This window comes from Lachnoanaerobaculum sanguinis, assembly GCF_033242365.1.
Taxonomy (GTDB): domain Bacteria; phylum Bacillota; class Clostridia; order Lachnospirales; family Lachnospiraceae; genus Lachnoanaerobaculum; species Lachnoanaerobaculum sanguinis.
Map to the genome: position 1 here is coordinate 115,344 of NZ_BTHK01000004.1, position 57,671 is coordinate 173,014.

49 protein-coding genes and 1 pseudogene (2 of these 50 cut by a window edge) are annotated in these 57,671 nt (G+C 34.7%); 4 read left to right on the plus strand and 46 right to left on the minus strand.

Annotation, left to right across the window (positions count from 1 at the left end):
* From msrB to SBH76_RS04135, 30 genes are all read right to left on the minus strand, one after another.
* Window positions 1-938: the 5' portion of a peptide-methionine (R)-S-oxide reductase MsrB gene (gene msrB, locus SBH76_RS03990; RefSeq protein ID WP_317976850.1), read on the minus strand. Its footprint begins 7 nt before the window's first position; the window shows 938 of its 945 coding nt (coding positions 1-938); its start codon is at window positions 936-938; its stop codon lies off the left edge, out of view.
* A gap of 86 nt (window positions 939-1,024) precedes the next feature.
* Window positions 1,025-2,191, minus strand: coding sequence for a hypothetical protein (locus SBH76_RS03995; protein WP_317976851.1), 1,167 nt, complete (start codon window positions 2,189-2,191; stop codon window positions 1,025-1,027).
* A 41-nt stretch (window positions 2,192-2,232) separates the two neighbouring features.
* Window positions 2,233-3,459 (minus strand): DUF5050 domain-containing protein, encoded by a 1,227-nt coding sequence (locus SBH76_RS04000; protein WP_317976852.1) that lies wholly within the window; start codon window positions 3,457-3,459, stop codon window positions 2,233-2,235.
* 107 nt (window positions 3,460-3,566) lie between these two features.
* Complete coding sequence (locus SBH76_RS04005; RefSeq protein WP_317976853.1) at window positions 3,567-4,853, minus strand: tetratricopeptide repeat protein; 1,287 nt, start codon at window positions 4,851-4,853, stop codon at window positions 3,567-3,569.
* A gap of 384 nt (window positions 4,854-5,237) precedes the next feature.
* Window positions 5,238-6,788 carry an N-acetylmuramoyl-L-alanine amidase family protein gene (locus SBH76_RS04010; protein ID WP_317976854.1) on the minus strand — a complete coding sequence of 517 codons (1,551 nt, stop codon included), beginning with the start codon at window positions 6,786-6,788 and terminating at the stop codon, window positions 5,238-5,240.
* A gap of 159 nt (window positions 6,789-6,947) precedes the next feature.
* A complete protein-coding gene (locus SBH76_RS04015; protein WP_317976855.1) occupies window positions 6,948-7,073 on the minus strand; it encodes a hypothetical protein in 126 nt (41 codons plus the stop codon).
* Between the two features lie 37 nt (window positions 7,074-7,110).
* On the minus strand, window positions 7,111-8,652 hold the full coding sequence (locus SBH76_RS04020; protein ID WP_317976856.1) for an N-acetylmuramoyl-L-alanine amidase family protein: 1,542 nt from the start codon (window positions 8,650-8,652) through the stop codon (window positions 7,111-7,113).
* 23 nt (window positions 8,653-8,675) lie between these two features.
* Window positions 8,676-10,094, minus strand: a complete 1,419-nt coding sequence (locus tag SBH76_RS04025) for a tetratricopeptide repeat protein (protein ID WP_317976857.1) — start codon at window positions 10,092-10,094, stop codon at window positions 8,676-8,678.
* Between the two features lie 37 nt (window positions 10,095-10,131).
* Window positions 10,132-11,682: a tetratricopeptide repeat protein gene (locus SBH76_RS04030; protein ID WP_317976859.1), complete on the minus strand. Its 1,551-nt coding sequence runs from the start codon at window positions 11,680-11,682 to the stop codon at window positions 10,132-10,134.
* A 141-nt stretch (window positions 11,683-11,823) separates the two neighbouring features.
* Complete coding sequence (locus tag SBH76_RS04035) at window positions 11,824-13,197, minus strand: tetratricopeptide repeat protein (RefSeq protein WP_317976860.1); 1,374 nt, start codon at window positions 13,195-13,197, stop codon at window positions 11,824-11,826.
* Window positions 13,198-13,737: 540 nt separating this feature from the next.
* Window positions 13,738-15,387, minus strand: a complete 1,650-nt coding sequence (locus tag SBH76_RS04040; protein WP_317976861.1) for a tetratricopeptide repeat protein — start codon at window positions 15,385-15,387, stop codon at window positions 13,738-13,740.
* 20 nt (window positions 15,388-15,407) lie between these two features.
* Window positions 15,408-16,967 (minus strand): tetratricopeptide repeat protein, encoded by a 1,560-nt coding sequence (locus tag SBH76_RS04045; protein WP_317976862.1) that lies wholly within the window; start codon window positions 16,965-16,967, stop codon window positions 15,408-15,410.
* Between the two features lie 15 nt (window positions 16,968-16,982).
* A complete protein-coding gene (locus SBH76_RS04050; protein ID WP_317976863.1) occupies window positions 16,983-18,278 on the minus strand; it encodes a tetratricopeptide repeat protein in 1,296 nt (431 codons plus the stop codon).
* Window positions 18,279-18,280: 2 nt separating this feature from the next.
* Window positions 18,281-19,585 carry a tetratricopeptide repeat protein gene (locus SBH76_RS04055; protein WP_317976864.1) on the minus strand — a complete coding sequence of 435 codons (1,305 nt, stop codon included), beginning with the start codon at window positions 19,583-19,585 and terminating at the stop codon, window positions 18,281-18,283.
* A gap of 15 nt (window positions 19,586-19,600) precedes the next feature.
* Window positions 19,601-20,884 carry a tetratricopeptide repeat protein gene (locus tag SBH76_RS04060; RefSeq protein WP_317976865.1) on the minus strand — a complete coding sequence of 428 codons (1,284 nt, stop codon included), beginning with the start codon at window positions 20,882-20,884 and terminating at the stop codon, window positions 19,601-19,603.
* Between the two features lie 130 nt (window positions 20,885-21,014).
* Entirely contained in the window at window positions 21,015-21,320 is a 306-nt protein-coding gene (locus SBH76_RS04065) for a WXG100 family type VII secretion target (RefSeq protein WP_317976866.1), read from the minus strand.
* 43 nt (window positions 21,321-21,363) lie between these two features.
* Window positions 21,364-21,657: a hypothetical protein gene (locus SBH76_RS04070; RefSeq protein WP_317976867.1), complete on the minus strand. Its 294-nt coding sequence runs from the start codon at window positions 21,655-21,657 to the stop codon at window positions 21,364-21,366.
* Window positions 21,658-21,697: 40 nt separating this feature from the next.
* Entirely contained in the window at window positions 21,698-22,003 is a 306-nt protein-coding gene (locus tag SBH76_RS04075) for a hypothetical protein (RefSeq protein WP_317976868.1), read from the minus strand.
* Window positions 22,004-22,019: 16 nt separating this feature from the next.
* Complete coding sequence (locus SBH76_RS04080; protein WP_317976869.1) at window positions 22,020-22,343, minus strand: WXG100 family type VII secretion target; 324 nt, start codon at window positions 22,341-22,343, stop codon at window positions 22,020-22,022.
* Window positions 22,343-22,639, minus strand: a complete 297-nt coding sequence (locus SBH76_RS04085; RefSeq protein WP_317976870.1) for a WXG100 family type VII secretion target — start codon at window positions 22,637-22,639, stop codon at window positions 22,343-22,345. The genes SBH76_RS04080 and SBH76_RS04085 overlap by 1 nt, the downstream gene beginning before the upstream one ends.
* A 9-nt stretch (window positions 22,640-22,648) precedes the next feature.
* Complete coding sequence (locus SBH76_RS04090; protein WP_317976871.1) at window positions 22,649-23,002, minus strand: hypothetical protein; 354 nt, start codon at window positions 23,000-23,002, stop codon at window positions 22,649-22,651.
* 94 nt (window positions 23,003-23,096) lie between these two features.
* On the minus strand, window positions 23,097-24,635 hold the full coding sequence (locus tag SBH76_RS04095; RefSeq protein WP_317976872.1) for an Mbeg1-like protein: 1,539 nt from the start codon (window positions 24,633-24,635) through the stop codon (window positions 23,097-23,099).
* A gap of 133 nt (window positions 24,636-24,768) precedes the next feature.
* Window positions 24,769-25,017, minus strand: coding sequence for a ubiquitin family protein (locus SBH76_RS04100; RefSeq protein ID WP_317976873.1), 249 nt, complete (start codon window positions 25,015-25,017; stop codon window positions 24,769-24,771).
* On the minus strand, window positions 25,011-25,523 hold the full coding sequence (locus SBH76_RS04105) for a hypothetical protein (RefSeq protein ID WP_317976874.1): 513 nt from the start codon (window positions 25,521-25,523) through the stop codon (window positions 25,011-25,013). The genes SBH76_RS04100 and SBH76_RS04105 overlap by 7 nt, the downstream gene beginning before the upstream one ends.
* A complete protein-coding gene (locus SBH76_RS04110; RefSeq protein ID WP_317976875.1) occupies window positions 25,513-26,235 on the minus strand; it encodes a LytR/AlgR family response regulator transcription factor in 723 nt (240 codons plus the stop codon). The genes SBH76_RS04105 and SBH76_RS04110 overlap by 11 nt, the downstream gene beginning before the upstream one ends.
* Window positions 26,236-26,247: 12 nt before the next feature.
* Window positions 26,248-31,473: a type VII secretion protein EssC gene (gene essC / locus SBH76_RS04115; protein WP_317976876.1), complete on the minus strand. Its 5,226-nt coding sequence runs from the start codon at window positions 31,471-31,473 to the stop codon at window positions 26,248-26,250.
* A 38-nt stretch (window positions 31,474-31,511) separates the two neighbouring features.
* The gene (locus tag SBH76_RS04120; RefSeq protein ID WP_317976877.1) at window positions 31,512-32,204 is read right to left on the minus strand and encodes a PP2C family protein-serine/threonine phosphatase; all 693 of its coding nucleotides are present in this window, start codon (window positions 32,202-32,204) and stop codon (window positions 31,512-31,514) included.
* Window positions 32,201-33,805, minus strand: a complete 1,605-nt coding sequence (locus SBH76_RS04125; RefSeq protein ID WP_317976878.1) for an FHA domain-containing protein — start codon at window positions 33,803-33,805, stop codon at window positions 32,201-32,203. The genes SBH76_RS04120 and SBH76_RS04125 overlap by 4 nt, the downstream gene beginning before the upstream one ends.
* Window positions 33,792-33,923, minus strand: a complete 132-nt coding sequence (locus SBH76_RS04130; protein ID WP_317976879.1) for a hypothetical protein — start codon at window positions 33,921-33,923, stop codon at window positions 33,792-33,794. The genes SBH76_RS04125 and SBH76_RS04130 overlap by 14 nt, the downstream gene beginning before the upstream one ends.
* A gap of 15 nt (window positions 33,924-33,938) precedes the next feature.
* Window positions 33,939-36,002: a protein kinase domain-containing protein gene (locus SBH76_RS04135; protein WP_317976880.1), complete on the minus strand. Its 2,064-nt coding sequence runs from the start codon at window positions 36,000-36,002 to the stop codon at window positions 33,939-33,941.
* Window positions 36,003-36,352: 350 nt separating this feature from the next.
* Between SBH76_RS04135 and SBH76_RS04140 the strand changes: the two genes are divergently transcribed.
* On the plus strand, window positions 36,353-37,708 hold the full coding sequence (locus SBH76_RS04140) for a tetratricopeptide repeat protein (protein WP_317976881.1): 1,356 nt from the start codon (window positions 36,353-36,355) through the stop codon (window positions 37,706-37,708).
* Window positions 37,709-38,135: 427 nt separating this feature from the next.
* Here SBH76_RS04140 and SBH76_RS04145 read toward each other — a convergent pair.
* From SBH76_RS04145 to SBH76_RS04155, 3 genes and pseudogenes are all read right to left on the minus strand, one after another.
* Window positions 38,136-38,333: pseudogene (locus tag SBH76_RS04145) on the minus strand (DUF4869 domain-containing protein); the annotation flags it as partial.
* Between the two features lie 155 nt (window positions 38,334-38,488).
* Window positions 38,489-39,175: a hypothetical protein gene (locus SBH76_RS04150; RefSeq protein WP_317976882.1), complete on the minus strand. Its 687-nt coding sequence runs from the start codon at window positions 39,173-39,175 to the stop codon at window positions 38,489-38,491.
* A 13-nt stretch (window positions 39,176-39,188) separates the two neighbouring features.
* On the minus strand, window positions 39,189-40,076 hold the full coding sequence (locus SBH76_RS04155) for a cell wall-binding repeat-containing protein (RefSeq protein WP_317976883.1): 888 nt from the start codon (window positions 40,074-40,076) through the stop codon (window positions 39,189-39,191).
* Window positions 40,077-40,391: 315 nt separating this feature from the next.
* On the opposite strand from SBH76_RS04155, the gene SBH76_RS04160 reads away from it, so the two are divergent.
* On the plus strand, window positions 40,392-41,747 hold the full coding sequence (locus SBH76_RS04160; RefSeq protein WP_317976884.1) for a tetratricopeptide repeat protein: 1,356 nt from the start codon (window positions 40,392-40,394) through the stop codon (window positions 41,745-41,747).
* A gap of 67 nt (window positions 41,748-41,814) precedes the next feature.
* Here the strand turns inward: SBH76_RS04160 and SBH76_RS04165 are convergent, their stop codons facing one another.
* The 11 genes from SBH76_RS04165 to SBH76_RS04215 form a co-directional block, all read right to left on the minus strand.
* Window positions 41,815-42,525 (minus strand): zinc ribbon domain-containing protein, encoded by a 711-nt coding sequence (locus SBH76_RS04165; RefSeq protein WP_317976885.1) that lies wholly within the window; start codon window positions 42,523-42,525, stop codon window positions 41,815-41,817.
* 21 nt (window positions 42,526-42,546) lie between these two features.
* A complete protein-coding gene (locus SBH76_RS04170; protein ID WP_317976886.1) occupies window positions 42,547-43,476 on the minus strand; it encodes a YARHG domain-containing protein in 930 nt (309 codons plus the stop codon).
* Window positions 43,477-43,505: 29 nt separating this feature from the next.
* Window positions 43,506-44,831 (minus strand): tetratricopeptide repeat protein, encoded by a 1,326-nt coding sequence (locus tag SBH76_RS04175; protein WP_317976887.1) that lies wholly within the window; start codon window positions 44,829-44,831, stop codon window positions 43,506-43,508.
* Between the two features lie 25 nt (window positions 44,832-44,856).
* On the minus strand, window positions 44,857-46,194 hold the full coding sequence (locus SBH76_RS04180; RefSeq protein ID WP_317976889.1) for a tetratricopeptide repeat protein: 1,338 nt from the start codon (window positions 46,192-46,194) through the stop codon (window positions 44,857-44,859).
* A 75-nt stretch (window positions 46,195-46,269) separates the two neighbouring features.
* The gene (locus SBH76_RS04185) at window positions 46,270-47,034 is read right to left on the minus strand and encodes a hypothetical protein (RefSeq protein ID WP_317976890.1); all 765 of its coding nucleotides are present in this window, start codon (window positions 47,032-47,034) and stop codon (window positions 46,270-46,272) included.
* A gap of 50 nt (window positions 47,035-47,084) precedes the next feature.
* Window positions 47,085-47,681, minus strand: a complete 597-nt coding sequence (locus SBH76_RS04190; RefSeq protein ID WP_317976891.1) for a hypothetical protein — start codon at window positions 47,679-47,681, stop codon at window positions 47,085-47,087.
* 153 nt (window positions 47,682-47,834) lie between these two features.
* Window positions 47,835-48,227, minus strand: a complete 393-nt coding sequence (locus SBH76_RS04195; RefSeq protein WP_317976892.1) for an RrF2 family transcriptional regulator — start codon at window positions 48,225-48,227, stop codon at window positions 47,835-47,837.
* A gap of 131 nt (window positions 48,228-48,358) precedes the next feature.
* On the minus strand, window positions 48,359-49,534 hold the full coding sequence (locus tag SBH76_RS04200; protein WP_317976893.1) for a hypothetical protein: 1,176 nt from the start codon (window positions 49,532-49,534) through the stop codon (window positions 48,359-48,361).
* A 25-nt stretch (window positions 49,535-49,559) separates the two neighbouring features.
* Complete coding sequence (locus tag SBH76_RS04205) at window positions 49,560-51,026, minus strand: tetratricopeptide repeat protein (protein ID WP_317976894.1); 1,467 nt, start codon at window positions 51,024-51,026, stop codon at window positions 49,560-49,562.
* Window positions 51,027-51,066: 40 nt separating this feature from the next.
* The gene (locus SBH76_RS04210; protein WP_317976895.1) at window positions 51,067-52,443 is read right to left on the minus strand and encodes a tetratricopeptide repeat protein; all 1,377 of its coding nucleotides are present in this window, start codon (window positions 52,441-52,443) and stop codon (window positions 51,067-51,069) included.
* A 197-nt stretch (window positions 52,444-52,640) separates the two neighbouring features.
* Window positions 52,641-54,743 carry a flavocytochrome c gene (locus SBH76_RS04215; protein WP_317976896.1) on the minus strand — a complete coding sequence of 701 codons (2,103 nt, stop codon included), beginning with the start codon at window positions 54,741-54,743 and terminating at the stop codon, window positions 52,641-52,643.
* A gap of 198 nt (window positions 54,744-54,941) precedes the next feature.
* Here SBH76_RS04215 and SBH76_RS04220 point away from each other — a divergent pair, with 198 nt between their 5' ends.
* Window positions 54,942-55,889: a 3-hydroxyacyl-CoA dehydrogenase gene (locus tag SBH76_RS04220; RefSeq protein ID WP_317976897.1), complete on the plus strand. Its 948-nt coding sequence runs from the start codon at window positions 54,942-54,944 to the stop codon at window positions 55,887-55,889.
* Window positions 55,890-55,938: 49 nt separating this feature from the next.
* On the opposite strand, the gene sdaAA is transcribed toward SBH76_RS04220, so the two are convergent.
* Window positions 55,939-56,808 carry an L-serine ammonia-lyase, iron-sulfur-dependent, subunit alpha gene (gene sdaAA / locus SBH76_RS04225; RefSeq protein WP_317976898.1) on the minus strand — a complete coding sequence of 290 codons (870 nt, stop codon included), beginning with the start codon at window positions 56,806-56,808 and terminating at the stop codon, window positions 55,939-55,941.
* An 8-nt stretch (window positions 56,809-56,816) separates the two neighbouring features.
* Window positions 56,817-57,482, minus strand: coding sequence for an L-serine ammonia-lyase, iron-sulfur-dependent subunit beta (sdaAB, locus tag SBH76_RS04230; RefSeq protein WP_317976899.1), 666 nt, complete (start codon window positions 57,480-57,482; stop codon window positions 56,817-56,819).
* Window positions 57,483-57,668: 186 nt separating this feature from the next.
* Here sdaAB and SBH76_RS04235 point away from each other — a divergent pair, with 186 nt between their 5' ends.
* Window positions 57,669-57,671, plus strand: partial view of a hypothetical protein gene (locus tag SBH76_RS04235; protein ID WP_317976900.1) — the 5' portion only. It continues 870 nt past the right edge of the window; 3 of the gene's 873 nt are visible here — the first part of the coding sequence; its start codon is at window positions 57,669-57,671; its stop codon lies beyond the right edge, outside the window.

Here is a 57,671-nt window from a genome sequence, read left to right on the forward strand (position 1 = left end):
ACGTACTCTATCAGATAACCGTATCCCTCTTCTTCCATTTTATCTAAAGGAATAAATCTAAGTGCCGCAGAATTAATGCAATATCTTAAACCGCCAAGCTCTCTTGGGCCGTCATTAAACACATGTCCAAGGTGAATATCGGCGTTAGAGCTTCTTACCTCAATCCTTCTTCTTCCAAGGCTTAAATCCTCTTTGTAATGCACCAAATCCTTTTGTATAGGCTTTGAAAAACTTGGCCAACCGCATCCCGATTCAAACTTGTCTGTAGAAAAGAAAAGCGGTTCACCTGATGTAATATCCACATATATACCTTTTTCAAAATTTGAGTTGAATTCATTGTCAAAAGGTCTCTCTGTAGCCGCATTCATAGTTACATCATATTGTAGAGCGCTAAGTCTGTTTTTTAAAACCTCATCATCATCCTTTATATATTCTTCCGACCTTACTATAGGCTCGTTTGCCCAAGCAAGATTTATATGACAGTATCCGTTAGGATTTTTATCAAGGTAATCTTGATGATACTCTTCCGCAGTATAAAAGTTTTCAATCGGCAATACTTCTACCGCGATTTTTTCACTATACTTTCTTTGCTCTTTTTCTATTGCCTCATTTATTGTCGGCAACTGAGCTTCATCTGTATAATAAATCCCTGTTCTATACTGTGTTCCAACATCATTTCCCTGTTTGTTTACGCTGACAGGATCTATTATTCTAAAATAATAAATAAGTAAGTCCTCAAGGCTTAATACACTATCATCAAAATCAATTAAAACCGCTTCAGCATGTCCTGTATTGTGCCTGCAAACCTCTTCATAGCTTGGATTTTGCGTATTACCGTTTGCATAGCCGCAAGTCGTATCCACCACACCTTTAATTCTTTTAAAGTATCCTTCAACACCCCAAAAGCAACCGCCTGCAAGATATATTCTATTTATCATAATCTGTCTCCTTAAATAAAAATTTTTAGGTGAAGAAAGTCTCCCCACCTAAAGATTCAAAAACTATTAACTTTATATATCAATTTTTATTGAGTTATACTTGTAGTGTATTCATAATTATCTGCTTTAGAAGTTATACAATCATTAGTAAATGAACTCAGATCCTGATATCCGTAGTAAAAATATCCTCCTTCTTCAGGATAAAAATGTTCCAATCTTGTTCTTGCCGTTTGGTAATTACTCAAATCTAAACTAAAGTTTCCATCTGCCAATAGCTTTATATCCTCATATCTAACATAATCATAATAATCTAACTGTGCATATTTCGAATTTGATACCTGAATTTTATATACTAGATATAAATAATTCTCACTCCAATTACTTATTCCTGCCTTTGCGCTCAAGAAATAGTTCCCTACATATGCGACATTGATAAGTTTTTCTGTTTCGCTCAAACCACTTGCCGCATCTTCATTTAATATACTGTTACCTTCAGCTATTAATTCATTCATCGCCTTTTCAGATATTTCATCAGCTTTTGTCACATACCTGTCTATATTATCGCATTTATACTCATTCTCAGTTTTCTCTATTATTGAACCAAATTTCTCAATAAACTCATCATCATTTATGTCACATTCAGCAATTACTTTTATTGTATCACCTATTTTAATTCCCTCTATTTTGTTAGGATTAAAAGTAAAATATTGTAACTCTTCCCTTTTCTTGGCTTTATCAGTTTCTATACTCACACTACCATTAGGTGACGTTCCTGTAAATGTAACCTTAATATAATCAAAAGGATTAAATTTATCAACTTTCTTTAGATTATCAACAGTGTACTCCACATCTGAATAACTAAACTTTACCCCAAAGTATTCCTCTGCCAGCTCATCATCACAGTCAAATTTTACATTTACAGTATCTCCATTACTTAAGTTTGAATCTTCATCAAGTTCAAGCTTTACACAAGTTGAGATCAAAAGCTTTGCATCACTTATAGAAGATTTAAGAGAATATTCCTTTATAAATTTTCGTCTCTCATCTTTCTTTTTAAACTTTATTTTCTTTCCATATTCATCTTCAAACTTTCGATAATTAAATGATACCGTAGCAGTTCCCTTTGTATCATAACCTTCTGATGAAAACTCAAGATAATCATCAAGTACCACTGTCTTTTTCCCGCATCCTGTTAACCCCATCAATAACAATATTGTAAAGATTAATAAAAAAATATTTTGTTTTAACTTCATAACACACTCCTTCTTGTTGTCAATGTATATTATATTAATACCTACTCTTTATTTGCATTTAATACCGCTGTATCGAAATTTACCATTTGTCCTATAGGTGTATTGGCTGCAATATTGTATGTATATAGTTCAGTATCCGGTTTGCTCTTCCCGTCCCAATATCTCAAGAATACATTTCCATTCACTATATTAAACCATTTTATATCATCCGCTATATCCACCACATTACTTCCGTCCATGGACATCTTCTTCAATGATCCCATCTTTTGATCATATGATTTTTCAAGTACATATATATTATTTTCATAAATGTTGAACTGTACATGATCTACTTTAAACCCTAAGCCTGATCCGTCATAAACTATCTTTTTATTTCCACCCGCAAGATCACTGCTTCTAAGATAAGCATCTTCCTCAGTATAGTAAAGTATACCATCATAAATTATATAATTTTGGCAGTCAAATCCGGGAATAACAACAGAATTTTCCCTTTTCTCCATGTCGTAACAATTCAATCCTTCTTTTGTAATAAAGTATACATACTTATTGTCCACAACACTTACATTTGGATTACCTACATTTTGACCTTGCGGTATAGTATAAATCTCTGAAAAATCCTGACCGTCTATATATATTCTTGCAATATGATATATTCCATCCCGTCCGTTTGAATAACTAAAATAGCAAAAATTATCAGCCAGACTCTCAAAACTTAACCAGCTGTCATCACCTACACCAAAATCAAGATTCGTAACTTTTATATTTTCTCCGGTACTTATAGAATATTTATATATATTTCTATCTGTAAAATTATTATCCGGCTGATCTCCTATAGTGGTATTTGCATAGTATATGTTTCCATTTAAAATGTGCATATCCTTCATAAATATATCAGTCGATATACGACTTACATTACCACTCATATCTACAGAATAAATTCTCTCCTGGTCTTTAGGATTCCTGAAGTAATATACATCTCCATTATTTACCATTCTTCCATAGCAAACCAAATTTCCGACAAGATTTCCGTCATTTACAGCCGTATACTTCATCTGTTTAATTTCTTTTTTTGGTTCCTCTTTAGTTTCGGTATTTGTTTCTTCTTTGTCTTTTCCTTTGGTCTCTACCTTATAGTTTTCTTCTGTTTCATGCTTACTTTCTACGTTCCTGCTTTTATCTTCTTTTTTAGTTATTCCACACGCTGTAAAAATAAAACTTACAGACAATGTACATATAACTATTTTGAATGCTTTATCAAATAATTTCATAGTACCTCCAAAGTTAAAGTTTGCTACTTCATAATAACTACCTTTATAAAAATTTATGTATATTTAATATCTGGCCTTACTCCTTTTATAGAACTTCATATATAAATCTATTGCACATATGTTAACATACCAACACCGCTATCGTCTGCATCATATACAGGTTTTGCTCCTATAATGTACCCTCCTTTATCCACTACGGTTCTCCAAGTGTTATTTAAATCCAATGTTTCAGGAAAAGTAACTTCTGAAAGCTTTCCTCCTGCAACATTATAGTATGTATCCGCAAGATAGTAATTAGCATAGATATCCCCTTTATAGTCTTCTTCTACAAATGTAACAAGTTTTGCATCTTTTCGTATTTTTATGGAGCCTATATCTTTTGGAGCATACATATCTGTTTTATTATATTCTTTATCATAATTCCATCCGGTTATTTTTACTTCAGTAGCCTCAAAATAATCTCCTCTATCTATTACATCGCCATAGGATAATAATCCTGCAACATCCCATAAAACCCCGTCACTGTCAGCATAATCATCCAGTGTGTACATATCTCCTCCTGTATTTATCAGTTCAAGATATATATCGTCTTTTTCAAACTCTTCTATTTTTTCTTTTACAAACTGATTTCTAATCAATTTGCCTTCATCATCAAAGAAATATGGATTTTCATCTATCCACTTTCTACCTTTTATAGTCGCACCGGTATCCTCATAGTAATACCAATCTTCTCCTACCTGTTTCCATCCTTTCAATATCTCCGACTTGTCCTCTTCGATTTTAACTTCCGATGAGCCACTATCATCATTACTTGATTTTAGCTTTATGGTATACTTTACCTTAGCTTCATCATACTTCACATCATTCTCATCCATTGTATAAGTTGTCAAAACATATGTTCCGTTCTTATCCAATATTATAGGATTTGTGTACTCCTCATCGACAATTGACATTTCGGAATTTTCTGTTTCTATATTGTAAAAAATTCGAAGGCTTTTTGCATTACTAAGTTCTATTGATAATGATTCATCATATTCTTTCGGAATTTGAGAAATCTTTACAAGGTACTGCAAGACCTCAATTTCTTCATTTATCTCGTCTATTTTCTGTGATGATAAATTCTCTATCTCCAAAACTTTTTCTAAAGTAGACTTTGCCTCATCCGGTCTACCTGATTTTTCGTATACTTTAGCCAACATAGCATATGCATCTACATTCTTCGGATCTATTTCTATAGCCTTATTCAAAGCAATTATTGCATTTTCATAGTCAAGCTCTGCCATATATTTAGACCCCAAATCAAGTTGCTCCTTTATCCTCGCAACTTTACTACTACACCCTATTATCAATAAACCGATAATCGAAATAATTAGTAAAAATTTTAATTTTTTCATAGTTACTCCTGAATACCCATAATTCTAATTTACATGAAAATAAGTATCATTTAATTTTGTAAAATATCCGTTCTCATCAATTTTCAAATCATCATAGCCTTGTATTCCAAGTACCTCATCCAGCGAAGAAGATGACCTATAGAATTTACCTCCTAACTCTCTATAGCGCCGGTTTAGCTATCTTATACCTATATCCAAACTCTACTAACCCCACTTACATTCTTTCTAATATAAATCTGGTATTATAAATAACGTGCTAACTTCGACTCTCTCAGTGGAACCTCTATCTGGAGTCATAAAATATGTATCTTGCACTTTGCAGAAATCCCCAATATCTATTACAAGTCCACCTGGTGATATATACAAAATCTTTATAAAAATCATTTAGGATGAATGCATCATTAAATCATCAAACTTAATTATATATCCATCCTTATCCATATATTCATTTAAATGATCATCAAAAATTGTATATAGTACGATATCTGTACTGCTATCATCATTTACAAGTCTACCACCGGAATCATTAAAACACTGTTCTGCTGTTTTTGTCATTTTCATCATTTCATTACCATACAATGTTCCCACAGCATATTTTCTAACATAAACTGTTGTTGTAAATATTTCATACCAATCAGTAGCAAATTCTGCACTATGTGTATACCCCATAAATACAGCATTCTGTACTTCAAAATAATTTCCCCTATCAATTATGGGTCCCTCTGACATCACAGCCTGAACTAACATATCATTATATATGTATCCAGTATGTTCATAGTAATAGTCGTCCATATGCATTTTATGTTTACCATATCTGAACTGATCCGTATATTTTTTACTTGGTGGCACAGGTTCTTGAATTATATTTGTCCTTACCCCATCAGCCCCCACATAGTATCCGTCTATATACTGGTCAGTCTTCATCTCGCCGTTGCTGGCAAAGTAATACCACTTACCGTCTATCTCTTTCCAGCCTGTGCTCAGTTCTCCACTGTCTGAGATATAGTACCACTTACCGGATATCTGTTGCCAGCCTGTCAGCATGTCACCATCATCCCCGAAGTAATACTGCTTACCGTCTATACTCTGTGAACCTCTCTTTACTATTCCGTCATCTCCAAGGTAATACCACTTACCGGCAATTTGCTGCCAACCTGTAAGCATCACTCCGTCTTCATCAAAACAGTACTTTACACCATTTATATCAACAAGACCTGTTGCCATATCTCCATTGTCTTTAAAGTAGTACCAACTTCCGTCTATCTGTTGCCAGCCTGTAACTATCTTTCCGTCTTTTCCACGGTATCTGTAGATATTTCCGACACTCTCCCAACTGTCTTTCTCTACATGCTCTTTAGACAGCTTTATGGTATACTTGACCTCTGTACTGCTATATTTTTTTCCGCTACTATCAACAGTATATGCCTTTACTATATAGCTTCCGTCCTCATCTAAAAGTATCGGTGATGTATACTTCATATCTGTAGCTACAAGTCTGCTGTCTTTTGTATCTATACTGTAGTAGATATCATTTGACCCTATGTTACTAAGTTCCAATGCCGTCGGTTCGTCATATTCCCCCGGCAGCTTTGATATTGCTACAAGAAAATCAAGATTCTTGATTCTATTATTGATTTCATCTTCATTATCGGATGATAAATTATCAAGTTCAAGCACCTTTTCAAGTGTTGCCCTTGCATCCTCAAGCCTTCCCGATTTCTCATATACTTCTGCCAACATCTTATATGCATCCACATTCTTCGGGTCTATCTTTATAGCCTTATTAAGTGCTACTATAGCACTTTCATAGTCAAGCTCCGCCATATATTTTGATCCCAAATCCAACTGTTCTTGTACCCTTGCTCCCTTGCTTTTGCAGCCTATCAATAGTATTCCAACAAGAGTAAGGATAAATATTATTTTAATTCTTTTCATATTATTCCCTATATTTTAATCCACTACTTAAGCATCTTTTCAATATTTTCCGGTGTTTTTTCAGTATTCACATCAGCTCCGGTAAGTTTTGGTGATTTTTTTATTTGTATTTTCATTTTCTAATTTTATCGCTCTATTCAATACCTTAATCTACTACTCTTAGTCCTCTTCCAATAAATATTTTTCTTCAGCTTTTAAATTATTACTTGTCCTCATTTTAGAAATACTTGAACACCCATTAAGTAATACAGCAAAAGCCCCAAAAATATATATTCTTTTTCTCATATATACTCCATAAATTTAATAACGCACTTTATACATTTTATTCACTTGGACCTGTAAGTAACACTATATATCCCAAAGAATCTAAGCTTTCATAATCCGAATCGAAATGTAAATCTGATATAAAAGTATATATTCTACCATCTTCATCAGCTAAATTTAACTCATAATCATGTTCAGGTATTATCTTCCCTCCCCTACTTTTATATACATCTTCCGCTGTCCTACCTGCAAGAATATCATTGCCATTTTGATACATTACCTTTGCATTCTTTCTTACATATATTGTAGTTGTATATGGTTCGAATCCTGAATCATGTGTACCGTAAATTGTTACATCTTGTACTTCATAGAAATTTCCTCTATCAATTACTTTACCGGTTGAATACATATGACCTCCATCTGCAGCATATAATGGGCCATATTCATCATCAAATGCATGTCCTTTTATCTCACCTCTTAAAAATTTATCAGTCCAGTTTTTACTTGGTGGTACCGGCTCCTGTACAATATCCGTTCTTACACCGTCAGCACCCACATAGTATCCGTCTATGTACTGGTCAGTCTTCATCTCACCGTTGCTTGCAAAGTAATACCACTTTCCGTCTATCTCTTTCCAGCCTGTACTTAGTTCTCCACTGTCTGAGATATAGTACCACTTACCGGCTATCTGCTGCCAGCCTGTCAGCATGTCACCATCATCGCCGAAGTAATACTGCTTACCGTCTATACTCTGTGAACCGCTCTTTGCTATTCCGTCATCTCCAAGGTAATACCACTTTCCGGCTATCTGTTGCCAGCCTATCAGCATCACTCCGTCTTCATCAAAACAGTACTTTACACCGTTTATGTCGGCTACTCCTGTAGCCATATCTCCATTTTCTTTGAAGTAGTACCAACTTCCGTCTATCTGTTGCCAGTCTGTGACTATCTTTCCGTCTTTTCCACGGTATCTGTAGATATTTCCGACACTCTCCCAACTGTCTTTCTCTGAATGCTCTTTAGATAGCTTTATAGTATACTTAACCTCTGTACTGTCGTGTTTGTTACCGCTGCTGTCTACAGTATATGCCTTTACTATATAGCTTCCGTCCTCATCAAGAAGTATAGGCGATGTATACTTCATATCTGTAGCTACCAGTCTGCTGTCTTCTGTATCTATACTGTAGTAGATATCATTTGAGCCTATATTGCTAAGCTCCAATGCTGTCGGTTCATCATATTCTCCCGGCAGCTTGGATATAGCTACAAGAAAATCAAGATTCTTGATTCTATCGTTTATCTCATTTTTATTCTTAGATGACAAGTCGTTAAGATCAAGCATCTTTTCAAGTGTTGCCCTTGCATCATCAAGTCGTCCCGATTTCTCATATACTTCCGCCAACATCTTATATGCATCCACATTCTTAGGATCTATCTTGATGGCTTTATTAAGTGCTACTATCGCGCTTTCATAGTCAAGCTCTGCCATATATTTAGAACCCAAATCAAGTTGTTCCTGTACTCTTGTCTCCTTGCTCTTACAACCTATCAATAGCATTCCGACAAGAATAAGGATAAATATTAGTTTAATTCTTTTCATAATACTCCATATATTTTAATCCACTACTTAAGCATCTTTTCAATATTTTCCGGTGTTATATCAATATTTATGTCATCACCGGTAAGTTTTGGTGATTTCTTTATCACATTATTCAGGTATTCATAATTTGTTGTATTCCCATAATAATCCAGACTTCCCTCTTTCTCTTCAACAAACCTTGATATATTACTATTATATAAATAGTAGTCATAAGGATATGGTGCAGATATAATATAGTCAATATAATTATTTCCGGCACTAGGGACAAGTACTGAATTATCCTCAAAGATAATAATGTCTCTAAGAATCAAGTCATTATTCAATATATTGTATACTTTATCATTAACTACACTATATATTTCAAATGCATCTTCACTATAATGTCGTACATTTACTCTCAGTATAAGATCATCTACTCCATCTCCGGTAACATCCTTTAAGGCAAATTGATAAGCTATACCTTCTGAGAAAGGGCGTAATTTATAATTATAACTGCCATCAAGATTATATTCCCCATAAAGTAAATCTTTGTATAGCTTTTTTACATTGTTAATATCTACATTGTTAATATCTACATCTTTAGTATCATCGGACACATATATCTCACCCATATCCACAAGTTCCATATTATCTATTTCAATATCAATATTTTCAATATTCAAAACTGTATCCATTGAATCACTGTCAAACAACACCTTTTTTTGTTGTAATTCAGATAAACTTGGTTCTTCTTCATTGTATTGATATTCCGATATATCATCATTATAAGTATAATACCAATATTGAAGAGGATTTGAATAGAAATCTCCATAAGAACTGATACGAGATTTATCAGTAAAGAATATTTCATTAAAATCTTTTGACATAAATATATTATCTATTTCAATAGCTTTATCCTCTATTACCTTATATATATACAATCCACTTTTTTCGCTTTGTGTATCAACAGGTACTTCATTGTTTTTTTTATATATGATAATTTCTTCTTTTCCATCTCCGGTAACATCCACTATTTTAAATAAGTATGTATTTTCATAGTCTTCCGATATTGTACCGTCAAAGTCTATGCTACCACCAATCTTTCCGGTATTATAAAAATTAGTAAGAATATCTTTATAAACAAATTTCATATTAAGAGCATTATACTTTGCAATTTCCTCATCTGTTAAATCATCAAAACGCTTTATCTTCTTTAATACAGATTTAGATTTATTCAATTGTCCGTCTCTCTGATATGCCTCAGCCAACAATAAGTAATTATCTACATTTTTAGGTTCTAATTCTATTGCTTTATTCAATGCTATAATAGCCTGTTCATAATCCTCTTCCAATAAATATTTTTCTGCGGCTTTTATATGATGACTTGCCCTAATTTTAGAAATACTTGAGCATCCGCTAAGTAATACAGCAAAAGCCAAAAATATATATATTCTTTTTTTCATATATACTCCATAAATTTAATAATACTCATTATATGTTTTATTCACTTGGACCTGTAAGTACTACTATATATCCCGATGAATCTAAACTTTTATAACCTATACTTTCAGAATATGAGTCCCAAAATAAATCTGACATAAAAGTATATATTTTACCATCTTCGTCGTATGAATTATACTCATATTCAATTTCAGGTATTATCCTTCCTCCCCTACTTTTATATACATCTTCCGCTGTCCTACCGGCAAGAATATCTCCACCACTTTGATACATTACCTTGGCATTCTTTCTTATATAAATTGTCGTTTTATATGGTTCAATTTGGACATCATGTGTACCGTAAATTGTTACATCTTGTACCTCATAAAAATTCCCTCTATCAATTACTTTACCTGTTGAAAGCATATGGCCTGCATAAGCAGCATACATACCATTATCATCATCATCAAGCCCTTTTATCTCTCCTCTTAACAATTTATCAGTAAAGGTCTTACTTGGAGGTACAGGTTCTTGCATTATATTTGTTCTTACTCCGTCAGCTCCCACATAGTATCCGTCTATATACTGATCAGTCTTCATCTCTCCGTTATCTGCAAAGTAATACCACTTGCCGTCTATATCTTTCCAGCCTGTACTTAATTCTCCACTGTCTGATATATAGTACCACTTACCGGCTATCTGCTGCCAACCTATCAGCATGGCACCATCTTCACCAAAATAATACTGCTTACCGTCTATACTCTGAGAACCGCTCTTTGCTATTCCGTCATCTCCAAGGTAATACCACTTGCCGTATATATTCTGCCAGCCTGTCAGTATCACTCCGTCTTCATCAAAACAGTACTTTACACCATTTATATCAACAAGACCTGTTGCCATATCTCCATTATCTTTGAAATAATACCAGCTTCCGTCTATCTGTTGCCAGCCTGTGACTATCTTTCCGTCTTTTCCACGGTATCTGTAGATATTTCCAATACTCTCCCAACTGTCTTTTTCTCCATGCTCTTTAGACAACTTTATAGTATACTTAACCTCTGTACTGTCGTGTTTGTTACCGCTGCTGTCTACAGTATACGCCTTTACTATATAGCTTCCGTCCTCATCTAAAAGTATCGGTGACGTATACTTCATATCTCTAGCTACAAGTCTGCTGTCTTTTGTATCTATACTGTAGTAGATATCATTTGAGCCCGTATTACTAAGTTCCAATGCCGTCGGTTCGCCATATTCTCCGGGCAACTTGGATATCGCTACAAGAAAATCAAGATTCTTGATTCTGTCGTTTATCTCATCTTCACTATCGGATGATAAATTATCAAGTTCAAGCACCTTTTCAAGTGTTGCCCTTGCATCATCAAGTCTTCCCGATCTCTCATATACTTCAGCCAGCATCTTATATGCATCCACATTCTTCGGGTCTATCTTTATAGCTTTATTAAGTGCTACTATAGCACTTTCATAGTCAAGCTCCGCCATATATTTAGAACCCAAATCAAGTTGTTCCTGTACCCTTGTCTCCTTGCTCTTACAACCTATCAATAGCATTCCGACAAGAATAAGGATAAATATTAGTTTAATTCTTCTCATAATACTCCATATTTTTTAATACACTACTTAAGCATCTTTTCAATATTATCCTGTAGTATCAACGTTTATATCCTCTAAGTCTATGTGATTTTTTAATAAGATTATTAAGATATTTATCGTCTATTTCCAAGTAATCTTATACTAATCTCCAAATACTACATCTAAATTTTCTTTTGTTAACTCAGTATCAATGTCATCACCGGTTAGTTTTACTTTCTTCTCAAGCAATTTATCCAAGTATTCCAAATCACCTTCTCTATACTCACCTGCTTTTTCCATATAAAATCTTCTAATATCTCTATTATATTCATAGTATTCAAACTTCTTCTTTTGATTCGAATACTCATTGACAAAAATTATGGAATTGTCATCGAATATTCTAAAATAATCACAATAAGTACCACACATAAAATAAACTGTATCCTCTGTGATCCCATAAACATCATATGAGTCAAAATCATCTTTAAAACTCTCTACAATAAGTTCATCCCTATTATCTCCAGTAAGATCTATCAGTTTAAATCTGTGCCCAAATTCTTCATCAAAACTCTTGCTTAGAAACTCCTTATATAGTTCTTTATCTTTTTTGTGCTTACTTTTTTTATTATCAGAACTCTCTTCATTATCAATGATTTTATCCTCTTCATATATATCAATATCGGGAATACTCATTGTATCTACAGTATCCCTGATATTATCAGGATTTAAAGGAGTTACTATATCTTCAAGTTTTAACTTTATTTTATTATTTGCAATCATTTCATTTGCTTCTTCTATTTCTTTACCATATTTGTCTTTATCCAAGCTAAGAAATTCCGCTATAGAAGTATTATAACCATATACATAGGTTTTCTGCTCATTTGTATCTGAATCCACAAAACTCTTAACTAAAAGATTATTGTCAGTAAATATTTTATATGAATCCATAAACCCAATTCTTACTGCTCTACCTTTTATTACTTCATATATATATCCTAATGTAGAATCAAGACTTTTAAGTTTTTTCCCGATAATTATTTCGTCTTTACCGTCACCTGTTACATCTTCTAATGTAAAATAGTAATATCCTCCTACACGGTCATCATCTAAAGTTGATATTTCATCAGCATCATCGAGCCAATACAATTCATCAACATCTCCTATAATTCCGGTTTTATAGTAATTATTAAGTATTTCACTATATATTCTCTTACTATCCAGAGCACTGACTTTTTCTTCCTGTATACTGCTTAATCTTACGCCTTTTATATCACGAATTTTATCAATAATTTCTTCAGATTCTTCCTGCATATCAGCCTCCTGATATGCTTTTGCAAGCAAAATATAAGCGTCTACATTTTTAGGATCTATAGAAATTGCTTTCTCTAATTTTACAATAGCTTTTTCATAATCCTCTTTTAACATATACTTTTGTGCGCTTTTCATTTGTGCATTTACCCTCATTGAAGTAATATTAGCACAACCTGTTAAAACCACTGAAAAGGTAAGTACTAATGGCAAAATAAATTTCTTCATAATTCTCCAATCTATATCATATGTTTTATATAATAAAATCTACTCATGCGTAAACATGTTTATTGCTCTCAAAAATTCGTTATTCTTAATCACATCGTCCCTAGTATCACTTCCCATCACCAACACCTTTTCAGGACCTCTTTTCTAAACATTTTTATATATTATTGCTTAAATTAAAGCACAAAAAGAGCCCTCCATCTCCTCAAAAGTCAAAAAACTGATGTGGAGACGTAATAGAGCTCTCTTTAAAATCACAAAATAACACCAAAACTAATAGTATAATTACAAAAGCCAATCCTATTCCACTCATCAATTTGCACTCCTTAATATAATTTTTAGTTTAAAACTATATTAATATATTGTCAATCATTTATTAATTTTCTCTTACTATTTTATGCTGATTGTGTTTATTATTTACAGACTTCCCTTCATAGTTTATATAAAATTTAACTTGAATGCATTTGTATATCATCAAGTATTAATACCGGGACAAATAATATGTTTATTTTTCTCATAAACATTCCTCAGATAATCAAATTTCTATTTTATTTTAGCGATGTTCTCAGGTGTGACCGGTATGTTTGCCCCCTCCCAAGTTTCCATTACAACCTTGCTCATTAAATTATCATAATATTGTCCATCATCAGCATTATACTCATCAGACTCCGGATTTATTGCTTCACCACCTCCATAATCTTCAAACTTGCCTGTCTGTTGATTGTATCTATAACATTCAAACCCAACTCCTGCATTGACAGGTCTATCAGGGGCTGCTGTATTAGAAATCCTAGTACCTGTAACAATCGTATTGTCATTCAATATACTGCATGTAGTATCCATATAAGTACTGAATAATAACGAAATCTTTCCATCTTTAACCCCATATATACTTGAAATACCCGGTTTAGCATATACAATAAGCTCAGCCTTTCCATCACCGGTCACATCTAACAATGTATATTTGGGTTCTCTTGATTCATCTATCTCCATTTCAGTATTTTCCCCATAATCGTAAACACCTTCTAACCTATGTTTTGTATACAACTTCGTTAATACATCTCTGTATAACTTCTTATAGTCAGTGTTTTCACTAGACGCTGTGACGGTATTAGTGCTTTCAGCAGTCATTACTCCGTCAGCCCCCACATAGTATCCGTCTATGTACTGATTAGTCTTCATCTCGCCATTGCTTGCAAAGTAATACCACTTGCCGTCTATCTCTTTCCAGCCTGTACTTAATTCTCCACTGTCTGAAATATAGTACCACTTACCGTCTATCTGCTGCCACCCTGTAAGCATGGCACCATCATCGCCGAAGTAATACTGCTTACCGTCTATACTTTGTGAACCGCTCTTTGCTGCTCCGTCATCTCCAAGGTAGTACCACTTGCCGGCTATCTGTTGCCAACCTGTCAGCATCACTCCATCTTCATCAAAGCAATACTTTGTACCGTTTATGTCGGCAACTCCTGTAGCCATATCTCCATTTTCTTTGAAGTAGTACCAACTTCCGTCTATCTGTTGCCAGCCTGTAACTATCTTTCCGTCTGTTCCACGATATCTGTAGATATTTCCAATACTCTCCCAGCTGTCTTTCTCTACATGTTCTTTAGACAGCTTTATAGTATACTTAACCTCCGTACTGCCATGTTTGTTACCGCTGCTGTCGACAGTATACGCTTTTACTATATAGCTTCCATCCTCATCTAAAAGTATAGGTGATGTATACTTCATATCTGTAGCTACAAGTCTGCTGTCTTTTGTATCTATACTGTAGTAGATATCATATGAGCCTATATTTCTAAGTTCCAATGCCGTCGGTTCATCATATTCTCCCGGCAACTTAGATATAGCTACAAGGAAATCAAGATTCTTTATTCTGTCATTTATCTCTTCTCTATTATTAGATGGCAGGTCTTCAAGATCAAGTATCTTTTCAAGTGTTGCCCTTGCATCATCAAGTCTTCCCGATTTCTCATAAACTTCCGCCAACATCTTATATGCACCCACATTCTTAGGATCCATTTTGATGGCTTTATTAAGAGCTACGATTGCACTTTCATAGTCAAGCTCCGCCATATACTTGGAACCCAAGTCCAGTTGTTCCTGTACTCTTTCTGCTTTACCTTTACACCCTATCAATAACATTCCTACAAGTGCAAGTATAAATAACAGTTTTATTTTCTTCATATACACTCCTGTTTTAATATTTATTCATCCAAATAAGCACTATCATCATTAAAAGCTGTGATATAACCCTTTGAATCTACTTTGAATCCATCATATGTGTTACTTTGTAATAACCCTTCATTTATTTTTAATGCAAAGCCACCATACTTTTTGTAACATTCTTCCGCACTCATCGTTATAGTAGGCTTATTATTATACTTATCTCCTAATGTAACAACTGCATTTTTTCTAATATATATAGTTGTACTCTCAACCGTTTCGTAAAAGCGAGAAAACATTGATCGGTCTGCATTCCATCTGATATATTTAAAACTTACATCAGTCAACTCATAGTAGCTTCCTCTATCTATAATCTTACTGTTATATGAAGCCAGTGCAAAATTTATAGGACTCTCATATCCGTCTTCTGTGTAAGATGAAGGATTCAGTTTGCTTCCATCCACAAGTGTCTGCTCAAAAGTAAATTTATCTGTGTACTTTTTACTTGGTGGTGTCGGCTCCTGAATAATACTTGTTCTTACTCCGTCAGCCCCTACATAGTATCCGTCTATGTACTGATCAGTCTTCATCTCGCCGTTGCCGGCAAAGTAATACCACTTTTCGGCTATCTCTTTCCAGCCTGCGCTTAGTTCTCCGCTGTCTGAGATATAGTACCACTTACCGTCTATCTGCTGCCAGCCTGTGAGCATGTCACCATCTTCACCAAAGTAATACTGCTTACCGTCTATACTCTGAGAACCGCTCTTTGCTGCTCCGTCATCTCCAAAATAATACCACTTACCGTCTATTTGCTGCCAACCTGTCAGCATCACTCCGTCTTCATCAAAGCAGTACTTTACACCGTTTATGTCTGCAACTCCTATTGCCATATCTCCATTTTCTTTGAAGTAGTACCAACTTCCGTCTATCTGTTGCCAACCTGTGACTATCTTTCCGTCTTTTCCACGGTATCTGTAGATATTTCCAATACTCTCCCAACTGTCTTTCTCTAAATGCTCCTTAGACAGCTTTATAGTATACTTAACCTCCGTACTGCCATGTTTATTACCGCTGCTGTCGACAGTATACGCTTTTACTATATAGCTTCCATCCTCATCTAAAAGTATCGGTGATGTATACTTCATATCTGTAGCTACAAGTCTGCTGTCTTTTGTATCTATACTGTAGTAGATATCATTTGAGCCCGTATTACTAAGTTCCAATGCCGTCGGTTCATCATATTCTCCGGGAAGCTTTGATATAGCTACAAGAAAATCAAGATTTTTGATTCTGTCATTGATTTCATCTTCATTATCAGATGATAAATTATCAAGATCCAACATCTTTTCAAGCGTTTCCCTTGCATCATCAAGCCTTCCCGATTTCTCATATACTTCAGCCAACATCTTATATGCATCCACATTCTTAGGGTCTATTTCGATGGCTTTATTAAGTGCTACGATTGCACTTTCATAGTCAAGCTCCGCCATATATTTTGATCCCAAATCTATTTGTTCCTGTACTCTTGCTTCCTTGCTTTTGCAGCCAAACAATAATGATATTATTACTGTAAAGATAAGCAACAGTTTTAATTTTCTCATAATTCTATATGCTCCTTATTGTCTAACTATAACAAGCCCGTCATCTCCTGAACCATTTGAATCCGGACTTGGATAATATGTTGCACCGTACTCAATGATATATCCGTCTGCATCAAATACCACCATATCTATATTATCAGTTTCTTCAAATACTTCCTCGTTGATATCGGCAGACAACTTTCCACCTGCCGCTTTATAGTAAGCTTCTGCAGGATAATACCATGTCTCAGTAACGTTGTTATCTGTTTCTTCAAATACAATAGCATACGCATCTTTTCTAATCTTTATACTGTCTACGGTTCCAACTAATTCTTCTTTAAACTCACTACCGCTAATATGATGTGACTCAATAACTTGTACATCCGTCACCTCATAGTAGTTACCCTTATCTATAATCTGACCATATGACAATAAACTTGATACACCTCTTATCTGTCCGTTTGCATCGGCATAACCATACAGATAATATACCGCCTCTCCTTTACTAAGCATGTCAATATCTACAATTTCTGAGCCTTCTATTTTTTCTTTTATAAGCTGATTTTTGACCAACTTACCACTGTCATCAAAGTAGTATTCTTCCTTACCTTCTTCCAACACACCTTTTGCAAACTCACCATCATCCTTAATATAGTACCAATCATCTCCTACCTGTTTCCAACCCTTTGTCGCCTCAGTACTGCTTGTAGTTTCAGTCTCTTCCTTGACAGATTGTTTATCCTTATTTTCTGACTTTAACTTTAAAACATACTTTACCTTAGCCTCTTTATGTTCTACATTATTTTCATCTATTGTATGCGTTGTAACAATATATGTTCCATTTTCGTCAAATACTATAGGCTCAACATACTCGGCATTTGAAACGGCAAATTTATTATTCTCTGTCTCAACTGTATAATATATTTTTAAATTCTTTGTATTGCTAAGTTCCAATGCCGTCGGCTCATCATATTCCCCGGGAAACTTTGATATTGCTACAAGAAACTCAAGGTTTTCAATTCTATTGTTTATTTCATCTTTATTTTCGGATGATAAACTATCAATATCCAGTACTTTCTCAAGTGTTGTCCTTGCATCATCAAGTTGTCCCGATTTCTCATACACTTCCGCCAACATCTTATATGTATCTACATTCTTAGGGTCTATTTCGATGGCTTTATTAAGTGCTACTATTGCACTTTCATAGTCAAGCTCCGCCATATACTTGGAACCCAAATCCAACTGTTCTTGTACTCTTGCTCCCTTGCTCTTACATCCTATCAATAGTATTCCGACAAGAATAAGGATAAATATTAGTTTAAATCTTTTCATTGTTAGTCCTCAAATATCTGCTTCCCATCATTAGCTGTTTCTTTTTCATTTGGATAATATAGACAACCATAACCTATTATATAGCCTTCTGAGTCATATACTACTCCGTCATTCATGTCAATATGTAATGTCTCTTGGATTGTATCCATAGATAACTTACCACCTGCCGCATTATAATAATCCTCTGCGTTATAGTAAGTTGTACTACCACCTTTATACTCTCCCCCATCATAATCTCCTACTGAGTAAACCACTGCTTTTGCATCTTTTCTGATGTTAACCGAGCCCGTATATACTATATCCTCTGTCAGCTCAGTTCTATCATCGTTAGTATTGTAGGAAATAAAGTTTACATTAGTAACCTCGTAATAGTCACCTCTGTCTATAACTTCTCCACTTGACACCATAGAACTTATGCTTCCTGCCTCACCATTAATATCAGCATATCCGACCATACGATACATTTCTTGATCAGAATTAAGAATACCATAAAATACTTGTCCTCTTTCAAAACCGGCTATTTTTTCTTTTATTATCTGATTCCTCGCCATTCTACCTTTATCATCAAAATAGTATATTTTCCCATCTATTTTCTTCCATTCTTTTGCAGGTTCACCATTATCTTTATAATAATACCAGTCTTCTCCTACTTGTTTCCAGCCTTTTAATATCTCCGGTTTATCATCTTTACTTGTATCTTGTGATAAACTATTGTCATTATCACTTGACTTTAGCTTTATAGTATATTTTACCTTAGCTTCATCATGTTTTACTCTATTCTCATCCATAGTATAAGTTGTTATAATATATGTTCCATTTTTATCCAATACTATTGAATTTTTATACTCAGCATCATAAATAGACATTTCTGCTATTTCTGTTTCAATAGTGTAAAAAATTTGAATCCCTTTCGCATTGCTAAGTTCTATTGATAAAGTCTCATTATATTCTTTTGGAATTTGAGAAATCTTTACAAGATATTCCAGACTCTCAATTTCTTCATTTATTTTTACTATTTTCTCTGCCGGTAAATCTTCTATCTCCAAGGCTTTTTCTAAAATGGTCCTTGCATCATCAAGCTGTCCTGATTTCTCATATACTTCCGCCAACATCTTATATGTATCCACATTCTTCGGGTCTATTTCGATGGCTTTATTAAGTGCTACTATAGCACTTTCATAGTCAAGCTCCGCCATATACTTGGAACCTAAATCAAGTTGTTCCTGTACTCTTGTTTCTTTGCTCTTACATCCTATCAATAATAATATTATTACTGTGAAGATAAGCAACAGTTTTAATTTTCTCACAATTTTTTATACTCCTTATTGTCTAATAAAAACAACTCCATCTGAATCATTTGAACTTGGACTTGGATAATAGTATGCGCCATACTCAATGATATATCCGTCTGCATCATATACCACTGTGCCACCACCCAACACAAATACTTCCTCGTTGATATCAGCAGACAACTTTCCACCTGCCGCTTTATAGTAGGCTTCTGCAGGATAGTATCCTATATCAGTAAAGTTGCTACCTTCTTCTGCATATACAATAACATATGCATCTTTTCTAATCTTTATGCTGTCTACGGTTCCAACTGATTCTTCTATAAATTCACTCTGGCTAATCTGATGTGATACCATAACTTGTACATCCGTCACCTCGTAGTAGTTACCCTTATCTATAACCTGACCATATGACAATAAACTTGAAAAATCTCTTATCTGTCCATTTGCATCGGCATAAGCATACAGATAATCTACCGCCTCTCCCTTACTAAGCATAACCCTGTCTGCAGCATCTGAGCCTTCAATTTTTTCTATTATCAGTTGATTTTTGACCAACTTACCACTATCATCAAAGTAGTATTCTTCCTTACCTTCTTCCAACACACCTTTTGCAAACTCACCATCATCCTTAATATAGTACCAATCATCTCCTATCTGCTTCCAACCCTTTGTCACCTCAGTACTGCTTGTAGTTTCAGTCTCTTCCTTGACAGATTGTTTATCCTTATTTTCTGACTTTAACTTTAAAACATACTTTACCTTAGCCTCTTTATGTTCTACATTATTTTCATCTGTTGTATGCGTTGTAACAATATATGTTCCATTTTCGTCAAATACTATAGGCTCAACGTACTCAGCATTTGAAACGGCAAATTTATTATTCTCTGTCTCAACTGTATAATATATTTTTAAATTCTTTGTATTGCTAAGTTCCAATGCCGTCGGCTCATCATATTCCCCAGGAAACTTTGATATTGCTACAAGAAACTCAAGGTTTTCAATTCTATTGTTTATTTCATCTTTATTTTCTGATGATAAACTGTCAATATCAAATACTTTCTCAAGTGTTGTCCTTGCATCATCAAGCTGTCCTGATTTCTCATATACTTCCGCCAACATCTTATATGTATCCACATTCTTCGGGTCTATTTCGATGGCTTTATTAAGTGCTACGATTGCACTTTCATAGTCAAGCTCCGCCATATATTTGGAGCCCAAATCAAGTTGTTTCTGTACCCTTGCTTCTTTACTCTTACATCCCGCCAGAAAAATTCCTATTACACAAAGAAGCAATATCAACCTTATTCTTCTCATATTCCTCCACACAAAATAAAACCTGTGTTGACTACAAATCTAACACAGGTTTAAAATCTTAAACTAAATAATAATATTTTTTACAACCTACAGTTACTCAATACATAGTCCTATAAATAAAATACTGATTCTATACAGGTATATTTGATGCAGTACCGGATTCTTCAACGTCAGTACTATCGTAATTTTTTTCAATAGCCTTAAGGGCATTTATATATCCTTCAAAATTCTTTTCCATATTATTAATCCTTGGCTGCAATTCATTGAATTTATTCACAAAACTTACAGAACCTTGAGTTGTCTTATATGCATCACTCATATTGTTTACTATATTCAGCATTTCATCTGTTATTGATTTTACTTTAGCTGCCTGTGCTTCAAACCCTGCTACACCGGCGTTCAAAACTTCTGTACTGACTCTAATTCTATTTGCCATAATAATCTCCTATTCTTATCTATCCCTCACAATTTAAACGCTCTTATCCTCTATTGTTTACTATTGCAATATTATTCTTTTCATTTCCCAAAGTTTTTTCTATTACTTCATTAAGATGTGCCACAAACTTGTTTACTATGTCATAAAACTCGGCATAAACCTTATAATCTCCATTAATTTGTGTCATCAATGCCTGCTTGTCATCACCTTCCCATTGCTCATCCAATGTCTTTAATTTTACACCAAGCTCTGTAAAGCTGTCATAAAATTCTTTGTTTTTTCCTGAAAGTGCTGCAGCAACCTCCTGCATCTTAGCTATGTCCTTAAAAACCTCCATATTATCCTCCTAATAGTTTTATTTATTATAATACTGTGTACTATCTTCTCTGATTTTCCACAATATCAACATTTTTCCTTTCTATTTCTATAATATAATCAATTGTTCTCTTTATATCTTTAATAAGCTTTTTCAGCTCATCATTTGCGCCTCTAAGTCTATCCAAGTATCTTTTGTACTTTACGTTGAAGAATTTATCTGCATTTTCGCCTGACCAATTCTCCTTCATTTTATTACCGACGTTTACATAGTCATCAATAATTTTTTCTAATGACCTTTTGGCTTCCCTCAGTCCCTCAAGCTCTTCATTTGCTTGTGTAATATCTACATCAATATTTAAGCTCATATTTCCTCCGATATTATCAAATCTTGATATCACTTTCTAATGTATTTACCTCTTCGATATCTTCATTGGCATATTCTGTAGCTATTATTCCAAGTTTATCAGGGTAGGTACTTATCTCTTTAAGACATCTGCTTATCTCTTCTGCAAACTCCGTCATCTTACTTCTATGTGCTTCCCCCGCACTGCCTTTCCAACAGTTTACAGTATCTAAGATTGCATTCTGTATGGTCTGAAAGTCCTTACTTACCTCATCACAATAGTGCTTCAGTTCCCCTGCTTGTCTTGATATCACCTCAGTATTTGCAGTAATCCTTACATCATCCATAAATACACCTACCATTACATCTCATCAATAAAATTGCTGACCTGCCTTTCTGTTTTTTGATACGCATCAATAGCATATCTGATACAACCGGACATCTTTATCATATTCTCCGCCATCATCTCAAGTTTTTTAAAATCTTCTCTAAACACTTTTACAAACTCTTCCTTAGACGGTGATTCCCATCCACCATTTAACTTATTTACGGCATCATATAAACATCCCATATTTTTTCTTAGGTCTGCACAATAATTTTCCGCTATATCAGATTTTTCCAAGAGTTCCGTATAATTTATATTCAACTCTCCACCCATATAAATCTCCTATTTGAATTTCAGTTTAATCATATCTATATCTTTCATCTCTTCCGCTATAGCCACCTTTTTAAGTGTTATATCGGAATATGATACTTTCAACCTTGTAACAATATCATCCTCAGCATCTTGATAGGCTCTGATAAAGTCTTTCAATTCTTCAATCTTATCAAAACAGCTCGATATCGTTCTAAACCTGTCTGCCAGTTCTATAGTCCTTTGTGAATGTTTTACAAGTGCTGATTGGCTCTTCAATCTGTCTCCTATAGTTTCAACTTTTGTAGCCGTATCTTTCAGCCTCTCATTCACATCCTGTACTTCCGGTATATTCTCTAGGAGCTTCTCAACTTTTATATTTAGCATTATTGCTCCCTTCTGTCACTATACTACAATATATAAATACACAAATCCGCAACTTATGACAGCTTACACTTTTTTATGATAAATGACATTACTGCTAAAATTTCATATTGTTGAGGTTTGCTTTAATATTTTCTTCTACATTACTGTAGCCTTGACTGATATTAGACAATATATCAGACATTGTGTTTATGCCGAATGACAAATTCTGTATTTTCTCTGCAAGATTACCTGTTTTATTTGCAAACTTACGGTTAAACCTCTGATCATTATTAAATGCAGTAAAGTTTATCTTATTTACCAGTCCGTACAAAGAGCTTTTTATATTTTTTAAATCTCCGGTACCGCTACTTAATACATCCGTATTCATAAAAACACTTTTTACACTTAATGCTGATGAACCCACATCTACATTACGGTAATTTACTTGCAAATCCCTTTCGTTTTCCGAAATTCTTTCATTTTCAGCTTTTAAAAGAGCATTTCTTAAGATTTTTGTCCTAGGATTACTTTCTGTTGCCGATATATTTTCATTTTCGACTTTTGAAGCAGCATTACATAAGATTTTCATCCTTTTTATGCCTTTTTCTATATCTTCAGAACTATATTTAGACTTGCCTAAATACCATTCAAATGTATCCCAAAATCCCGGATGGTTAGCAGCATATGTTCCTATATAATCACAAAAATATGCAGCTACTGCAGTAGCTACGGCTAGTGTAGTAGTGAAATGTGATATCATTAAAGCAATTTTTGAAATGTCTCCTAAATTGTCAATATTAAATGAATCTGCCATATTCGCTAAAGTCTCAAGAAGAATATTCCTGGTAGGTTGTTTTGTATCTCTGATCAATGAATTGAAAAATCTGTCAAACTGCTTAGCTTTTTCACTCTGTTTCGTTTCATGCATTTTGAACGGCTCACCGGGTTTTAAATTATTAAAGTCCATAATGGCTGTAGCGCCATGAGTATCGATAAAGCCGTTATGTGATAATTGTGCATAATACTTTTTGTGTCCGATTTGATTCATTATTGTGCCCACAATATCATTCTCTGTGTTGTTATTGTAGACCTTTAATCCGTTTTTCTCTATTCTGTCCCTATATTTTTCAAAAAACTTATCACTAAATCCCGGGGCATTAACTGTAAATGATTTTCTTATACTGTCGTCCATAATAGTCAAATATGTAGCATTATTGCCACCTTTTGAATGTCCCATGGCTACAATATCATTGTATTCCTTACCTTGGTTTTTGCGCCAGTCTTGATAGAACTTAAGCACTGATTCCTGTTGTCTTGATGATACTCCGTCACTTCCGTCACCATCCTTAGCAAGTCGTACATTATCTCCCCAGTCTTTGGCTGTACTGCTGCCCCTACACACTACGAGAGCTTTCTTTGTACTAGGTTCTACCAATATTGCAGTGTATCCGCTGGCATGTCCATCCATCTGATGTGTTGCGGATATCTGCATTTTCATCAGTTCGCTGTCGCTCCTTATTGCTTTCAACACATTATCACTGTTATTATTCAAACTGTTGATCCAGTCTCCTACAGTCGTACCCACCTTCATCGGTTTTTTTGATATTTCATATATCGCATGTTGTAATAACATATATCTTTGATCATCTGTCATAATATCAACCCCTTAATTTTGATTTCTATACTTTAAATGTGGAATAAACATTCTAATCTAAAAACTATAATAATATATTCCACTCCATTTGTAATATAAAGCTGATATACTGCCGCTTTTTTTGATAATCAACCTATACAAGTACCAAATTGGCACTTGTTTCAATTCCTTGTTCCCCTAATTTTTTATTAGGATCCAATACTATCTCCTTATCTCTGTCACAAAGGGCAAAGTTGCCCTCTGCATAAGAACTTGTAAGTCCCTCTCGATTGTCAATCATCTCTATGATTTCAACCATGAGCAATTCAACTTTACTGTTCTCATCAAGCATAAAATTATATGTTTTATCCAAACTTGGCACAAAAATATCTACTATTACCATTTTTCCTCCATATTATCACTACTTCTAATGAAATCTACAATATCACAATCTGAGTTCAAATCAATTCTAATGTTTTTACATACTGTTCCATACCTTTTTGCACAGACAAAGTCTTTGTATTCCGTACAGTTCTTAAGATATTCCCTAATATCTACGGTTTTTATTGATGCCAGCCTTATATAAAAGTCTAAAGCTTTGCTAATTTGTGCAATCGTTGTTATCTCTTTCGTTATATAAAGTGCAATATTCTGATAATTAGATGAATCCTCCACTTCCACTACTTCTATAGCATCCTTTATCGTATAAAAATCTTTCTTTATATTATCCGATACTATGAATTCATCTCCATTTCTTAATATTAATCCTCTTTTCAAAAGCGAAAAAATACCTTCATTGTATTTTGATTGAGTTATCGCTTTACTACTTGTTGGAATATATATTTGACCGGCACCACATGCACACAGGAGTATTTTAAATTCACTTTCGCTAAAATAACTATAATTCATTCTTGGCTCCTTTAAACTTATCTCTAAATTCAGTCCTATACCCTCTTGATAGAGGTATTGTTATATCAGCTTCAAGTAATATTTCTCCCTTTGATACTTTTACAGAACATGTCTTATCAATATTTACTATAAACCCGTTATGACACCTAACAAAATTTTGGGGCAATTCCAAGATGAGTTTTGTAAGTGTTCCGTAAAATCCATACTCCTCATTCAAAGTCCTTGCAAAAATCTTTTTTTCTCTTGCTTCAAAATAAAGTATTTCATCTATAGGAACTCTTGTGATACCCTCTTGGCAGCGCATAGCAAATAACTCGCAATCATTTTTTCTCTTTTCATATCCGAATAGAAGTAAATCCATAATTCTATCTTTAATTTTACTATGCTCACATGGTCTAACTACCAATGAATCCGCCTTAATACCGGGCATCAGATAATACATCGGTGATGTCTTATCTGATGCCAATAACATAAGTATAGCTTTTGAACATTCAGACCTATATCTTGCAAGATATTCTATCTTCCCTTCAACCTCAAAAATCAGAATATCTATCGTATGTCTGTTCTCTATCAGTTTTTCAAAGTCATTACAAGATTTGATTTTTATTATTTTCCATTCATTATCAAATCTTACAGCAGCTATACGTCTGATAATATTTTCAATTTCATCGGATTCACTTACATCAGAATCAACAATGACAACCGAAACCATATTTCACCCCAACTAGCCTATATATTCCGCTTTTGGTACAACTACAATACCGGCTGACTTGGAAAAATCAGTCTTGGTTGTAAACCCTACACCTGATCTAAGTTCTCCTGAAATTTCATTAATCGGTAGTCCGTTCATGCTGTATTTGCCGTAGTCTACGACTTTACCTCCAAACTGCATTCCTATAACATCTTTAAGTGTTAATATAGTTGTACCGTCATCTTTCATTAAAGTCCTGTCGGATCTGATTGCTTCAAATAGGCTTCTGGCTCTTTGTCCCAAATCTACCAAATCTGTTTCAGTATTTTCTACTATCCAAAACAAATTTCTTGCACAGTATATACTTGCTATTTTTGTAAGTGACTTAACCCAGTTTGCTTTGTTTATAGCATCTCTTGATATAACTTTTTCTATCATATTATTCAGCATTGCGTCTGTCACTTCTTCCATATCAGGATTTGATGCCTTCTTTTCATTATATTCAAGTCTTTTTTGCTTTTTGACTTCAATAATCTTTTTATCTTCCGCTTCACATATACTGTTGATTCCTTTTACAAAATCTTTCAAGTTCCTGATGCACCAAAATACTTTTTTGATTTTATTTTTCTCAAATATATAGTCGTAAAGCAAATCTGCATCCTTAGGATTTTCGGTATCGATATTATTATCGGCTATAAATTTTAATATTCTATCTCTATAAGGTACTACCAACTTCATATATGAGCTTATCATCTCATCAACTGCATCACTTGGATTATCCACAAGCTTTGCGCCTATATTCACAGCTAACCTGTCAGATTTCTTTTCAAAATCAAATATGAATACATCACCGAGCTTTGCCGCCATTGATACCGCTACATTGAAGCCGTTATCAGCCTCATCTAAATTGCTGCCCATAAATACATACTTATATACTCTGCGAAGATTTATACCTGCTATCTCATGTGCAATATCATCCGTATATCCTACAGGTATAAAATCACCCTTTTCCATACTTTTAGCCACATTACTTATATCGGCAAACTCGGCTAAAGTTTTAGGCAGTTCCCCTGTAATTCGTCTTTTCTTTATTCCCCTATCTTTAAGTTCATCTGATTCAACACTACCGTTTAACTCCCTGCATCTTGACTTTATCTTTTCGCTGATATCATCAATATTGCCATACGGCACAGCAGTCTGGAACTCCATTGTCCTGTCACCTAATTTGCAAAGTCCTCTTCCTTTTACATTTTCATCCGGCAGTATATCCGGATTCTTTATTCTCATGGAACATACATAGTCAAATTTATCATTCTGTACCAAACTTATTACATTTCTGAAGTATTCTGACATCGCAGAATTAAATCCCTCAAAATCATTTTTTACTACTGAAACAACCACATATACTCCCAGATTCATTCCTCTCTGAAGTATCTTCAATATATTTGTTTTAGAATTCGGTACATCCTTTATAAAGTCATTAGCATTATCTATCAAAACTATTATTGAAGGTAACTTATCCTCAGGGTTATGCTTATTGTACTGTTCAAAGTTTTCACCTTCAAACATTTCATCTCGCATTTCCATCTCTCTGACAATATCAACAAGCAGACTCTCTTTAAGATTTGTATCACTGTCTCTTTTAATCAACTTGTCTATATGCGGTGCATCCGCAAACCATGCCAAGGAATCGTTGCTGTATGATGCTATATAAAGTCTGACATCTTCCGGCGAGACAGTACTTATCAAAGAGTAGATATAAGTACACATAAATGTAGTCTTTCCGGTAGAAACACCACCATACAATAGAGTATTTCCACTCTTCTCAACATCGACTACCAAAGGATATTGTCCCTGATTCTCTATATCATCCACAAGTCCGACCATTACTCCCAGTCCGTTTTTGTCCTTATAACTTACTCCGTCAAATACAGACTCTTTATAACCCGGTAAATCGTCAAGTTCAAGCATCTCAGGTAATAGCGGCATCCATAGGCTGAAATCTCTGTTATACCCGTTTTCTGCAGCTGTATTTGCCAAATAGTCTACTACCGCTTCCAACTGACTGTGCTTTGCCATATCAGGTAATTTCACACCGGTCAAACTTGCCACTGCAATCAAATCCCTTGCAATATTTGTACTACCGCCTCTCATACTCGCTACATTCTTATATAAATCTATAAGATTCAGCATCTTTTTCTCATTATATGTATTTCTTTCATATATGATATTCTCGGCGGTAATCAAATCAAAAATACTGTCCATTAATACTGTACTGTTTTGTACGTCGGTATTAACTTCTTCAAGTTTCAACCCTAGATTTGCTAAAGATCTGTCAACAATATTCACTAATGAATCAATCCAACGCTCTGCCTGCGCTTCAGCTCTCTTTCTTTTCTTAACGGAACCGACAATAATAGGCTTACCACTCTCTGAAAGCATTTTTGCAATCTCCAGATTATCATCCGTCTCCATATCGTCATACTCCGCCCCGCTCCATGCAGTTTGGAATAAATCAAATACTTCATCACTACCTACTTGTAGGTAGCCTCTACCGGACTGAGTTATAAAGGCCGCATCACTTCTTCCAAGCACCTCTGAGCTGTCCGCTTTGCTCTGCACTCTAAGACAAACCTTAAACTTGGTATTACTTCTTATATCCTCACTTACAACTCCGCTAGGTCTTTGTGTAGCAAGTATAAGATGTACTCCAAGGCTTCTTCCTACCTGTGATACGCTTACTATCTCCTGCATAAAATCAGGCTGTTCTTTCTTCAGCTGTGCAAACTCGTCAATGACTATTATAAGATGTGGTACCGGAACTTTAGCCTCGCCGTTTTTATACAGTTTTGTATACTTATCTATATTGTTGACACCATATTCATTGAAAATTTTCTGTCTTCTTACATTTTCACTCTTTATAGATACCAAGGCTCTTCTTACCTGATTTCCGGAAAGATTTGATATTTGATTGATCATATGTGGCAACTTGTCGAAAAGGTTTGCCATTCCTCCGCCTTTATAATCAATAACGAAAAATCCGATATCATCCGGACTGAAATTAAGTGAAAGTGAAAGCATATATGTCTGTAATGTCTCACTCTTTCCTGCACCTGTAGTACCTGCCAACAGACCGTGAGGACCATGATATTTCTCATTTATGTCAAGATACATATCTTGACATCCACTTTTTTGTCCTATCAAAGCTCTCATGCTTTCATATGTTCTTCCCTTTTTCCACCTGTCTATAGCTTTAAGTTCTTCCGGCTTCTTTACATTATACATTTCAAAAAATGTAAGCATTGACGGAACTTCACCGTCTACACCGGCTTCTTCAAGGCGAACCTTTGAAAGCTGTCTCGCAAACTCCAACAGGTCATAGTCATATACCTTGTCAAACCTTACATCTACTCGCTTATCTATTTTTTGTACATCATATATTCCTGAGTAATTCGTAGTATTCTCAATAATATACTCACATTCATTAGGAAGATCATCATAATTCTCCACCATCAATACTGATGTGATTCCACACTTAAGCAATGGATCATAAATATATTTTGCTATAATCTCATCTTCTAAGAGCTTACTGTTTTCAATAAATATAATATAATGTGGCTTCAAACTTATATTTTCTTCTTCCACATCATTATTTTCAATCCTTCCTCGCAAAACCCTGGCTATCTCATAGCAAACTTCTCCTGCTGTATTTTTATTGCCTGCTATGAATCTTGTACTTCTGTCATCAGACCAGCTATGTGGCAACCATTTTGCAAATTCCCACTTATCCTTATCTATTTCTTTACTGTCATCATACAAAAAGACTGTTTTAACATCAAAATAACTGTTTGCAGATACTATCTGTGCAACAAGATTATTCATTATTTGAAAGCACCCTGTCTTTCTCTCTCCTCCGATGACACCGATAAGCTTATTGTTTAAAAGATCTACACATATCGGAACATCTCTCAGTTTGCTATACTCATGTCTTATACCTCTTGCCTTTTCTTCAAGTTCATCATAATCCAAACTGAACTTTTCCTTAGGTACAACTATTTCAGCCTGAAAATCCACTTCTCCTATTCCGACTCTATGGCTTAGAAAATCTGTATGTCGATTATTTCTGTTCCAAAGTTTACCACTTGCTTCTATATCTAAAGGAGCAAAATAAGAGTATATCTCCTCCAATGCTTTTGTATTTTTATTATACTTATCTACTACTTCTTCACGCGCTTTATTCAGATAATCTCCATACTTTCTAACTCTTTTTTCATTGTACTCTTTATCCATTTTCTTTGCATGACTCATATTTGTAAGCGCCCAAATAGTGCCTATTACGGCCGAACCCACAGATGTTATAATTCCGGTGTACATAAACGCACTGTTTCCACCTCTGGAAAAACTCATCAAAGTGGTTCCAAGCACCATAGGAATCATCATTGTCAGTGGTTGACCTATAACCATGTATAATGGTCTCTTTTCTGTTCTTCTCTCATCAGGAGGTCCTTCTATCTCAATAGGTTCGGTATCTATTTCCGGAATAAATCTTGGCGATCTGTGAAAAAGCTTATTATCTTCGCTCTTCACATTTACTTTTGCTACATAATCTCTCACATCTACTTTTACAAGATTGTTTGATATAACGGCATCGTTCTTATTTCTTATTGCAAGGAAGTCTTTCATATAGATAAGTCTTAATCCGTAAATATCTATGCAGTCTCCGAATATAAGTACACACTCGGCATCATCTGCCTTTCCGTATTCTTTTATTCTGTGACCGTTTATAAATGTACCGTTCTTTGATTTATCTCTTAATACAAATTCGTTGCCTCGCCTGTATATACTGGCATGAAATTTTCCCACAAGCTTCATTCCGTCATAAGATATATCATTAGACCTATCTCGACCTATACTTATTTGATTCAATGTACTTATATCATACTTTTCTGTCTGTAATGCGTCGTTTGATACCTCACTTACAATTAATTCAAGTTGATAGTTTGACGAAAATACTATTGTCTTTCTGTCTCCGTTTTTGAGCTTATAGACCTCGCTCTCTTCGCAGTCTGATTCTATTGTATAGTATTCCGACCTTTCAATGCTCCACTTTCTGTCCACTACCTCCAGATTCAGACTGATATCATCTCCTATTTCAAATAATGCACCTTCAATTACAATACTGTAATCAGTATTATCCATAGAAGGTAAGAGATATTCTTTAAATGCAGATATTCCATAAACTGTTAAAACTAAGTTCATTATGCACTCCTTTATATAATTTACTTAAAATTTTTATACTATTTGATAGCAGTCACGGCAATCAGTGACAGATTGTCTCCGGCACCGTTCTTATATGCTTCATTCTTTAAATTTTCACATGCCTTCTGTACTTTTTCATATACAAAGCTCAATCTTGCAGCATCGGATATTGACTCTTTTTCCACATACTTATATATTCCATCACTCATAAGTAAAAATGCCGCCTTTCCGTCATAATCTAAGTATGTGGTATTAAGCATCGGAGTAGAAAAGAATCCTATCGCATTCGTTATCTTGCTGTCTTTCTCATCCTCTACATCATCTTTAGTCAATGCTGTAAATGTCCTCGACTTTCCGTTCATCATATAACATCTACTGTCACCTGCCCATATTACTGCACATTGCCCAATGCTTATAACCAATACAACAACTGTAGCACCACACTCGTTGCCGTATTCTGAAAGTATCTCCTCATGACATTCTGTTAACTTTTCCTTTATAATGGCTACAATTTCTTTTATATCACTGATTTCATTGCTATTTACAGTACTCCATGCAATTTCCATTTTTTTACATACTTTAGATGAAGCCACTTCACCGCTTTTCATACCTCCAACTCCGTCAGAAACCACAAATATTCCTGTTTTACCGTTATCATCGTAAAAAATAGCATCCTGATTTATATTCTTTTTGCTGTTACCAATTTCACTGAAACCATAGCTTGAAATCATCTTCTTACCTCAACAATAACATCTACATCACCTAACCTCATCTTCAACATATTTACTTTAATAAGATAACTTCCTGTTTCAGTAATATCTTGCCTTCCGATAAAGGTATGATTACTTGACTTCAAGTCTTTAATATATACATTGCCGTTTTCATAATAAATCATGCAATGTTTTTTTGATACAGTCCTGTCTCTTAACTGTATATCCAAATCATCACCTCTACCGATAAGTATCGGCTTGGATATATTTATCTCCCAAGACCTACCCATCGCCTCTATGACAATAGTAGGTACTTTTTCTCTTTGTCCTACATTACAAGGTTTTGTATCTGCCCTGCTGAAATTATCATTTTCGATTATATTGTCATCTTCTCTTCTTTGAGGAGTTTCAGGTGTTTTTTGTATATCGGCTTCATAATTATTCGGTGTATTGGACGAAACTGCATATACTCTGTCTCTGACATTTCTCTTGTCACGATTTATAGGTGCAGGAGTATTCTGTCTTTGAACATTTTCAGCCTGCATTTGACTATTGCTTCTGCTTTTTTCTTTATTTTGAAGATCGTCCAACACTTGCTGATATCCGTCATCTTTTTTCTTTACAAGATTCACAATCAATATTATAAGTAATAATATTATTAACACTGCTATAACAATTATTATGATAAATGGTAAAGATTTATCCTTTTGAGATGAGCCGAACGGCATCTTTACGGTAGTAGATGCATCCAGGCTCAGTCCACCGTTTATCATTGAAATTTTTACACCTTTTTCAGAGCCGTCTTGCAATGACTTCGGTACCTTAATATCTACCCTACCTATATCTACCAATCTTTTAGAGAATTGTGAGGAAATCTCATCAGGATTATTTATATCATTTACAGTCCAATATTCCGCTCCTGTAGTTCTTGCTATTGAATATAGATTCTCCAAATCTCCGTTATTTGATCCGTCTTCAGACTTACATCCAAATGTATATATAGGAAATGAGTTCTTATTTAACTGTGCTAACAACTCACTAACTTTGACACCGATTTCTTCATCGCTTGCACCGTCAGAAACAATTATTACTCTTCTAAAAATATTTTCTTCCTTTGTAGCATACTCCTTAGATAAATCATAAAGTACCGGCAGCAGGTATGCATCTTGATATTTATACTCCAAGGAATCTATAGCATTTTTTAACTGTGTATAGTCTGTTGTATCATTTACCTTATATTCTATGTTTTTTGAAAAGGTTGCAACAGATATCGATTCATTAGGCAATTTATTTCCAACAACCCCTGTCAACAGCTCTGTTATTATCGGTCTGCTCTCCTCTGTAGTAGATAGGGAGTTATCTACCAATATCAATGTCTCTATCTTTTCAGTATCACTAAGCGGTACTACATCTACATCCTTTATTTCCTTAGTACCTATCTGAGCTGTGACTTTCATATCACTTTTGCCCTGTACATATAAACTTATACTGTCTTTGCCGACATATGATGACATAATATCACCCATCTCCTGTGCACTCACACAAAAAAGCATAAGTATAGTGAATATAAATACAAACACTGATAAAGCCGGCAATTTGTTTCTTATTTTAGTATTGTTCATCTATGTATTCCCTCATCTCTTTTTTGGCAAATGAATCACTCACTCCAAATATAACTGCAACTATAATTGTAATTACAAACAGTACAGCTCCACCTAACATAAAATATATTCCAACCATAATTCACCTCATCAATTATCTGAACCAACCGCCGCTTTTAAGCTGTTCCGCCATAGATGAAAGCTTTTTCATCTCTACATCATCCGCTTTCGCATTTTGATATAACTCCACAGCTTTATTATAATACTTTGCAAAATCCGAATAATTTCTGGACTCATTTGGCAGTCTGCTTTGTTCATCCGCTTCAAACATTGCATATCTCATATATGATTCATATTCATTTGGATACGTATCAATCATTTCATTTAGATATGTCCTGGCATTAGACATATCTCCCATATTCTGATAAACAATTGCTATATTACTGTATGTCCTAAGAGAGATATCTCCCATATTCTTCAATTTGGAAAGGTATGTAGCCGCATTTTGATAATCACCCTTTCGTGCATACATATCCGCCATACTTTCAATCAAATAAGGACTGCTGTCTCCAAATTCTCCTTCCCTATTCTTCATAAATTCAATAGCTTTGTCTACACTTTCATTACCCATCTTCTTATATGTATTTATCTCAAGAACCATATCTCTTCTTTTTACACTGTCATCAGTACTCAGCTCAAAAGCTCTTTCAAAACTTTCTATTGCCAAATCATAATTTGACTTTGAAAATTCTATCTCTCCCTTTGCCATCTGGATTGAATCTTCCTCAAGTCCATGATCAACGGCATAATTCAGATATGTTATAGCATCTTCGGTATTTCCGTTCTTAGCTTCACTAATAGATATATCTCTGTAGAATAAAGGATTGGTTGTATTATACTCTATAGCCTTTTGGAAGTTTGCAATTGCACTCGAATAATCTTCATTTTCATAATAAGCATTTCCAACTATATATAACATATTTCCAAGACTGTCTTTATCATCTTTAGTGATTACATCATACTTAGGACTGTCTATAGCATCAGTACCATATGATATACATTCATTGTACTTTCCTGACTTATATAAACTCTCAATCTTTGCCTCATACGCATCTATTCTTTTCGGTAATATACTCTGTGCTTCATCCAATAAACTGTCTATATCATAGTCTCCGTTACTTATATTGTCTCTAATTTCATTTATTACAGAATTATATTCTATATCCAATTCTCTTCTTCTAATAAAATATCCGGATACCATAAGGCAAACAGATGTTGCAAACATAAGAAAAGTTATAGCTCTATGTCCTCTCCTTTTCCTCTTCAGCTCTATAAACCTGTCATCCAATTCAATGATATTGTCCAGAGCATCTAAAAGTTCTACACCGTTTTGATATCTGTCATCCGGATCTAGCTGCATCATCTTATCTATAATATGTGCAAATCCCGGGCTTATATTTACATTTTTATCTAAAATAGATTCATTATTCCAATAATGACTGCTGGGCTTCTTTCCTGTTATCAGTGTATATAGAGTAGCTCCCAAACTGTATATATCCGATCTCTCATCAATACCGTTTCCTATAGTATTTCTCATTATTGTAACTGCCTGAGATGTCCTGTCATCATATTCATTATTGTATAACTGTGCTCCCGTTTCTTCTAAATAGAACCCGAAATCCGGGTATTGTTCGGGAGGTGAAAATCCGTTGCTTGTTCCCGTAGCATATGAGTTATCTCCGGTAATAGCCAGTGATATATTAAAATCGATCAAACATACATCTCCGTCCGGTTTTAACATAATATTTGACGGCTTTATATCAGAATGAATTATACTCGGCTTTCTGGTATGTAAATATGCCAATGCTCTTGCCAGTTGCTTTGCCCAGTACAATACCTGCTTTTGATTAAATCTCGGATACTTCTCTCGAACTTCCTCCAAGTCCTGTCCCGGAATCAAACTCATAACTGTATAAGCCTGTCCGTCTTCCACAAAAAAATCAAATACTGTAGGTAGATTTTCCTGATGTAGTTGCTTTAAAACATCTACTTCCTCACGACCTCCGTTTTCACTTTCTGTCAGATCTTTAAGCTTTTTTACTACCACATCAAGCTGCAAATTGGCATCAAAAGCTCTGTATACATCTCCATATCCGCCATGTCCCAATTTTTCAACTATTGTATATCTTTTTGCCAACACTTTCCCTATAAGTTCCATTACAAAACCTCTCCAACTATATTTGTCAAATCATGAATATTATTCCGCTTACAAATACATTATTTTTTTCTAATATATATGTTATCATATATTATGATTTTAACAATATAATCTTATATATTACTTTATATTATGATAACCCTGTTATCTTATGTCATATAGTTATATTATGTATTTACATTCTTAATCTGTGTGATATTTTCATATTACTGCACGATATATTCCTACTTATTATATTATATATTACCTAAAAAACAGTTTTTATTACATCCCTTAAAATGTTGACTAACCCATATCTTAGTAATATTCTTATATAAACAGTTGAGTTGTATTATACAATAAGGAGTATTATGTACAAAAAATTTATATTAACGCTCTTGACAGCCGGATTTCTTATTACCGGGCTTACAGGGTGTTCACAGATCACATCAATGCGTGTGTCAAAGCAATTGAAACTTGCAGATAAGTATCTTGTAGCTGCCGACTATGAAGAAGCTATATTGGCATTGCAAAAAGCAATACAAATCGATCCTAAAAATGTCGGTGCACATATACTTTTGGCAGATACATTTGCAAAGGTAGGAAGAGTCACAGAGGCTGATGACACCCTGAAAAAGGCACAGAAGATAGAGGGGATAACCAAGGATGAACTTGCCAAGATTGATGAAAAGTTGGATTCTCTAAATTATATTGTAGGATTTTCCACTTCATCGGGTGATTTTACGGATACTGTAATTATCACTTTATCAAATCTAAAAAACTATAATATAACATACACATTGGAAACCGATAACCAAAGGCTTTCAGCTACTGAAGCGGAATACACATCACCTATTATTCTGGATGAGGACGGTGACTATAAATTAAGTTCTTACTGTACAGATGAAAGCGGAACAAAACATGAGGTTTCTGTTGCCGAATATGTGATAAAACTGGATAAAGAAAAACATCCAAATAACTCATGGGAGTCAAATAACGGTATCTACAGATATAGAGATGCTTCAGGGCATATTGCTACAGGTTGGCAACAGATTGACGAAGTGTGGTACTACCTAAAAGAAAACGGTGATATGGCAACCGGATGGGTTCAAGTTGACGGAGTATGGTATCATTTCGGTGATGACGGGGCAATGACAATAGATACTTCTGTGGACGGCTACACACTTGGTTCAGACGGTACAATAACCGGAGTGGATTTAAATAACAGTTCATCAAGAAATATATTTAAAAAAATATATAGAGATGCTCTGTTACAAGTCTATAATAATCATAAACTTAATGATGTCAGCTGGGACAATAATGAAGCTCAAGGCATGAAATTTGCATTAGCAGATACCAACGGTGACCATGTAGATGACCTCATTATATATGATGGAATTGATTATAGTAAATTAGCTATATTCGGAGTATTCGGAGATAAACTTACTACAATGTTTACTGTTAACGATATGAAAGCGGTCAGCAGTACCACTCAAGGTATATTAGAAGTAGTTAGAGAGGAAAACTCAAAATATTCGGTTAATTATTATAAATATGATAAAAATTCTCATACATTTCCTAATGTTGTAGCTTCAACCTCGGTTGATTCAGAGTTTGAAGGACAGTTTGAGATTAGGAGAATTAGAGGTGAACTTGGTCTAACACTCTCCACACTAACACTTCACGAAGATCTTACATCGGAAAATATCGGTTTGGTATTTGAATAATAAATAAAAGTCTCGAAGTAATAATATGTTTTCTTACTTCGAGACTTATTTTATTTAAGTGTATTATTAATTAAAATCATTCATATAGTCTATATGGTGCTAGAATATATTTATTACAAAACAAAATGAGATATTTCCTTATTTGTTATATAATAAACCTTAGGAGGAACTCATTATGTCAAGTAAAAGAAACCATCACTCAAAACAGTTATAGCTTATACTCATTCTGTCCGATAAAAGCAATCCTTGAAAAGTATATTGCCGAAGGTAAAACCGGAGTAAATGCAGGTGAAGGATTCTATAAGTATAATTAAAAATAAGGGGGGTAAGCCCCCCTGAACAGTTTATCTTTTCTATACAAATTTATCTGATATACTTACAAGTTCCATTTTTGTATGTACTATTTGGTTTGTGTTCAATATTAATCCAAGATTAATGTCTTTACTCCACCTGATAAGCCTGTTGGAGGTATTTTGCCTAAGACAGGACTGTCTATCACTCCACTGTCTAAAACAACCGACTTATCTACATCATAAATCATCTCTTTTACAAACGGGTCCACTATCCAATCATCTTCGTAATCATACTTAAAATAAGATGCCGTATTATAAATAGACTCTTTCATATCTCCGTAAAAATTTTCAGCATAATCCACCTTCCAAACCTCAAATAATCTAAAACCAATCTCAGTATACAAATTATATCGTCGGAATACAATATTTTAAGCCTAAAAAGACTGCCACCATATGTCTTTCATAAGATGACAGTCGATTAAATTTACTATCTAAGATGTGCGCTGCCTGCAGGATACAAACCTGCTTCAGCCAATAAATCTTCCATGGTCTTATAGCCTCTTTCAGCTATTCTTGCTTGGCGTGCCGCATCTTCTGCAGCAATTCTTACATCTTGGTCGGCCTTTCTAAGTGCTTCATATCTCTCAGCATCGGCATCTATTCCTATCATATCACTGCCACCACAATTATATGCGTTGGCCTTATTGTATCCGAGACCTTCCAAACTTTTTAAAGTGGCTTCACTTAGAGTCTCCAGATATTCATGTTCTCCACTTCCATACCTTATTTTATCCATGGATATCTTAATACCCCTGTACATATCTCCGTCAGATAATTCTCTTCCATAAGTACCGCTACCCTTTGTGTCATCTAAAAAACCGTAAAGCAATTTATCAGGCATAAAATTAGGCTTATTACAAATCAAACCTGTAATCATTTTTCCGTTTGCATCAACATAATATTCATTATCGTGATCTATTATGAGTGCATTCTTTACAAGCTGACCGTCCTTATAATATCCCCACTGATTGTCGGCACCCAACTTCCAATTATCACTGAATGTCTTTCCGTCATTCAATACGCTGCTGTAATCAACATCCGCATATGAACATATGGGCATAGATAATGCCATTATACATACTGCAGCTACCACTTTATTAAGCAATCTTTTCATCTTTTTACTCCTATTAATATAGTCCCCTCATCATATCTTCAGTAACTTGGCTCATATCACCTGAAATGTACGGATGTGTGCCGAATCCGCAGCCGTATCCCATAGCATCGGCATATCCTGTTTTACCGTCCATATTTACAATACACCATTGATGAGTCCACTGATTCGGATTGGCATGTTCCCAATCATAACCCATAAAATCAAGTACTCTACCAAGTGCTCTGGCACCACCTGCGCAAGTATGAATTCCGGCTATAAACACTCCATACGGTCCCCTATAATATTTATTTGCATCTGTTCCATATGTATTATTAACAATGTATTCTCTATATATAATAGACGATGCTTTCCTTATTTTATCTAAATCCGTAGTAAGAGATCCGTCAGACAATACTCTTGTAGCTATATTTCTTGCAACAGCATCCGCCTGATTTGCTTGTTCTTGACTGCAATATTTATAGTAATCATGTTTTCCAAGTGCTGCTGCAGCCTTTGCCTCATTTAGACTCACTTGTTTTGTAGCTGAAGTTGCGTTATTTCCGGAAATCCATGCTCCATCTACTCCAACTTTATATCCGTCAGGTGTAGTTGTATTAGTAAGCATTGCACCACTAGAACCAAGATAGTAGTTGCCAACCCAACAATTTGCAGCCATCTTTCCTCCATCATCAAAATAGTACCATGTACCTTTTACATCCTTCCATCCTGTACTCATAAATCCGCTTGGATTTATATAATACCAAGCTCCGCCATCATTTATCCAATCATCTTGCACTGCATACTGGTAGTCTCTAGTATAACGCCAATATGAACCTTCCTTATACCATTGCCCCGCAAATACAGTAGATGTTGTAGACAGAGTCGTCAGTAATGTAACCATGCATAACGCTAACTTTTTCATATAAAATCTCCTATTAAATATCTAATCACGAATACAATTATATACTATTATTACATTTATTCAATATTTAACACTCATATATGTATATTCTGTTATATTATGTATACTATATCAATACTATAATATATTGTTATGCTTGTAGTTATTTTCAAATTTACAATATTATTTTACAATACCATACTGTATATCCACTTTTTTATATGCCAAATAACCTATAATATAGTTTTTCTTACAATAGATAAAATATTGACTAACAACTGACTTAGTAATATTCTTATATAAACAGTTGAGTTGTATTGTACAAGAAGGAGTATTATGCACAAAAAAATTCTATTAGCACTTTTGACCACCGGATTTTTTATTACAAGTCTTACAGGATGTTCACAAATAACATCTATGCGTGTGTCTAAACAATTGAAACTTGCCAATAAGTACCTTATGTCTGCCGACTATGAAGAAGCTATATTGTCATTGCAAAAAGCGATACAAATCGATCCGAAAAATGTTGATGCTCATATACTTTTGGCAGATGCATTTTCAAAAGTAGGAAGAGTAACAGAGGCCGAGGAAACTCTTAAAAAAGCACAGCAGATAAACGGAGTAACTAAAGACAAGCTTGCAGAGATTGATGAAAAATTGGATTCATTAAATTATATCGTCGGATTTTCAGCCTCATCAGGTAATTTCTCCGACCCGGTAATTATCACATTGTCAAATGCAAAAAACTATAATATTACTTACACATTGGAAACTGATAACCAAAGATTGTCAGCTACAGAGGTCAGCTACACTTCACCTATTATTTTGGACGATGATGGTGACTACAAGCTAAGTTCATACTGTACCGATGACAGTGGAACAAAACATGAGGTTTCTGTTGCCACATATTCTGTAAAATTAGATAAAGATAAATATCCCAACAACTCATGGGAATTAAATAACGGTATCTATAGGTATAGAGATTCTACAGGCCAAATCTCCACAGATTGGCAACAAATTGATGGAGTATGGTACTACTTAAAAGAAAACGGGGATATGTCCACAGGATGGATTCAAATTGATGGAGTATGGTATCATTTCGGTGATGACGGAGCGATGACAGTCAATTCTTCTGTTGACGGATATACGCTTGCATCAGACGGTACAATATCCGGAGTTGATATAAATAACAGTTCATCAAGGAATATATTTAAAAAAGTATATAAAGATGCCCTGTTACAAGTCTATAACACTCATAAGCTTAATGATATCAGTTGGGACGGAAATGAAGCTCAAGGTATGAAGTTTGCATTATCGGATGCAAACGGTGACCATGTAGATGACCTTATTATTTATGGTGGATTAGACTATGGTAAATTAGCCATATTTGGAGTATTTGACAATAAAATGACTACGATGTTCAGCATTGCTGATATGAGAGCTGTCAGCAACACTACTCAGGGTGTAATAGAAGCACTTAAGGTGGAAAACTCACAGTACATTCTTAATTATTATAAATATGATAAAAAATCTCATACATTTCCTGATGTTATAGCTTCCAGTTCATTTGATACAGAATTTGAAGGGCAATTTGAACTGCGAAGACTTAGAAGTGAACTTGGTCTGACATTCTCTTCTCAAACACTTCACGAAACACTTACATTAGAAAATATAGACTTAGTATTTGAATAATACAATAAAAAGTCTCGAAGTAATAATCCATTATATTACTTCGAGACTTTCATTTTTTAGGACGTCATCAATTAAATTTATCCATGTAGTCTATATATACTTTCCACTTGCCTTTCTCTTTAATCAGGACAACATTTTCTATCTCATCCCTTGCCGTCTCATCTTTTCCTTTTATTTTAAGCTTTAATGTAACGTTTATCATATTACTGATATCATCAGCATCTACACCATAATTATCAGATATAGAGTCTTTCATTTTTTTAAGTTTACGTTCTGTAATTTCTTGTTTATCCTTAACCTTATATGTTATAGACTTTACTTCTCCTTCTACCTCATCTTCATAATTGTCCAGCTTCTGCTCTAAAAAATTCTCAATCATTGATTCATAAGAACCTTCACCATATTCCTCATCGTGGATAGCCTGACCAACCTGACTTGAAATATTCATGAAAGTATCAATATCTTCGTTTTTTATTGACTTAACCATTTTTTTGAGTACACTATCATAGCTTGATGAAGATCTTACTATATTTACTATTCCTGCCACAACACATAATGCCACTACTATGCAAACAATTTTTCCTATAAGTGATTTGTTCTTATTATTTGTATTTGGCACCTTCGGCTCTTCATTCATCACATTCGGTTGCTCATCTATGACTGCCGCCTTTACTTCAGGATCTACTTTTCCTTCACTACCTACACGTGCACCACACTGCCCACATACCAAATCTCCATCATACATGGCCGCACCACAATTTTCACAAAACTTTGCCACTATATATTCCTCCTAAAAATATTATTGTCTATACCCCATTTTCTTTTCATATGTCAATATAAAATCTCTGTTTTTAATTTCCACATCGCTCAGCATTGACTCACTGAAACTTGATCCCGGTATTGTTCCATGGTACCAGCTGCATGCTTGAAAATGACTTTGCAAAGATGCATCATCAAATATTCTGCCATGCCTTGCATATAGTTCATTTCTTGCCAAACGACACTGCTCCGCACTAAAACCTTCTATATCCTTTTCCTCCAACAATCTCGTATCACTATCAGGAATTATATATTCACTACTTGCTAAAGCTGTCGGTTGAGTATTTGCAAAATCAGACGCAACTGTAGGTGGTGTATTATCCTGTGTCGATGACTCTTCACTGCTACTTGATATATCTGTATTTGTCTTATCTCCCTTTTTAGGTTTTTCATGCTTTACACTGACTTTATCATCATTATCATCTGATTGTGACTTATCTGATTTGTCAGATTTACTGTTATTAAACAGTGTTTCAATACCTAAACTCTCTGTAATTATGTCTACTCCACCAAAAAACCATACTGTAGTACCTACTGCGCCCAATATCAAAAGTATAAGCAATATTACTATTATCTTTACAACAGGATTTGACTTCTTTTTCTTTTTCGCCTTATCCTTTTTTTGCTTTTTGTTGTTGGTATTACTTGGCATAGTAAACTCAGGCGGAGTGTATTCCTTCTGACGGTTGCTTCCGTTATCTCTCTTATTAAGTATAATTTTCGTCTCATCATTGTCTACTTCTACACTCTGAGAAACGTTTGGCACTCCACCATTGTTAACTTCCTTTTTATCGTCTACCCCTGATGATTTGCTGCCGTTGCTGTTACCATACTGCATCAACGGTGCTCCACATTTGGTGCAAAACTTCAGTCCGTCTCTAATCTGTTGACCACACTTAGGACAAAACATCCTCTAATCCTCCTTAATTGATATTGTATTTATCTCAAAGCCTCGTCTATACTTGACAAGGTGATTTCAGTGTCTACATCCCATCCATAAAGTTTCATAGGCTTATTGGCAAGCTTATCAAAATATTCTTTATCTCCTTTGAGATGTCCTCCATCTTTTTCAAGTCTGAACCTTGAGATATCTTTATCATATACATAATAATCGTATATAGGTAATTCTTTATCATAGTTGGTTCCATATGAATCAAGAATATTACCGTCCTCAAAAAAACTAAGCTCTGAGCATGATCCATCAAAAATCTTGTTCACCTTATCACCTTTAACTTCATATATATAGTAAAATGAACCATTTGCCAAAGAATACTCTTTTATAATAAGCTCATCTTGACCGTCACCTGTTATATCTTCCAATCTGAAACTATATTCATATAATGTATTATTATAATACTCATTCAATATGTCTCTGTATAATTCTTTATAATTTGCAATCGTTCTTTTATTTTCCTTTTTATTAGGCTTTTTGGTACTCTCCTGCAAATCACTGTCTGAAATCTTCATATTATCTACAGCCTCAACTATATTATCAGGCGTCACTTCTACGAAGTCGAACTTTCTAAACTTATCTTCGCCGGACATATCCACCGCCTTATTAATAATTTCACTGTCTTCTGTGATTTCAAATCGCTTTAAATCAGAATTATATTTTAAATAACTCAAATATATAGTTGAATAGTAATTTTCCACTATTATATTATTATCGGTCATATCCAAACCACCTAAACCGTCAATATATATACCTAATGCCTTATCTTTTACAACCTCATAAATATTTGTATGAGAACCATGTTCATCATTTCCTGTCAATATTACTATTTCATCCTTACCGTCGCCTGTTACATCTGCAAGATCAAACCAATAACTATCTTCCTTATAATCTTTAATAGATGTGTATCCCTTCATATCAACATCAACTTTGCAATAATTTCCAATAAATCCTGTATTATAGAAATTCATCAGTATATCTTTATATACTTTTCTGCTGTCCAATGCTTCAAGTTTCTCTTCCTGATCCTCTGTCAATTCGTCCAAATCGCGAAGCTTTTCCAATACTTCCTCAGCTTCTTCATTCATATCAGACTTTTGATATGCCTCTACCAACAAAAGATGTGCCTCTACATTCTTCGGATCCATAGCAATAGCTTTGTTTAACCTCACTATAGCCTTTTCATAGTCCTCTGACAGTAGGTACTTTTGTGCACTCTTTATCTGTACACCGGCACGCATTGATGAAATCTTGGCACAACCTGTAAAGACAAGTGATAAACAGATCACAGATGCCAAAACAACTTTTTTCATAATCCTCCTCGCTGCAAAAATATATCTATTCTAAAGCATCATAAACATTGGACGGTGTAAGTTCAGTAGTAATTTCAGAACCTGTCAGCTTTTCTTTTTTATTAATCATATCTATCAAATATTCCTGATCCCCGTTACGATAACCACCATTTTTATTGCGATAGAATCTTGAAATATCTTTATCATATGTAAAACATGCAAACATTGGGGACGTTTCACCATCATAAAACGACTCTACCAGTATAGTGTTATCATTATAAACTTCAAAAACATTAGCATATTCATCAAAAGTCTTGTAAGCCTTTCCATCTATGGCTTCATATATACAATAATCATCCCATCCATCTTTATGATCTTTGATAATGAGTTCATCTTTGCCGTCACCTGTAATATCTAAAAGCTTAAACTTTACCGGTATATCGCCTTCAGCATTATAATTTATCAAAAATTCTCTGTATACCTCTTTATACTCTTTTGACGTGCTGCTATGTTTCTTTTTGTCATTATAAACAATATTTGACACATCCATCTTATTGACCGATATTTCTATATTATCAGGATTAAGCAAGGTATCAATATCAGGCATACTCAATTTTATTTTATTGCCTTCCGCCATATTCATTACTGTACTTACCTTATCATCGTCTTTATCCAATTGTTCAAATCTTGATACTACCGAATCATAACTATAAACTTCATCGGACTCTGCATCATTTTTATTGTAGTTAAACAATATAGTATTATTATTCAGGATAAATGAACTGTTATAATCACATAATTTGAGACATAGAGTCACCGCCTTGCCGTCTATAACTTCAAATACCCATAATACACCGTCACTATCACCATCTTTTCGTCTTTGATAGACTAAGATTTCGTCTTTATTATCTCCGGTAATATCCATAAGCTTCATATAATATGAGTACAGAGGATCATCATCTATAGAATTATAGTCATTCACATCTTTATACAAATAGATTGTGTCCTCTTCTCCTATAACTCCTGTCCTATAGAAATTCATCAGTATATCTTTATATACTTTCCTACTGTTCAATGCTTCAAGCTTCTCTTTCTGCTCCTTTGTAAGTTCGTCAAAACCATGCAACTTTTCCAACACTTCATCCGCATCTTCATTCATATCAGACTTTTGATATGCCTCAACAAGCAAAAGATATGCTTCTACATTCATCGGATCCATAGAAATAGCCCTGTTTAACCTTACTATCGCCTTTTTATAATCCTCTGACAGTAAGTACTTTTGTGCGCTCTTTATCTGCACACCGGCACGCATTGATGAAATCTTGGCACAACCTGTAAATACCAGCGATAAACCAATCACCGATGCTAAAACAATTTTTTTCATAATCCTCCAACCAATTGAATTGCCGGCAAAAACCCCACATCCACTGATGTAGGGTTTTATATATTTTAATTAAAATTAGTTTTTATCTACAACAAATGAATAACCATAATCACTGAATTTTGTTTTTAATCTAGTTCCATCAAATTTCACTGTATCATAACCAGTCGTTAATCTCCATGCTATGTGTCCATTCACCTCTTTACCTGCTGCAAATTTGAAATCAGTTCCACTACCGGTTACACGATATCTCATTCTAATCTCATCTCCATACGAGTCATCGTAGTAAATCTCCGCAAATACTTCTCCTCTATCTTCATAAATGTAAACATCAACATCTTGCTTATAACCACTATCATATGCATATCCCGAATACGTTCCGAGCAAATCCGATAGTGAATACTCCGACTTATTGTTCCTATATGTGCTCTGTTGCGTTGAATTTGTACTTGCAGTATAATTATTTGTCTTCATCTTTCCATCACTACCAAGCACATAGCCACCTACACTTTGATTGGTAACCATCACTCCGTTGCCACCCATATAGTACCAGTCTCCACCTGACTGTACCCATTGGTTTACTGCCATAGCACCATTTGAGTTCATATAATACCATGCGCCGTTTGACAGTACCCACTCGTTGCTTGCCATCTTATAGTCACCCTTGACATAATACCATGTCTGACTATTTGCACCTTGCACCCATCTGTTTGCTGTAGCTCTTCCATTTTCATGGTACTCCCATGTTGAACCGTTTGCCACCCAATCTCCCGCAAAAACCGGCATGGTCAGCGAAACAGAACTAACAATTGCTAATGCTGCAATCAAACCTACTTTTCTCATCTCTAATCCTCCATAAGGTATTTATTAAATTAGTTTTAAACAACTAATTATTATTTAAATTTGATATCGTTTTCTATCAATTCACCATTATCTGCTTTTAACACTGTAAATTCTCCATCCCCAGTCTCATTTCCTACACGCTTACCTGCCGAACTGTAAATATCTCCATTATTATATCTTAAGTAGCTCTTGCCATCACTTCCCACAACATGTTTTGGCAAAGTATAACTCCATATTTTGAAGAAGAACATTAACCAAAAAAATCCGACCTTCGTCATTGTACCTAGAGCTGTCATTATCATATGTATGATAAGCTTTCCACGCAAATCTTCAGGGCAATTTTTATATGTAATTACATAAATTAAAATTCCTAATATTAATGCTCCTAAACCACATAGTAGCAATATGGGTGCTGATACTACTTCCAAAAATCCTTCAGTTACTATCCAATTATATCCCATCATATCCAATACAGAGCCAAAAATCAAAATAGCACCAAGTCCAGTAAAATCAAACGCAAAAAAAGCTCTCCATCTTCCGTATATCTTAAATGTCTTATACGGAGATGTAATAGAGCTCTCTTTGAAAGCACAAAACACCATTGCAACTATTAATACAATTCCCAAAAATATTCCTATTCCACTCATCAATATTCTCCTTAATGTGAATTTTTGTTATAGCTTTAGTTTAAATCTGTATTAATATATTGTCAAGCATTTATTAATTTTTTCTTACTATTGGTATATGTGTTACTAAAACCTTTTTTATTATTATCATTATAATAATAAAAAAGGATAAACCTATAAAAGTTTATCCAAAGTGGTTTTCTGTAATTCTCTGTTCAATGCGCTTTGTATTCTTGTAAACTCTTTGTTCAGCATACATTCTCCACATCTGTTATTGATACAATCAAAGCCTTCTCTTATACATTCAGTAATACTCATGTCCTCGCCTAATGCAATACATATATCAAACAATGTGGTATTTGAAAGGTCGCATTTTAAATAGTATCCGCCGTTGACTCCTCTCATACTTCCAATCAATTTTGATTTCAACAGACTGTTTAAAACTTTATATGTAATAGCTTGTGGTAAATGTTCTTTTTTAGCCACCTCAGTTGCCGAAACTTTTGTCCCCTCTTTTAATGCTCTAATAATTCTTACAGCATAGTCCATTTCCCTGGTTATTAACAATTTGTCCCCCTAAACATTTAGTCTCTTAATAGTTAATGACTTTTATTTTGATAGAATAATCTTAACATAACACATCTAATTTTTCTATTAAAATAAAAGGTAGACATGTGATAATCTACCTTTTATTTTTACTAACTGGGGCTTAAAGTAGTAGTATAATTATAATCATCTACATATGGAATTATTTCACTATTAAAAAATGATTTCAAATCTTGATATCCGCTATATCTATAGTTTCCAACATTAAATGAGCCGTCTTCATCTAATATATCAGATGTTGTACTATCACCTCCAAAGCCTAAAGACCATTCTCCTTTTGCTGAAAGCACCAGATTTGAATAGCGGACATAATCATAATACTCTACAGCTTGAACCGGGTCAGGATTTATTGCCTGAATTTTATATACCATATATACAAAATTATCATACAATCCCCATCTAGTATTATCTTCCTTTAAAGATAATACATAATTGCCTTCATATGTTATGCTGGTCAAGTTATCCGGTTTACTCCAGTAGTCGTTAATATGATCTCTAATTTCATTTTCTCCGTCAGATATTAACTCATTCATAGAATTCTCAGGTACATCAATAGTACTTGTAATATAAGCATCCAGCCCCTCACAGATATATTGTTTTGTATGTTCTGATATTATAGAACCATACTTTTCCACGAATTCTCGATCACTTATATTTTGTTTTGCTCTGACTTTTATGGCATCACCCACCTTAATATTTGAAGTTTTATCCGCTTCAAAGTATATATCTTTTATTTCCTTTCTGTCACTATCTTCATTTATATGTGCACTTACATGAGGAGAAGTTCCTGAAAATTCAACTGTAATATAATCAAAAGGATTAAACTTATCTACTTCTTCCAAGCTCTCTATTTTATATTCTATATCTGAACAAGTAAGCTCAACTTTAAAATACTCCTCGGCAAGTTCCTCATCAAAATTTACTTTTACCTTTATAATGTCACCATTACTTAGATGATTGTCTGTATCCATTTCCATCTGCACACAGGTATCCAACAAAAGTTTCGAATCATCCATAGAAGATTTTAGAGAATGTTCCTTAACAAAATCATGTCTACTCTCTTTTTTATTGAACTTGATCTTTTTGCCATAGTCTTTCTCAAACTTTTTATAGTCCAGCGACACCTCTGCAGTTCCTATTGAATCATATCCGGTTGCTGATACTTTAATATAATCATCCAATGCTACAGTCTTTTTCCCACAACCTGTAAGCCACATAAGTAAAATAACTGAAATAACTATAAATAAACCTCTCTGTTTTATCTTCATTTTCTCCTCCAAAAATACGCTGATTTTAATACATTAGAGTTACTTCCGAATTGGAATCCATCTTCCAATCATTTATAAAGTCCCATCCCATTTTTATATATGTGTCTATACTCATTAATTCATTGTATGTTACATATCCGTTTTTATTTCCTTTTTGCAATGCTATATTACCTTTGCATACAGCAAAATTACTAATAATATCTAAAAATAAGCCATTACCGTATCCAACTATATCTGTTGTTTCAACAACAGAAGAATTTACTTCTCCATCAGCACCGGAGGCTGATATTCCACTTACATATGTATATCCTATATCATTACTTCCATAAATCGGACCTCTCACGATACATCTGTCTATAGTAGAACTGTCAAGCCATGGTGAAATCCCTGCCGCCATCGTATTATAATCATTTGATGACGCTTTTATATAAGCTTCTACTACACAATTAGATATAACCGATGCATTCTCTGCACTTGCAGTTATACCACCGCTTCTGGCATATGCATCACCTGACCCTAAAGTTAGTATTTCTCCTTTTACTAAACATTTTTCGATAGTACCATTCAGCAGTTTTCCACATATTCCGGCTGAATTAGCCATAAGAGTACCATTTCCACCAACTTGCAAGTCAATATCTGTATCAATAATCAGATCTGATACTGTGCCTCCATTTATCACACCAAACAATCCGGCATTATATGAATCGCTTGTGTTCTTATTTATTCTGAATTTTATAGTATGCCCATTGCCCAAAAGTCTTCCTTTAAATGGTCGTTCTTCCGTACCTATCGGCTCCCAATCACCTAATTCAATATCATTTGTCAGTTCATAGCTTCCATCAGGATTTGAGTTGATTCTCTCAATATCTTCTCTCGTACTGACTTTTATAGTAGACTTATTACCCTCTGATTTTTTATTTGTAATTTTATATTTTACAGATACTTCATCATACTTTTTTCCGGTGTCATCTGTAGTATAAGTCTTTAGCAGATAAGTTCCTTCTCTCTTTATACTAATTGGTGTTATATACTTGGTATCCGGCATTAAAATATCATCTGAATCATTTTCAACTTTATAATGAATCTCATAGTTATTTTTATTAGTTAAATATATTGTAATTGGCTTTGAATATTCACCTGATGGCTCTGAAATATGAACAAATGCACCCAGTTCTGCCTCTTTTTCTTTAATTTTATCAAGGTCCTCACCGGACATATTTTTTATTTCCTTTGCCATACTCAAAATTTTATCGGCTTTATCAATATCTCCTACTTTTTGATATGTATCGGCAAGTAAAATATAGCTTTCTACATTCTTAGGTTCTATTTTAATAGCTTTATTAAGCCTTACAATCGCCTTTTCATAGTCTTCCGACAATAAATACTTCTCAGCACTCTTTAGTTGTATACTTGCTCTCATAGAAGCAATATTTGCACATCCGGTCAAAAGCATGATGCTAAATAAAAACAATACCACATACTTTCTCTTCATAGTCAACTCTTATCCTTAATCCTCTCTAAACAATGAATTTCTATTCTCCAAGTGCCGTATCAATATTATCATATGTCAGCTCGGTATTTATATCCTCTGAAGTCAACTTTACCTTCTTTTCCAGCAATTTGTTCAGATATTCAAGATCACCATCTCTATATTGTCCGGCTTTTTCCATGTAAAATCTTGATATATCTCTATTATATTTATAATATTTAAACTGCTTGGTATCATCTAAATATTCCCTACCACACAATATGGAATTATCATCAAAAACTCTGAACAACTCCCCATATTCCCCATAAATATCAAGATAAAGTTTACCATCTACAACACTATATATATCCACAAAATAATTCGATTCATCATATATCCGTTTAATAATCAGCTCATCTCTATTGTCACCTGTAATATCTGCAAGTTTAAAAAAATATTCATACGTATCATCACTATCAATAATGTTATTCAATCTCTTCCTATAACGTTCCTTATAATCTTCGTTTTTATTATTTTTGTCTCCGGAGTTTTTACTCTTATTATTTTCTTCAACATCAATATCATCAATATCCGGAACCTCCATTGAATCTACAGCCTCTTTGATTCTGTCAGGATTCACACGATTGACTATATCATCTGAGCTGAGTATAACTTTATTATCCGATATCAACTGTTTTGTTTCCTCTATCTCTTTACTTTTGCTGTCTTTATCTAATTTCATATAGCGTACTATTGAAGAATTCCATCCTAATACAACCAGATTATCTTTATCTGACGAACTATAATCCTGTACAACATTACCGTTCTCAGCAAATATGACAGGTGAGCTTAAAAAACTAATTCGTACCGCTTTTCCTTTTATTAACTTAAACGGCACAATATATTCACTGCTACCATCTTTATCTTTTTTTGAAATAATTATTTCATCTTGACCGTCACCTGTTATATCCGCTAATGTAAAGTAATAATAGTCAGGAACTTTATCACTATCCAGAGAATCTATTTCATTTACACCACTGTAAAAATACAGTTCATCATCATCACCTATAATACCTGTTTTATAGAAATTGTTGAGTATATCACTATATATTCTCTTGCTGTCAAGTAAGCAAACTTTCTCCTCCTGTGTGCCGCTTAGTCTCACATCGTCCAAATCACGAAGCTTGTCGATAGTATCCTCGGCCTCTTTTTGTTCTCCGGCCTTCACATATGCATCTGCAAGCATTATATATGCATCTACATTTTTACTTTGTATAGACACAGCTCTTTTCAACTTATTTATAGCTTTATCATAATTCTCAGCCTTCATGCTTTTTTTTGCACTCTTTATCTGCATATCCGCTATAGTAGACGAAATACCGGAGCAACCTGTCAAAAGCACCGCGCCAAACAATAAACCAATGAAACTTCTTTTTTTCATTTTATACCCCTTTATTATGTATATATTATTCTAATGTTTTCAAGTATAGTTTTGCATAAATAAAGCTATATACAACATTTAAACTTGCAAAAAATTGTATCATAAACTTAATACTAAGTCATTAAAAAATAATAAAAAAATAATATTTCTTAATAAAAAAAGCTGATATCCAACTTGAATATCAGCTTTATATTTAACTACTGCAATGTAGTATTCTTTATAGCGTCACTTACACCCTTTGAGGTAATAGATGCTCCGGATACGCTGTCAACCTTAAACTCACCGCTTGACTGCATTTTTCTCTTTATTTTCTCCATAGCCTTTCCTCCTATTTCGGCGGTTTCCTTTCCTCCGCTTATAGAAAGATCGTTTACTATACCGTTTTTAACGGTAAATGTAACTTCCACATCTCCGCCAAATCCCTTTGCGCTTCCTTTATAAGAACCGTCTTTAAGATCTGTCTTTATATCCTGTGGAACGAAGTTTGCATCTTCGTTTTCTACGACTATGGTTCTTTCGGTATTTCCGCCGTTTGCAAGTACATATCCGTTTGCATTATCACCTGAAATACGTCCGAATACCACTATATCCGCCACGGCATTTCCACCTAATCTGTTGGCTCCGTGTACTCCGCCTACCACTTCACCGGCAGCGTAAAGTCCCTGGATAGCGCTTCCGTCTTCTTTTAAAACCTGAGTTTCAGTGTTTATCTTTACACCGCCCATTGTATGATGGATAGCAGGTTTCGCAAGTCCTGCAAAGTAAGGTGCCTTTGTAAGAGGTACTTCCATACTCTTTCTTCCGAATTCACTGTCCTCACCTGCTTCCTGCATTGAGGCGTACTTATTCATGGTAGCCACAAGATTCTCTTTGTTAATACCTGTTTTTTCAGCAAGTTCTTCTATTGTATTTGCTTCTACAATAATTCCCTCATTTATATATTTTTCTATAGCACTGAGTGATTCTCTTACCGCAGTATCAAAAACAAGCCAGCTCTCTTCATTTGGCTGCTTAAGTATTGCTGCGGAAACAACATCTCTTGTCTCAAGTTCATTTACAAAACGATTTCCGTCGTCATTTACCAATATAGCACCGTTACCGCGAACACCCTCTGTATACATTGTCGCGGTATTCGGATTTACGGTAGGATGAGTCTGAATCTGCTCGATATCTGTGAGTCCGGCTCCCAATTCAAGTGCCATTTCTATACCGTCACCTGTAGCTCCGGAATGGTTCGTTGTAATAAATCCTGCAAGCTGTGGCGCATATTTTACCACCATATCGGGATTTGCTCCGAAACCTCCTGTAGCAAGTATAACAGCCTTGGTATTTATAACAAACTCTCCATTTTCATCCTCGGCTTCCACTCCTGTTATCTTACCGTCCTTATCGGCAATTATCTTTGTAGCCTTGGTTTCAAGTAAAACAGGAATTCCAAGTTCATCAAGCTTTGCGTTTAAGGTCTTTACAAGCATAGGTCCTACCGCAGATGTATCACTTGGTCTGTGTATTCTCTTTACACTTGCTCCACCGAACTGAGCAACTACAGAAAGATCTCCGCCGATTTCATTTACCCAGTCAACTGCTGCAGCTGAATTTTGTACCAATGTTCTTACAAGATCGGGGTCGTTTAAATTCTTTCCGCCCTTCATTGTATCTTCATAGAACAAATCATTGCTGTCCTCTATACCGTCTCTTTTTTGATACTGAGTTTCAGAAGCGTTCAAACCGCCTGTAGCCCTTACGGTATTACCGCCTGTAAAAGGCATCTTCTCCAAAATAACTACATTTGTAGCGCCTTTTTGTGCCGCTTCTATCGCCGCACTCATTCCTGCACCACCTGCACCTATTACTACAATATCTGCAGACTTTACTTCCATATTTTCTTTAACTTCTTTACCCCGAGCCTTCAGTAAAGCCTTTTTCAACGCTCTTTTCAAAGCTGTGGAAGTGACTGTTGCACCGCTTACAGAGTCAATCTCGGTATCAAGCGCTGTTTTCATCTGTGCATTGAGTTTTTCAACAGCAGCTCCTCCTATATCCGGAGTTTCCTTAGACCCTTCAAATGAAATATTTTCTATTCCGTTATCTCCGACTGTTACTATGGCTTTTACCTTGCCACCAAATCCCTTTTCCGTAGCGGAATATGTACCGGCAATATATTTGATATTATCTTTTATAGTCTTTCTGATACCATCAGTAACCGGAAAAGCTATTATAATAGTAATAACAGCGGCCAAAATCATTAAACAGAGCCCCAAAGTGTTACCACTGTTTCGTTTTTTCGGTTGCTTACCCATTTAAAACCTCCTTAAACCTCTTACAATTTACCGGTACATTATATACTATATTTTCATAAAGTTAAAGTTTAAAACTTTAACAGTACGGTAAAATATATTCCCAAAATTATATAAAAGTGTTATAATATATTTTATACAATTAAATATTGTACATTTACAATAATCTTTGTCCTTTATATAGGATATTAAGGAGGTAATATGAAAAATATAACAGTTGCAGGCGGTGGCGTACTTGGTTCACAGATAGCTTTTCAATCAGCTTTTTGCGGTTTCAATGTAAAGATTTGGCTCAGAAGTGAAGAGTCTATAGGAAGAACAAAGCCGAAATTGGATAGATTATATAATATTTACAAGAGTACATTAAGTGAGGCTAAGAAAAGTATTGGTTCGGGGGTCTCATTACCGAGAGGACTTGCTCCTGATTCCGGATCACTTACGGAATCAGATATAGATAAGCTTCTGGAATCTACAGAGAAAGCCTACAAAGAAATAATTCTTACCACAAGTTTTGAAGAGGCTTGTAAGGATACAGACCTTGTAATTGAAAGTATGGCTGAAAATCCTGAAGCAAAGAAGGAATTTTATAAAGCTTTGGATCCACATCTTGAGGAAAAGACAATAGTTGCCACAAACTCTTCAAGTATGATTCCAAGCCAATTCCGTGACTGTCTTAGGAGACCTGAAAAATATCTTGCAATTCACTTTGCAAACAATATTTGGATCAGCAATACTGCCGAGATTATGGGGCATGACGGTACAGACAAGGATGCATATGAGGCTGTAGCAAAGTTTGCATCTGATATTAAAATGATTCCGCTTCGCCTTACTAAAGAACAACCAGGATATATATTAAATTCCATGCTGATACCTTTCTTAAATGCAGGACAGATGCTGCTTGCAAAGGAAGTCGCAGATCCTGCTACCATCGATCTTACATGGAGACTGGGCACAGGATCACCCTACGGTCCTTTCCAGATTCTTGATATAATCGGTTTAAGTACAGCCCTTAATGTAGTATCAAACGATCCGCTTTCAAAGGATCCAGGTACTGTTCAAGGTAAAATAAAAGCTGTTCTTGAAAAATATATTTCAGAAGGTAAAACAGGTATAAATGCAGGTGAAGGATTCTATAAATATAATAACTAATTAAAATAAGCGATTACCCGATATGTAGTTATATCGGGTAATCGCATTTTTATCTGCAACCTCCGCAGGCATCACATGCACTTTTTGTCACCGCGCATCCGCCAAGTGCTGTTTCTCTAAGTTCTACAGGCATTCTCTTACCTACCTTATACATAGTATCAAGCATTTCATCAAAAGGTATAAGCTGCTTTATTCCCGCCATTGTGAGTTCTGCCGCCACCAATGCATTTGCAACTCCGGAAGCATTCCTGTTTTGACATGGATACTCTACCAGTCCACCTACAGGATCACATACCAATCCAAGCATATTCATAAGCACCGTTGATGCCGCATCAAGACATTGAGAAGGGCTTCCTCCCAACAGTTCAACAGCTCCAGCCGCCGCCATGGCTGCCGCTACACCCATCTCCGCCTGACAACCACCCACAGCCCCGGCTACAGTAGCATTTCTCATAGCCAGATATCCTATTGCACCTGCTGTAAATAATGCATCTAATATTTTCTCATCAGAAAAAGAATATACATCCTGCATTGCTAATAAGAGTCCCGGAACTACTCCTGATGAACCTGCGGTAGGAGCCGCCACTATAAGTCCCATGGAGGCATTGCATTCCAAAACGGCCATTGCATACATTACTGCCTTTGAAAGTACCGGACCTCCTATATTTTTCTTCTGATTTTGATATTCGCTAAGCTTTTTTGCCTCACCTCCTATAAGTCCTCCCATTGATTTTATAGGTGTATTTACAGGTAATGTTGAAGAGTCTCTCATAATCTCAAGAACTCTTTTCATTTTATTTATTATCTCTTCTTTTGAACTTGTACTCTCATCACATTCTCTTCTTTTCATTACATCTGAAATGGATAGATCATTCTTATCACAAAGTTCTAAAAGCTCTTTTGCATTAATAAAATCCATAATCTCTCCTATTGAACTATCATCACCTGTGATATATGTTCATTTTTATATAATCCCGGTTTTATATCCGGCGGTATCATTTCATCCGATTCTATAATTGTATATGCCTTATTTCCCTTTGATTCTCTGTAAAGCTTCATAAATGCGATATTTATATTATGCTCACTTAAAATCTTACTGATATATGCTATAACTCCCGGTCTGTCACGATGCACCAAAATAATAGCACTGTACTCACCTGAAAAGTCTATATCAACCTGATCTATCTTTACTATTCTTACCTTTCCACCGCCAAGGGATTCACCTCTGACTGTAACCTTTCTCCCGTCTTCATCCTCCATACATACATCAACTGTATTCGGATGAATCTCGGTAAGCTCACTGTTTGGCGTAAATTTGTACTCTATCCCTCTCTCGGCGGCAATGCTGAATGAATCACGTATTCTTACATCATCTGTGCTAAATCCCATAAGTCCGCCAAGCAATGCTCTATCCGTACCATGTCCTTTGTAAGTCTTTGCAAAGGAGCCGTAAAGTATAAACTCTACCTTTTTGGGATTCCCCCCTATCATCTTTCTGGCTAAGAATGCAATTACACATGCCCCTGCGGTATGTGAACTTGAAGGCCCTATCATATTTGGACCAAGCACATCAAAAACACTGATAAATGCCATATTATCTCCCCAAAACTAAATTTTGTTCTATTCATTCGCATTATTTTAACATATTTAAAAATGAAAGCAAACATATTATAAAAACTACATTGGTGGTATTTTTTAAAATCTAATTTATAATTAAGATTTCTTTTTCCTGTTTTCATGTATAATGTATTTGAAGAAATCAAATCATATGGAGGTAAAATG

What these genes read in the sequence shown, in the direction of transcription:
- SBH76_RS04080 (WP_317976869.1), bottom strand. Translation starts at nt 22,343, where the DNA reads ATGGTAGGTGTATTTATGGATGATGTAAGGATTACTGCAAATACTGAG.
- SBH76_RS04170 (WP_317976886.1), bottom strand. Translation starts at nt 43,476, where the DNA reads ATGTTTTGTCCTAAGTGTGGTCAACAGATTAGAGACGGACTGAAGTTT.
- SBH76_RS04005 (WP_317976853.1), bottom strand. Translation starts at nt 4,853, where the DNA reads ATGAAAAAATTAAAATTTTTACTAATTATTTCGATTATCGGTTTATTG.
- SBH76_RS04210 (WP_317976895.1), bottom strand. Translation starts at nt 52,443, where the DNA reads ATGAAAAAAAGAAGTTTCATTGGTTTATTGTTTGGCGCGGTGCTTTTG.
- SBH76_RS04000 (WP_317976852.1), bottom strand. Translation starts at nt 3,459, where the DNA reads ATGAAATTATTTGATAAAGCATTCAAAATAGTTATATGTACATTGTCT.
- SBH76_RS04065 (WP_317976866.1), bottom strand. Translation starts at nt 21,320, where the DNA reads ATGGCAAATAGAATTAGAGTCAGTACAGAAGTTTTGAACGCCGGTGTA.
- SBH76_RS04200 (WP_317976893.1), bottom strand. Translation starts at nt 49,534, where the DNA reads ATGAAGATAAAACAGAGAGGTTTATTTATAGTTATTTCAGTTATTTTA.
- SBH76_RS04030 (WP_317976859.1), bottom strand. Translation starts at nt 11,682, where the DNA reads ATGAGAAGAATTAAACTAATATTTATCCTTATTCTTGTCGGAATGCTA.
- SBH76_RS04110 (WP_317976875.1), bottom strand. Translation starts at nt 26,235, where the DNA reads ATGGTTTCGGTTGTCATTGTTGATTCTGATGTAAGTGAATCCGATGAA.
- SBH76_RS04160 (WP_317976884.1), top strand. Translation starts at nt 40,392, where the DNA reads ATGCACAAAAAAATTCTATTAGCACTTTTGACCACCGGATTTTTTATT.
- SBH76_RS04020 (WP_317976856.1), bottom strand. Translation starts at nt 8,652, where the DNA reads ATGAAAAGAATTAAACTAATATTTATCCTTATTCTTGTCGGAATGCTA.
- SBH76_RS04130 (WP_317976879.1), bottom strand. Translation starts at nt 33,923, where the DNA reads ATGGTTGGAATATATTTTATGTTAGGTGGAGCTGTACTGTTTGTAATT.
- SBH76_RS04010 (WP_317976854.1), bottom strand. Translation starts at nt 6,788, where the DNA reads ATGAAAAGAATTAAAATAATATTTATCCTTACTCTTGTTGGAATACTA.
- SBH76_RS03995 (WP_317976851.1), bottom strand. Translation starts at nt 2,191, where the DNA reads ATGAAGTTAAAACAAAATATTTTTTTATTAATCTTTACAATATTGTTA.
- SBH76_RS04205 (WP_317976894.1), bottom strand. Translation starts at nt 51,026, where the DNA reads ATGAAGAGAAAGTATGTGGTATTGTTTTTATTTAGCATCATGCTTTTG.
- SBH76_RS04105 (WP_317976874.1), bottom strand. Translation starts at nt 25,523, where the DNA reads ATGAATTATAGTTATTTTAGCGAAAGTGAATTTAAAATACTCCTGTGT.
- SBH76_RS04035 (WP_317976860.1), bottom strand. Translation starts at nt 13,197, where the DNA reads ATGAAGAAATTTATTTTGCCATTAGTACTTACCTTTTCAGTGGTTTTA.
- SBH76_RS04095 (WP_317976872.1), bottom strand. Translation starts at nt 24,635, where the DNA reads ATGACAGATGATCAAAGATATATGTTATTACAACATGCGATATATGAA.
- SBH76_RS04090 (WP_317976871.1), bottom strand. Translation starts at nt 23,002, where the DNA reads ATGCTAAATATAAAAGTTGAGAAGCTCCTAGAGAATATACCGGAAGTA.
- SBH76_RS04135 (WP_317976880.1), bottom strand. Translation starts at nt 36,002, where the DNA reads ATGGAACTTATAGGGAAAGTGTTGGCAAAAAGATATACAATAGTTGAA.
- sdaAB (WP_317976899.1), bottom strand. Translation starts at nt 57,482, where the DNA reads ATGGCATTTATCAGTGTTTTTGATGTGCTTGGTCCAAATATGATAGGG.
- SBH76_RS04220 (WP_317976897.1), top strand. Translation starts at nt 54,942, where the DNA reads ATGAAAAATATAACAGTTGCAGGCGGTGGCGTACTTGGTTCACAGATA.
- sdaAA (WP_317976898.1), bottom strand. Translation starts at nt 56,808, where the DNA reads ATGGATTTTATTAATGCAAAAGAGCTTTTAGAACTTTGTGATAAGAAT.
- SBH76_RS04045 (WP_317976862.1), bottom strand. Translation starts at nt 16,967, where the DNA reads ATGAGAAAATTAAAACTGTTGCTTATCTTTACAGTAATAATATCATTA.
- SBH76_RS04190 (WP_317976891.1), bottom strand. Translation starts at nt 47,681, where the DNA reads ATGAGTGGAATAGGAATATTTTTGGGAATTGTATTAATAGTTGCAATG.
- SBH76_RS04180 (WP_317976889.1), bottom strand. Translation starts at nt 46,194, where the DNA reads ATGAAAAAAATTGTTTTAGCATCGGTGATTGGTTTATCGCTGGTATTT.
- SBH76_RS04120 (WP_317976877.1), bottom strand. Translation starts at nt 32,204, where the DNA reads ATGATTTCAAGCTATGGTTTCAGTGAAATTGGTAACAGCAAAAAGAAT.
- essC (WP_317976876.1), bottom strand. Translation starts at nt 31,473, where the DNA reads ATGAACTTAGTTTTAACAGTTTATGGAATATCTGCATTTAAAGAATAT.
- SBH76_RS04085 (WP_317976870.1), bottom strand. Translation starts at nt 22,639, where the DNA reads ATGGGTGGAGAGTTGAATATAAATTATACGGAACTCTTGGAAAAATCT.
- SBH76_RS04100 (WP_317976873.1), bottom strand. Translation starts at nt 25,017, where the DNA reads ATGGTAATAGTAGATATTTTTGTGCCAAGTTTGGATAAAACATATAAT.
- SBH76_RS04050 (WP_317976863.1), bottom strand. Translation starts at nt 18,278, where the DNA reads ATGAAAAGATTTAAACTAATATTTATCCTTATTCTTGTCGGAATACTA.
- SBH76_RS04175 (WP_317976887.1), bottom strand. Translation starts at nt 44,831, where the DNA reads ATGAAAAAAGTTGTTTTGGCATCTGTGATCTGTTTATCACTTGTCTTT.
- SBH76_RS04140 (WP_317976881.1), top strand. Translation starts at nt 36,353, where the DNA reads ATGTACAAAAAATTTATATTAACGCTCTTGACAGCCGGATTTCTTATT.
- SBH76_RS04040 (WP_317976861.1), bottom strand. Translation starts at nt 15,387, where the DNA reads ATGAAGAAAATAAAACTGTTATTTATACTTGCACTTGTAGGAATGTTA.
- SBH76_RS04025 (WP_317976857.1), bottom strand. Translation starts at nt 10,094, where the DNA reads ATGAAAAAAAGAATATATATATTTTTGGCTTTTGCTGTATTACTTAGC.
- SBH76_RS04075 (WP_317976868.1), bottom strand. Translation starts at nt 22,003, where the DNA reads ATGAGCTTAAATATTGATGTAGATATTACACAAGCAAATGAAGAGCTT.
- SBH76_RS04125 (WP_317976878.1), bottom strand. Translation starts at nt 33,805, where the DNA reads ATGAACAATACTAAAATAAGAAACAAATTGCCGGCTTTATCAGTGTTT.
- SBH76_RS04150 (WP_317976882.1), bottom strand. Translation starts at nt 39,175, where the DNA reads ATGAAAAGATTGCTTAATAAAGTGGTAGCTGCAGTATGTATAATGGCA.
- SBH76_RS04015 (WP_317976855.1), bottom strand. Translation starts at nt 7,073, where the DNA reads ATGAGAAAAAGAATATATATTTTTGGGGCTTTTGCTGTATTACTTAAT.
- SBH76_RS04215 (WP_317976896.1), bottom strand. Translation starts at nt 54,743, where the DNA reads ATGGGTAAGCAACCGAAAAAACGAAACAGTGGTAACACTTTGGGGCTC.
- SBH76_RS04185 (WP_317976890.1), bottom strand. Translation starts at nt 47,034, where the DNA reads ATGAGAAAAGTAGGTTTGATTGCAGCATTAGCAATTGTTAGTTCTGTT.
- SBH76_RS04060 (WP_317976865.1), bottom strand. Translation starts at nt 20,884, where the DNA reads ATGAGAAGAATAAGGTTGATATTGCTTCTTTGTGTAATAGGAATTTTT.
- SBH76_RS04155 (WP_317976883.1), bottom strand. Translation starts at nt 40,076, where the DNA reads ATGAAAAAGTTAGCGTTATGCATGGTTACATTACTGACGACTCTGTCT.
- SBH76_RS04070 (WP_317976867.1), bottom strand. Translation starts at nt 21,657, where the DNA reads ATGGAGGTTTTTAAGGACATAGCTAAGATGCAGGAGGTTGCTGCAGCA.